The organism is Xanthomonas sp. LF02-5 (genome assembly GCF_034105325.1).
In the GTDB taxonomy this organism is placed as follows: Bacteria; Pseudomonadota; Gammaproteobacteria; order Xanthomonadales; family Xanthomonadaceae; genus Xanthomonas_A; species Xanthomonas_A sontii.
Genome location: NZ_JAXGGF010000001.1, coordinates 854,920 through 912,590, shown reverse-complemented (window position 1 = coordinate 912,590; position 57,671 = coordinate 854,920). Strand labels below are relative to the sequence as shown.

Sequence of the window (57,671 nt, the reverse complement as noted above, 5' to 3'; positions counted from 1 at the left end):
CCGCAAGATTGCCGCATGCGCGGGCGAGTCGCCGCAGACGCGCACGCGGCAGGCACCCTCGCCGTCCCCGGCGCGCCGGCGTCGGCAGCCACGACCGTCGGCGCCTACATGTTGCGCCGATACTCGCCGCCCACCTCGTACAGCGCATGGCTGATCTGGCCCAGGCTGTGGGTCTTGACCGCCTCCATCAGCGCCGCGAACACGTTGCGGCGCTCGCGCGCGGTGCGCTGCAGCGCGCCCAGACCGGCGCCGTCGGCGGCCAGCGCCAGCGCGTTGCGGCGCTGCTGCCAGTCGCGCACGTTGCCGATCTGCTGATCCTTCTCCTGCTCGGTGGAGCGGATCAGCTCGATCTCGGTCGCGGTCTCGCCGGCATGCTCCTTGGGCAGGAAGGTGTTGACCCCGACCAGCGGCAGACTGCCGTCGTGCTTCTTGTGTTCGTAGTACAGGCTCTCTTCCTGGATCTTGCCGCGCTGGTACATGGTGTCCATCGCGCCGAGCACACCACCGCGCTCGCTGATCGCCTCGAACTCCTTGTACACCGCTTCTTCCACCAGGTCGGTGAGCTGCTCGACGATGAAACTGCCCTGCCAGGGGTTCTCGCAGAAGTTCAGCCCCAGCTCCTTGTTGATGATCATCTGGATCGCCACCGCGCGGCGCACGCTTTCCTCGGTCGGCGTGGTGATCGCCTCGTCGTAGGCGTTGGTGTGCAGGCTGTTGCAGTTGTCGAACAGCGCGTACAGCGCCTGCAGCGTGGTGCGGATGTCGTTGAACTGGATCTCCTGCGCGTGCAGCGAACGGCCCGAGGTCTGGATGTGGTACTTCATCATCTGGCTGCGCTCGTTGCCGCCGTAGCGCTCGCGCATCGCCCGCGCCCAGATCCGCCGCGCCACGCGGCCGATCACCGTGTACTCCGGGTCCATGCCGTTGCTGAAGAAGAAGCTCAGGTTCGGCGCGAAATCGTCGATGTGCATGCCGCGCGCCAGGTAGTACTCGACGATGGTGAAACCGTTGCTGAGGGTGAAGGCGAGCTGGCTGATCGGGTTCGCGCCGGCCTCGGCGATGTGATAGCCGGAGATCGACACCGAGTAGAAGTTGCGCACCTTCTGCTCGACGAAATACTGCTGGATGTCGCCCATCATGCGCAGCGCGAACTCGGTGCTGAAGATGCAGGTGTTCTGCGCCTGGTCTTCCTTAAGAATGTCGGCCTGCACCGTGCCGCGCACGCTGGACAGGGTCTGCGCCTTGATCTGCGCGTAGGTCTCCGCGTCCAGCAACTGGTCGCCGCTGACCCCGAGCAGGGCCAGGCCGAGGCCGTCGTTGCCCGGCGGCAACGCGCCGTGATAGCGCGGGCGTTCGCGGCCTTCGAACAAGCGGGCCAGCGTCTGCTCGGCCTGGGTCCAGCGCTGCGCATCGGCCTTGAGATGTTTCTCCACCTGCTGGTCGATGGCGGTGTTCATGAACATCGCCAGGATCATCGGCGCCGGACCGTTGATGGTCATCGACACGCTGGTGGTCGGCGCGCACAGGTCGAAGCCGGAGTACAGCTTCTTCATGTCGTCCAGGGTCGGGATGTTGACTCCGGAGTTGCCGATCTTGCCGTAGATGTCCGGGCGCGGCGCCGGGTCCTCGCCGTACAGGGTGACGCTGTCGAAGGCCGTGGACAGGCGTGCGGCCGGCTGGCCGACGCTCAGGTAGTGGAAGCGCCGGTTGGTGCGCTCGGGCGTGCCCTCGCCGGCGAACATGCGGATCGGATCCTCGCCGGTGCGCCGGTACGGATACACGCCGCCGGTGTACGGATAGCTGCCGGGCAGGTTCTCCTTGCCGAGGAAGGTCAGCAGTTCGCCCCAGCTCTTGTAGCGCGGCGCGGCGATCTTCGGAATGGACTGGTGGCTCAGCGACTCCCGGTAGTTCTCCACCCGGATCGGCTTGCCGCGCACTGCATACTCGGTGACCGGGTCGGTGATCGACTTCAGCCGCTGCGGCCACTCGCGCAGCAGCTTCAGCGACTCGCTGGACAGCGACTGCAGCGCATCGTTGTAGCGCTGGCGCAGGAGCAGCAGGCTGGCGTCGACGGCATCAGCGGACGCATCGGCGGATGCACGCGACGCCGGCAGCAGATCCTGCGCCGCATACAGTTCCAGTTGCGCCGGCAACTGCGGATCCTGCAGTTCGTGCAGCGATTGCCAGAACGCCTGGGCACGGTCGGCGGCCTCGGCCTGGCGCAGCACCCCGGCATTGATCGCCCGGCCCTGCTCGGCGATCTCGGCCAAGTAGCGCACGCGCGCGCCGGGGATCAGCACGGTGGCGCGCGGCTCCTTGAGCGTGGTGTCGAGCTGCGGGCGGAAATCGCAGTGCGCCGGCGGGCCAGCGGCGGCATCCGCCTGCGCCGTCAGCTTGTCGCGCAGCAGACGGCACAGATTGACGAACATCCAGCTCACGCCGGGGTCGTTGAACTGGCTGGCGATGGTCGGATACACCGGCACCGCCTCGTCCTCCAGCTGGAACGCCGCACGGTTGCGCCGCCACTGCTTGCGCACGTCGCGCAGCGCGTCCTCGGCGCCGCGCCGGTCGTACTTGTTCAGCACCACCAGTTCCGCGAAGTCGAGCATGTCGATCTTCTCCAGCTGGCTCGGCGCACCGTAGTCGCTGGTCATCACGTACACCGGGAAATCGACCAGATCGACGATCTCCGAATCGCTCTGGCCGATACCGGCGGTCTCCACGATCACCAGGTCGTAGCCGACCGCCTTCAACAACGCGATGCAGTCCTTCAGCACCCGGTTGGTGGCGGCGTGCTGGCGCCGCGTGGCCATCGAACGCATGTACACGCGCGGGCTGCGCAGCGCGTTCATGCGGATGCGGTCGCCGAGCAGCGCGCCGCCGGTGCGGCGCCGGCTCGGGTCGACCGAGACCACCGCGATGCGCATCTGCGGGAAGCTGGCCAGGAAGCGGTTGAGCAGTTCGTCGGTGACCGAAGACTTGCCGGCACCGCCGGTGCCGGTGAGGCCGAGCACGGGCGCGGTGCGCCCGCTGCGCGACTCCGCTGCGGACGCCGTGCCGGACTGCCACTGCTTGCGCAACAGTGCCAGTTCCGCCTCCGAGAACGCGCCGTCCTCGATCGCCGACAGCATCCGGCCGATGCCGATCTCGTCGTCGATGTCCGGCAGCGGGGAGCCGGCCGGCGTCGCGCCACGTGCCTCCGCCGCGGTCTCGCGCCCTTGCCCGGCACGCGCCACCACGTCCTCGATCATCTCCACCAGGCCCATCTTCATGCCGTCGTTGGGGTGGTAGATGCGCTCCACGCCGTAGGCCTGCAGCTCGGCGATTTCCTCTGGGGTGATGGTGCCGCCACCGCCACCGAACACCCGCACATGGCCGGCGCCGCGCTGGCGCAGCATGTCGACCATATACTTGAAGTACTCCACGTGCCCGCCCTGGTAGGACGACAGCGCGATCGCGTCGGCGTCCTCGTGCAGCGCCGCGCGCACCACGTCCTCGACGCTGCGGTTGTGGCCGAGATGGATCACCTCGGCGCCCTGCGCCTGGATCAGGCGGCGCATGATGTTGATCGCCGCATCGTGGCCGTCGAACAGGCTGGCGGCGGTGACGAAACGCAAGGGACTGGCGTCGGTCTGCGGCAACGGAACGCGGGACGCGGGAAGGCTCATCGTGCGGACATCGAAAAGAGAATGCCGCGATTCTAGGCGCGCAGCGCGACACGGGCAGGTTGCGCTGCAGCATGCGCACGCGAGCGGCAAACCGCGTACGCGACGTCGCACCTGGCTATCCGCTGCATGAATACGCCCTCGGAAACGCGTCAACAACCGTGCCGGTCGCGGCGTTTCCTCCCGCGTCGGCAGCCCGCCGATGCCTTCGGAGACATCGCATGTTCGCTCGTCGCTTGTTGCTGGCCACCCTGCTCGGCGGCGCGCTCGCCGGCGCCATGGCCGCCGCGCCCGCGCAGGCGCGCGAAGTGGTGGAACTGTCGGTCCGCGCCGCGCCACCGCCGCCTCGGGTGGAACGGGTGGTGGTGCGGCCCGGCTATGTCTGGATGCCCGGTTACTGGCAATGGAACGGACGCCACCACGTCTGGGTCGCCGGCCGCTACGTGGTGGAACGGCCGGGCTACGTCTACGTCGGCCCGCGCTGGGAGCATTACGGCCCCGCCTATCGCTTCCACGCCGGCTATTGGGTACGTCACTAATCCCAGCTCCCCGAACCGGGCCCGCGATCGCCGTGCCGGCGGCGATCGCGGCCCACACCGCGGCGGCATGCGGGGCCGCGGCGGTACGGGCCCACCGCTGCCAATCACGGCTACCGACCGCTGCCGCCCCACGGCGCCGGCGCTCGTCCCGTGCCACTGCACCGGCTCGGCCACCGTCAGCACTCGACCGACCAGATCCGCCATCGCACCGCCCGCACCCGGGTGCCCAGCGCCATTGCCGCAGAAGCTCGCGTCCCGCCACCACGCAAGCCGCCCGGCGAACCGGCGCGCCACCTGCCCGACTGGCGTCGCACAGCGCCACGAGATGCCCGCCCCGCCCGGCCACCACGCCATCGCACCGGCGGCCGGCAATTGCTTTAAAATGTCGGCATCGCGACGCTCAGGGCCTGTTCCGGAACCGTCGCGTTTTTGTTTTGCGCCACCCACCAGGCACGTTCCTGGACCATGGTGTCCGACACCTGCCACGCCAGCGGAGCCCCCATGCTTTTCGAAACGCTAGCCAACACCGGCCACGAACAGGTCGTCTTCTGCCACAACCGCGACGTGGGACTGCAGGCGATCATCGCCATCCACAACACCGTGCTCGGCCCCGCGCTGGGCGGCGTGCGCATGCGCCCCTACGCCAACACCGAGTCCGCCCTGCAGGACGCGCTGCGGCTTAGCCGCACCATGACCTACAAGAACGCGCTGGCCGGGCTCAACATCGGCGGTGGCAAGGCGGTGATCATCGGCGACCCGAAGAGCGACAAGTCCGAAGCGCTGTTCCGCGCCTTCGGCCGCTACGTCGATTCGCTGGGCGGCCGCTATATCACCGCCGAGGACGTCGGCACCGACGTCAACGACATGGAGCAGATCTACCTGGAGACCGAGTACGTCACCGGCGTGCACCAGGTGCACGGCGGCTCCGGCGACCCGGCGCCGTTCACCGCCTACGGCGCGCTGCAGGCGCTGATGGCCTCGCTGCAACGCAAGTTCGGCCACGAGGAGATCGGCAAGACCAGCATCGCCGTGCAGGGCCTGGGTCACATCGGCATGGAGCTGGTGAAGCTGCTCAAGGAACGCGGCGCCAAACTGTACGTGACCGACCTGGACCCGGCGCTGGTCGCGCGCGCGGTGGCCGAATACGGCGCCGAAGCGGTGGACCCGGACGATATCTACGACGTCGCCGCCGACGTGCTGGCGCCGTGCGCCATGGAGAGCGCGCTCGACGAGGCCAAGCTGCCGCGGCTCAAGGTCAAGATCGTCTGCGGCACCGCCAACAACCAGCTGGCCAATGCCGCGGTCGGCGAGGAACTGCACCGCCGCGGCATCCTCTACGCGCCCGACTACGCGGTCAACGCCGGCGGCGTGATGAACGTGTCGCTGGAGATCGACGGCTACAACCGCGAGCGCGCGATGCGGCTGATCCGCAGCATGTACCACAACCTCGGCAAGATCTTCGACCTGTCCGAGCGCGAGAACATTCCGCCGCAACAGGCCGCCGACCGCATCGCCGAGGCGCGCATGCAGGCGATCGGCAAGCTCAAGCTGCCGCTGGGCCGTACCGCACCGCGCTCGATGGGCCACCTGCGCGGCGAGTGATGCCTCGCGCCGCCGCCTGCGCCGCAGGCGGGAGGCCGCAGATCGCAGGGCTGGGACGTCCCGGCCCTGCTTGACTGATCGACCCCGCACCGGCGCCGCACGCGCCGGGCCGGGTCCCCGGACTCAGAAGCCCAGGCGATAGCGCAGCGACACCGCGCGGTCGTCGCCGCGCGGGCCGAAGCGCTGGTCGTAACCCAGCCCCAGCAACGCCCCATTCCAGCGCGTCTGCAGGCTGGCGCCGAACAGGCCGCCGGAGCGCGCCGGCTGCAGGTCCACCAGCGGCGCCCAGGCGTTCACGCCGACGAAGCTGGCCTGCCGGTCCAGGCCCTGTGCGGCCAGCGTCTGCTGCCACTCGGCATAGCCCTGCAGCGACCAGCCGCGTCCGCCGAATCCGCCGCGCAGGCCGGCCAACGCCTGGCTGCGCGAGGAACTGGCGGCACCGGCCATCAGCCCGAAGCCATCGCCGCCCTGTTCGCGGAAGCCATCGCTGTCGATGCGGCTGTAGTCGGCACCGGCATACGGGGTCAGCCACGCCGGGCCGCGCCCGAGCCGATAGCCGACCTCCACGCTGGAGGACAGGAAGCGACCGGCATAACGGCTGGAGGCGTCGGCAACGGTGTCGCCGAGCAGCAGGCTGCGGTCGAGCTGGCGCTGGTACTGGCCGCTGCCCAGTTGCGCCAGCGCGTACGCATTGCCCGCCATCGCGCCGAGATAGGCCTGGCCCTGCACCTGGCGGTTGCGGCTGCGGTCCAGGCTGCCGGCGTCGCTGGCACGGCTCTCGCCGAAGGCGAAGCCAGCCACCGCGTGCTCGCCCAGGCGCAGGTCCTGGCCCATCAGCCAGCCATCGAGCTGGAACTGGCTGCCGGCGAAGCTGCCCTGCCCGGTCTCGCCCAGGCGCTGGCTCCAGGCGCCGACCGCGCGCGGTTGTTCGACCAGCGTGTCGAAGCGGCTGGACAGCGCACGCCGCTGCAGGTCCATGGTGTCGAAGGTCATCGCGGTGGCCGCGGCATGCGCCTCGCCGGACAGGCTGCGCAGCGTCGCCGACGCCGCCGCCACGCTCGGCGACTGCTGCACCGCGCCGGCGGCCTTGAGCAGGGCGCCATCGACCGTGGCCGGGTCGTGACTCAGCTGCGTGTTGAGCTGCGCGAACGCCGCGTCCACGCGCGTCGCCGAGGCCAGCGTGGCGGCGGTGATGTTGCCGAAGCTGGCCGCGGCCGCGGTGACGCTCAGCGACTGCACGGTGATCGAGGCGCTGGTGGCGTCGTAGGACAGCGACGAGGTCAGGAACACGTTCGACGGCGTGGTCACCGAGGCGAAGGTGCCGGTGAGCCCGCCGTTGGCCTGCAGCACCGTGTACGCGGTGTTGTTGACCACGTAGTCGCGCTTGCCGAGCACGTACAGCGAACCGCCCTGCAGGGTGGCGCTGCCGCCGACCGAGAGCTTGTCGCCGACCAGCAGCGCCAGGCGGCCGTTGCTGCTCTGCACGTAGTTGCCGCTCAGGCTCAGCGTGGCCGCACCGACCTGGAAGGTGCCGGCATTGGCGACGCTGCCGCCGAGCGCGCCGGTGCCGACGAAGGTGGCGCCATTGCTGATCGCCACGTTCGAGCTGCCCAGGCTGGCCGCGCTGAGCGTGCCGCCCTGCACCTGGGTGTCGCCGCTGTAGGTGTTCTGGGTGCCGCTGAGATTCAGCGTGCCGCTGCCCTGCTTGATCAGCCCGCCGCTGCCGGCGATGTTGTTGGCCCAGGTCGAATTGCCGGTGAATCCCACCGTCACGTCGCCCCAGTCGAAGCGGCCCGGTCCCTGCACCGCCTTGCCGACATTGAGCAGGCCGTAGCCGAAGGTCGCGTCCACGCCGGGCGTGCCCAGGTCGGTGGCGGTGCCGAGCAGGGTCTGCCGGACCAGGTCGTTGGTGAAGTACGGGAAGGCCTGCCAGACCAGCGCCGCCGCGCCGGACACCAGCGGCGCCGCGAACGAGGTGCCGCTGCCGTAGTAGTAGTCGGGGTTGCTGGTGGAGGTGGTCGCCTTGGGATCGACGAACACCTCGGTGCCGGGCGCGACCAGGCAGTAGCGCATCGCCGCGCCGCAGGCGTTGGAGTACGAGGCCAGTTGCGTGCCGGTGCTCGAATCGGTTGCCGCCACCACCAGCCAGCCGCGCTCCAGGTCCGCCGCCGGCAGGGTGCCGTTGGGGCCGGCCTTGCTGGGCAGCGAAGCGATGTCCGAGGGCGTGGCCTTGGATTCGTTGCCGGCGGCGAACACCACCAGGCCACCGTTGCCGAGCACGAACGGACGGTACTCGGCGGCGATGGCATTGGTCGAGTTCAGGTCGGTCCAGTAGATGCCGCCCCACGAGTTGTTCATCACCTTGACGCCGGCATTGATCAGGTCCTGGTGCACCTGGGTCAGGCCCAGTCCGCCGCTGACCTGGTTGCCGCTGCCGCTGCCGTCGTCCTTGGGCGGCGTGTCGGAAATGATGCGCGCGGACACGATCTGCGCGCCCGGCGCGATGCCGCCCGGCCACTGCCCGACCGACTTGCCTGCCGCCAGCTGCGCCACGGTGGTGCCGTGGCCGTCGACGTCGTCGACCTTGGTGTTGTTCTGGCTCGGATCGACGTAGATCAGATTCGACACCACCCGCCCGGCCAGGGCCGGATGGTTGCGGTTGACGCCGGTGTCGACCACGCCGATGCGGTAACCGCTGCCGTCGTAGCCGGCGTTGTGCGCGGCCAGCGTATTGGTCAGGGTCAGGTGCGCGTCGAACGCCGGCTGGGGCGGCGGCGGCGAGGTCGGAGGTGGAGACGTCGGCGGCGGCGGAGGCGGCGGCGGTGGTGGGGGCGGAGGCGGCGAGGTCGGTGGCGGACTGCCATGGGTCAGATTGCCGCCACCGCCACCGCCGCCACCGCACGAGGTGAGCGCAACCGCTACCGCGGCCGCCAATAGCGACCGTGCCATCAATGCCCGCATGTCCTTCCCCTCAAATGTCGTCTGCCGGCCATACGGCCGGTGTTGCCCCCGTTAGCGGCCGCCGACGACGGCGCTGAACTACGTCAAATCTACACTGGAATGCAAACCATAGGACTGGCCCGGCAGTGGACGCAATTGGCAGAACCCGCGCCGCGGCCGATAATCGGCACACCACTTTCGTAAGGGTTTGCCATGACCGAGATCGTCATCGCCGCGGCCAAGCGCACCGCCATCGGCGCGTTCCTGGGCCAGTTCAACGGCGTGCCCACGCCGACGCTGGGCGCCGCGGCCATCCGCGCCGCGCTGGAGCAGTCCGGCATCCCCGCCGCGGACGTTTCCGAAGTCATCATGGGCTGCGTGCTGCCGGCCAACCTCGGCCAGGCCCCGGCACGTCAGGCCGCGCGCGCGGCAGGTGTGCCCGACGGCACCGGCGCCACCACCATCAACAAGGTCTGCGGCTCGGGCATGAAGGCAGTGATGCTGGGACACGATCTGATCAAGGCCGGTTCGGCCAGCATCGTCGTCGCCGGCGGCATGGAGTCGATGAGCAACGCGCCGCACCTGCTGCCGAACTCGCGTACCGGCAACCGCTACGGCAACTTCCAGGCGGTCGACCACATGGCCTGGGACGGCCTGACCAATCCCGACGACGGCCAGGCGATGGGCGTGTTCGGCGAGGCCACCGCGGAGAAGTTCGGCTTCAGCCGCCAGGACCAGGACGCGTTCGCGATCGAATCGGTGAACCGCGCGCAGGCCGCGCAGCGCGATGGCGCCTTCTCCGACGAGATCGTCCCGGTCGCCGTGGCCACCCGCAAGGGCGAGGTACGGGTCGACAGCGACGAGCAGCCGGGCAAGTCCGACATGACCAAGATCCCGGCGCTGAAGCCGGCGTTCAAGAAGGACGGCACGGTCACCGCGGCCAGCTCCTCGAGCATCTCCGACGGCGCCGCCGCGCTGGTGCTGCTGGGCGCCGACGAGGCCGCCCGCCGCGGCGTCGCGCCGCTGGCGCGAATCGTCGGCCATGCGACCTTCTCGCAGGCGCCGGAATGGTTCACCACCGCGCCGGTGGGCGCGATCCGCAAGCTGCTTGACCAGGTCGGCTGGAGCCTGGACGACGTCGACCTGTTCGAGATCAACGAAGCCTTCGCCGTGGTGGCGATGGTGCCGATCAAGGAACTGGGCCTGGACCACGCCAAGGTCAACGTCCATGGCGGCGCCTGCGCGCTCGGCCATCCGATCGGCGCCTCCGGTGCGCGGCTGCTGGTGACATTGCTAAATGCGTTGCGCAGCCGTGGCGGCCGCCGCGGAATCGCGACGCTGTGCATCGGCGGTGGCGAAGCGACAGCGGCCGCCATCGAATTGATTTGATTGGAATTAACCCCTGAAACACAAAAATGAATGCGCGTGCGCTTGACAGCCGACTTTGGCTTGTCATCATGTTGAGGGCGCGCATTCGCGCGTTGCCTAACTAAACGACGAGGATAGACACAATGAGCATCAACAAGCTGCTGATCGCAATGGCCCTGGGCCTGGCCCTGGCCGCGTGCTCGAAGCAGGAGCAGGCCCAGGACGCCGCCGCTTCGGCTAACGAAGCCGCCACCGACGCGCAGGCTGCTGCCGACCAGTCGGCTGCCGCCGGCGCCCCGACCGCCGACGCCGCTCAGGCCGCTGCCGACACCGCCGCGACCGCCGCCAACACCGCTGCCGACGCTTCGGCCGCTGCCGCCGCTGCCCCGACCGATGCCGCTGCCGACAAGGCTGCCGACACCGCCAAGGCTGCGGAAGACACCGCCGACAAGGCGAAGGACGCTGCTCAGGAAGCCAAGAAGTAATCACTTCTCGCTTTTTGCAGTCCTGAAAGAGCCGCTGGTCCGCCAGCGGCTTTTTCTTTGCCTGGCGTTTGCCGGGCAGCCCGGCAACGGCGCCACCAGCGTGCCGGCACAGCGAGTTCCCGGAGGGCGGCGTGGGTGACGACGCATGCATGTTCGCCTCGCGCGAATGCCGCGCCGTCGTCCGCCGCTGACTTCGCCTCGCAAGCGTGCGTCCCCGCACACAGAATTCGTCCGCCCCATTGCGTCGTCCACGCGTAGCGGGCATGCAAGCGCGACGCATGACCCGCACGACGCGCCGCACCGCCGCCCGCGGCGAGCGATGCGGTCGATGCGCACCGCTGCCACGCGCCATGCACGTGCGGCGCGTACGCGCCGACGCCGCACATCCGCATGGCCCGCATGCGACGGCAGCCGCGCGCATCGCAGTGCCTGGCTCCCACCCCACGGCGCCTCCCCCACCAGCGACAGCGCCTTCCTGAACACTGCCCCGCGCCCCCGCTCCGCCTTGACGCAGGCTGCATGCGCGTCCGCCTAGGCTGCGCCGCGTCACCCACCCGTGGACGGAGAAGCCGCATGAACAAGACCCCGATCGTGGCCCTGCTGGGCGCCCTCGCACTGGCCGGCTGCCAGGGTCCCGAATCGCAGCAGGCACAACGCGACGCCAAGGTCGCTGCCGAACAGACCGGCGAAGCGGCCAAGGAAGCCGCCGGCCAGGTCGCGCAGGCCGGGCGCGAGGTCGCCGCCGACGCGCGCGATGCCGCGCACCGTGCGGCCAACTCCGATGCCGTCAAGGATGCCTCGGCCGCAGCCAAGGAGATGGCGGCCGATGCCAGCGAGGCCACGGCGAATGCGGCGCAGAAAGTCGCCGACAAGGCACGCGAGAACGCCAACGAAGATCCGCACAACGGCGACCGCGAGCAGCATTGAGGCATTGGCCGTCCCCGTGCATGCGGGGGCGGCCGCTGCCGCGCAGCGCGTGCCGCGCGCTGTGCCGGCAGGGCGTCTTTTGTGACGCCGGTCCAAGGCGTTTGCGGCGTCACAGTAGACTTTTGCGATGCCGATTCTCCAACGTGTGCGGGCCAGGACCCGTCTAGCCCTGCTGTTCTCCGCCGCGGTCTTCGTGCTGATCGGCGCCGGCGTGTTCTACGGCGCACAACGCGCGATCTCCGACGCCGCACGCGTCGCGCATACCCACGAAGTGCTGCGCAACATCGACGAGGTGCAATCCACCTTGCTGATGACCGAATCCTCGTTGCGCGGCTACGAGTTGACCGACAACCAGGCCTATCTGAGCCTCTACTACGACAGCGCCGAACGCGTGCCGCGGCAGTTGGCGCAGCTGCGCAAGCTGGTTTCCGACAATCCCGTGCAAATCGCCAACATCCAGGTGCTGCAGCAGTCGATGGACACGCGCCTGCGGCAGATGCGGGAGATGCTCGCGGTGTACCAGCGCGACGGCCTGCAGGCGCTGCGGCAGGCGATGGCGCCCAGCGTGTACCAGAGCTCCAGCGCGATCCGCGACCAAGTGCAGCAGATGACCGACGTGGAACTGCAACTGCTGCAGAGCCGCGACACCTCCAACCAGCGCAGCGCCGACATGCTGCTGGTGCTCGCCCTGGCCGGCATCCCGTTCGGCCTGGGCAGCGTCGGCGTGGTGTACGCGCTACTGCTGCGCGAACTGCGCAACCGCAGCAACGCCGAGCAGGCCGCCTCGGTCGCCAACGAGAAGATGGAAGCCAGCATCACCGAGCTGGAGCGCACCAGTGCCGACCTCAACGCGCTCAGCCGCTATACCGGCCTGCTGCAGAGCTGCGTGGAGCCGGCCGAGGCACTGACGGTGACCGCACGCCTGCTCGCCGCGCTGATGCCCGACACCGGCGGCAGCGTCTATCTGCTGCGCGCCTCGCGCGACCGCGCCGAGGAGATCGTCAGTTGGGGCGAGCCGCCGGTCGGCAGCGAGCCGGCCGTAGCGCCGCAGGACTGCTGGGCCTTGCGCCGCGACAAGAGCCACTTCGTGCATGCGCAGGGCCACGACTCGGCCTGCGCGCATCTGCGCGAGGATCCGTACGCGGCCGGTGCCAGCACCGCCTGCATCCCGCTGTCCGCGCAGGGCACGCAATTGGGCTTCGTGTTCCTGGCCGGGCGCGGCACCGGTCCGCTGCCGCGCATCGCCATCGCCGAGGCCGCCGCCGAGCAGCTGTCGCTGGCGTTGAGCAACCTGCGCCTGCGCGAGTCGCTGCGTCTGCAGTCGATCCGCGACCCGCTCACCGGCCTGTTCAACCGGCGCTACCTGGAAGAATCGCTCAACCACGAACTGGCCCGCTGCGGACGCCGGCAGATGCCGCTGTCGCTGCTGATGCTGGACGTGGACCACTTCAAGCAGTTCAACGACCTGCACGGCCACGGCGGCGGCGACGCCCTGCTGGCCGCGGTCGGGCAGATGCTGTCGACGCGGCTGCGCGGCGAGGACATCGCCTGCCGCTACGGCGGTGAGGAGTTCACGGTGATCCTGCCGGAGACCGGGCCGGAACAGGCGCAGGCCATCGCCGAACAGATCCGCAGCGCCGCCCAGCAATTGAGCGCGACCGTGGACGGCAAGGCGCTGCCGGCGGTGACCATGTCGATCGGCGTGGCCAGCTATGCGCGCGACGGCGTGGTCGCCACCACCCTGCTGCGCAAGGCCGATGCGGCGCTGTACCGGGCCAAGCGCTGCGGCCGCAACCAGGTGCAGGCCTACGACCCGACGCTGGACGGCATGGGCTGAACCGGCGGCGGTCGCAGTCGGGCCGCCGTTTTGAAGAAAGCGTCACAAAACCGACGCGATAGAGCGGCGATAGTCGCGCTTCCCCCGACTGGAGACGACAGCCCATGTCCATCTGGAAAGACCAGGGTCCTGCGCGCAAGGATGGCCTGCCGCCCGTTCCCGGCAACGGCGCGTTGCCGCCGGAGCCGCGCCCGGCGGGCGATGCCGCCCCAGGCGAACCGCTCGCCGCGGTCGCCGCCGCCGCCCCTGCCGCCCGCGCCCCTGCGCCGGCACCCGCCGCGAAGGAATCGCTGATCGCCGCCGACATCAGCATCGAAGGCAAGATCGAGGGCACCGGGCACATCCGCATCGCCGGCAAGTTCAAGGGCGACGTCAACGTGCAGGGCGACCTCACCATCGAGACCGGCGCCAAGCTCAGCGGCGGCGTGCGTGCCGACAAGGTGGTGATCGCCGGCGAGCTGGAAGGCAACATCGAATCGGCCTCGCGGGTGGAGCTGCTTGCGTCCGGCGCGCTGATCGGCGACGTCAAGGCCGGCTCGCTGACCGTGGCCGCCGGCTCGCGCATGCGCGGCCAGGCCGACTTCGGCTGGGACGACGACAAACATGCCCGCAAGGGCGGCAAGCCCGCGGAGTCCGACGCCGGCGCATGAGCAGCCCGCGTCCCGGCAGTCCGGGGGCGACCCGGACCTGCCCGCACTGCAAGGCCACCATCCTCGAAAGCGCCAGCGTCTGCCCGGCGTGCAAGCATCATCTGCGCTTCGATTCGGCGGTGCTGCAGCAGTCGGCGCCATCGGCGCTGGTGCCGCTGCGGGTGGAGGGCAGCATCCGCCACCCGGACGACGGCAGCGCCTGGGAATACACCGTGTTGGTCAGCATCCGCAACGGCCGCGGCGAAGAGATCAAGCGCCAGTTGGTCGGCGTCGGCGCCATGCTCGACGGCGAGGAGCGCAGTTTCACGCTCTCGGTCGAGGCGACGCCGGTGCGGGGTGGGAAGCGCGGGAGGCATTAGCGCCTGAGGCGCTGGGATTGGGGATTGGGGATTCGTAAGAGCCTAGCCCCTCTCCCACCAGGAGAGGGGTTGGGGTGAGGGTATGACCGTTCGCCGCCTGTGACCGCCGCACTTGCTGCATGGCGACGCTGGCTGCCGTACCCTCATCCGCCCCTTCGGGGCACCTTCTCCCGGTGGGAGAAGGAAGTGCTGGCCCGCTTCCTTTTTCAGCGCATGAAGACGCAACGGGCTGCAATGCGGCACACCGACGCCGGAAGTGCAGCCCCTCTCCCACCGGGAGAGGGGTTGGGGTGAGGGTACGGTCGCGCGACGCCGGTGATCGCTGCACTTGTCGCCTGGCTACGTGAGCGGCCGAACCCTCATCCGCCCCTTCGGGGCACCTTCTCCCGAAGGGAGAAGGAAGTGCTGGCCCGCATCCTTTTTCAGCGCATGAAGACGCAACGGGCTGCAATGCGGTACACCGGCGCCCAGAAGTGCAGCCCCTCTCCCACCGGGAGAGGGGTTGGGGTGAGGGTACGGCCGCGCGTCGCCGGTGATCGCTGCACTTGCTGCCTGACTAGGCTGGCTGCCGTACCCTCATCCGCCCCTTCGGGGCACCTTCTCCCGGAGGGAGAAGGAAGTGCCGGCCCACTCATTTCCCACTTGGCGACGGCGCGGTGCGTCGCCATACCACACGCCTACGGCAACGCACGCATCAGCAGTTCCTCGACCGGCACACCCGGCTCCAGCGTGCCAAACGCCAGTCCATGCGCGCCGGCCAGTCGGCTTTGCACGAACACAGTGGCGGCCGGACTGCCGCTGCGCAGCAGGAGCGCGGCCTGCAAGGCCAGTGCGATGCGTTCGGCCAGGCGCCGTGCGCTGTACTCGTCCACTTCGGCGTTGCCGGACAGCGACGCGCGCAGTGCGTCCAGCGCCGCGTCGTAGGCCGGGTCGGCGCCGGCCGCGGTCTGCAGCTCCGCCAGCACCGCGGCCGCGCTGGCCGGTTCGCGCGCCAGCGCGCGCAGCACGTCCAGGCACTGGATGTTGCCGCTCCCCTCCCAGATCGAATTCAGCGGCGCCTGCCGGTACAGCCGCGGCAGGATCGACTCCTCGACGTAGCCGGCACCGCCCAGGCATTCCTGCGCCTCGTTGACGAAGGCCGGCGCGCGCTTGCACAGCCAGTACTTGCCCAGCGCGGTGGCGATGCGCGCGAACGCCGCTTCCGACGCATCGGCGTCGGCCGCATCCACCGCGCGCGCCACCCGCAGCGCGAACGCGGTGGCGGCTTCCGATTCCAGGGCCAGATCGGCCAGCACGTTGCGCATCAGCGGCTGCTCGACCAGGCGCTTGCCGAACGCGATGCGATGCCGCGCGTGGTGCAGCGCCTGGGCGAGCGCCATGCGCATCTGCGCGGCGGCGGCGAGCATGCAGTCGAGCCGGGTCAGCATCACCATGCCGATGATCCGCGCCACACCCCGCCCTTCCTCGCCGACGCGCTGCGCCCAGGCACCGGCGAACTCGACTTCGCTGGACGCGTTGGACCAGTCGCCCAGCTTGTCCTTCAGCCGCATCAGCCGCAGCGCGTTGAGCCGCCCATCGGGCAGGCGCCGTGGCAGCAGGAAGCAGGTCAGGCCGCCCGGCGCCTGCGCCAGCACCAAGAAGCCGTCGGACATCGGTGCGGAGAAGAACCACTTGTGCCCGACCAGGCTGTACGCGCCGGCACCGTCCAGCGGCGTGGCGACGGTGGCATTGCGGCGCACATCCGAGCCGCCCTGTTTCTCGGTCATGCCCATGCCCAGGGTGATGCCGGCCTTGTCGGCGATCGGCACGTCGCGCGGGTCGTAGTGCGGCGCGGCGGCCTTGTCGGCCCATTCGCGCAAGGCTGGGTCCTGGCGCAACACCGCGACCGCGGCATGGGTCATGGTCAGCGGGCAACTGGTGCCGGCTTCGGCCTGGTGGTGCAGGTAGCTCAGCGCCGCACGCGCCACATGCGCGCCCGGCTGCGGGCTGTGCCAGGACAGCCCGGCCACGCCATGGCGCTTGGCCGCGTCCAGCAACTGGTGATAGGCCGGGTGAAACTCGACCGTGTCGATGCGGTGGCCGTAGCGATCGTGCGTGCGCAGCCGCGGACGGTCGCGGTTGGCGTCGAAGCCGAGCCGATATAGCGCATCGCCGGCCAGCACGCCGTACTGCGCCAGCGTCGCCGCGAAGCCGTCCGCGCCCTCGCGTGCGCAGGCCTCACGCAGCGCCGCGTCGTCGGCCCAAAGATCGCGCGGTTCGAACGGCGGCGGCTGATTGTCGACCGTATGCGTGGCGAACGCCGGCAGGTCCCTGTGCATGCATCTCCCTCCCAGAAGCGCTGCACGCATTGTGGCCGATCCGTCGCGTCGCCGCGAACGCGCGGGGCGGATTCTCATCTCCTGCACACCGGCTTGGACACAGTGGCGCCCATGCCGAATGCCGCTTCCCAGGACCTGGTGGTGCTGCGCCCGGAAGGGCTGTACTGCCCCGCCGGCGATTTCCATATCGATCCCTGGCGGCCGGTGCCGCGCGCGGTCATCACCCACGGCCACGGCGACCACGCGCGCTCGGGCATGGGCGAATACCACTGCGCCGCCGCCGGCCTGCCGATCCTGCGCTGGCGGCTGGGCGAGCAGGCCTATCGCGCCTACGACTACGGCACCCGTTTCACGCTCGGCCGCGCGCAGGTGTCGCTGCATCCGGCCGGCCACGTGCTCGGCTCGGCGCAGGTACGCATCGAAGTGGATGGCGAGGTCTGGGTCGCCTCGGGCGACTACAAGCGCCAGCCCGATCCGACCTGCGCGCCGTTCGAGGTGGTGCGCTGCGACACTTTCATCACCGAGGCCACCTTCGCCCTGCCGGTGTACCGGTGGCCGGACACCAGCGCGGTGGCGCGCGAGATCGTCGCCTGGCGCCGCGAGTGCGGCGCGCGCGGCGAAGCGGCGGTGCTGTTCTGTTACGCGCTGGGCAAGGCGCAGCGCGTGCTCGCCGAATTGCAGCCGTGGGACGACCAGCCGGCGCTGCTGCACGGCGCGGTGGCGGCCGGCGTGGCGGTGTATCGCGAGGCCGGCGTGGCGATGCTGGACACGCGCACCGTGTCCGAACTGGACAAGCGCGCCGACTACGCCGGGCAGTTGGTGCTGGCGCCGCCGTCGGCCGCCGGCAGCCCGTGGCTGCGCCGCTTCCGCCATGCGCAACTCGGCTTCGCCTCGGGCTGGATGCGGCTGCGCGGCAACCGCCGCCGGCGCAACTACGACCGCGGCTTCGTGGTCTCCGACCATGCCGACTGGCCCGACCTGCTGCGCACCATCGACGAGACCGGAGCGCGGCGCGTAATTGCGACCCACGGCAACACCGACGCGATCATCCGCGCGCTCAATGAACGCGGTGTGGCCGCCGAGGCGTTCCGTACCGACTACGGTGGCGAGGAATGAAGCGCTTCGCCGCGCTGTACCGGCAACTGGACCAGAGCACCGCGACGCTGGACAAGCGCGCCGCGCTGGTGGCGTACTTCGAGCAGGCGCCGCCGGCCGACGCGGCCTGGGCGATCTGGTTGCTCAGCGGCGGCAAGCTGCGTCGTATCGCCAACACCCGCGAACTGCGCGAATGGATCGCGGAGGAAAGCGGCCTGCCCGGCTGGCTGGTGGACGACAGCTACGACCACGTCGGCGATCTGGCCGAAACCCTGACCCTGCTGCTCGACGATCCGGCGGAAACCCCCGACCCCGCCCCCCTGCGCGACTGGATCGAGGAACGCCTGCTGCCGGTGGCCGCACAGGACGAGGCCGCGCGCCGCGCCGCGGTGGTGGCGGGCTGGCGCAGCCTGGCCTTCGACGAACGCCTGCTGTTCAACAAGCTGCTGACCGGAGCGCTGCGCGTGGGCGTCTCGCAGCGGCTGGTGCAGCAGGCGCTGGCGGCGATGTCGGGGATCGACATCGCACGCATCGCCCAGCGCATGCTCGGCGCCTGGTCGCCGACGCCGCAGGCGCTGGAGCAGTTGCTGTCCGACGAGGTGCTGCCCAGCGACCGCCAGCAGCCCTACCCGTTCTTCCTGGCCTCGCCGCTGGAAGCCGAGGCCGCCACGCTCGGTGCCCTCGACGATTGGCTGCTGGAATGGAAATGGGACGGCATCCGCCTGCAACTGATCCGCCGCGACGGCGAGGTGGCGTTGTGGTCGCGTGGCGAGGAACGCCTGGACGGGCGCTTCCCGGAGATCGAGGCGGCGGCGGCGACGTTACCGCACGATGCGGTGATCGATGGCGAACTGCTGGTCTGGCGCGAAGGCGAGCCCGCGCCGCTGCCGTTCACCGCGCTGCAGACCCGCATCCAGCGGCGCAAGCCCGGTGCAAAGACCCTGGCCGACACGCCGGCGCGGGTGCTCGCCTACGACCTGCTGGAACTGGACGGCCAGGACCTGCGCGAGCAGCCGCTGCAGCAGCGCCGCGCGCAACTGCAGGCCTTGCTGGAGGCGCACGCCGATCCGCGCCTCACGCTGTCGCCGCAGGTGCACGCCACGACGTGGGAGCAGGCGGCAACGCTGCGCGAGGATGCGCGCACGCGCGGCGTGGAAGGCTTGATGCTCAAGCGTGCGACGTCGCCCTACCAGTCCGGGCGCCGTCGCGGCGACTGGTGGAAATGGAAGGTGGCGCCGCTGACCATCGATGCGGTGCTGCTGTACGCGCAAGCGGGCCACGGCCGGCGCAGCACGCTGTACACCGACTACACCTTCGGCCTGTGGGACGGCGAGCAACTGGTGCCGGTGGCCAAGGCCTACTCGGGCCTGGACGACAGCGAGATCCTGGCGCTGGACCGCTGGATCCGCGCGCACACCACCGAGCGCTTCGGCCCGGTGCGCGCGGTGACGCCGTATCACGTGTTCGAGCTCGGTTTCGAGGCGGTGAATCGCAGCAGCCGGCACAAGTCCGGCATCGCCGTGCGCTTCCCGCGCATCCTGCGCTGGCGCCACGACAAGCCGTTCGCCGAGGCCGACCGCTTGACCACGCTGCAGGCGCTGGCGCGATGAGCGGATCGGCGGCGCGGCGGCGCCCGGCCGATGCGCCGCTGCACGCCTGGTTCGCGCAGCAGGGCTGGCAACCGCTGCCGTTCCAGCGCGCGCTGTGGCGGCAGTACCTGGACGGCGGCTCCGGGCTGCTGCACACGCCCACCGGCAGCGGCAAGACCCTGGCTGCGTTCGGCGGCCCGTTGTTGGAGGGTCTGCGTGCGCAGGCCGCGGCGCAGGCGGCCGCCGCCAAACAGAAGCCCGCCCGTGGCAACGGCGCCAGCGCGACTGCCAAGACCGTCGCGCCGCCGCGCACGCGCCGGCAGGCGCAGCGCGACCTCAAGGTGCTGTGGATCACCCCGTTGCGCGCGCTCGCCGCCGACACGGTACGCGCGCTGCGCGAACCGGCGCAGGCGCTGGGCCTGGACTGGCAGATCGGCCTGCGCACCGGCGACACCAGCGCCCGCGACAAGCGCCTGGCGCGCAGCGGCAAGCTCGACGTGCTGGTGACCACGCCCGAATCGCTGGCACTGCTGCTGTCCTATCCCGACACCGCGCCGCAACTGGCGACGCTGCGCTGCGTGATCGTCGACGAGTGGCACGAGCTGCTCGGCAACAAGCGCGGCGTGCTGCTGCAGCTGTGCCTGGCGCGGCTGCGCGGCTGGGCGCCGACGCTGCGCACCTGGGGCCTGTCGGCCACGCTCGGCAACCTGGACGAAGCGCGCGACGTGCTGCTGCCGCACCTGCCGCAGGCGCCGATCGTGGCCGGGGTCAAGCCGCGCACCCTGACCCTGGAGACGCTGGCACCCGCGGTCGGCGAGCGCTTTCCCTGGGCCGGGCACCTGGGCCTGGCACAATTGCCACGGGTGCTGGAAAAACTCTTCGCGGTGCGCACCAGCCTGCTGTTCACCAACACCCGCGCGCAGGCCGAGCTGTGGCATCAGGCGCTGACCTCGGTGTGGCCGGAAGAAGCGCACACCCTGGCGCTGCACCACGGCTCGCTGGACCCAGCGCTGCGCAGCGCGGCCGAGCAGGGCCTGCGCGACGGCAGCCTGCGCTGCGTGGTGGCGACCTCCAGCCTGGACCTGGGCGTGGATTTCCCCGCCGTCGATCAGGTGCTGCAGATCGGCAGCCCCAAGGGCGTGGCGCGGCTGCTGCAGCGTGCCGGCCGCGCCAAGCACCGCCCCGGCGAGGCCGGCCACATGTTGTGCGTGCCCTCGCACGCGCTGGAACTGGTCGAATACGCCGCGGCGCGCCGCGCCATCGCCCATGGCCGCATCGAATCGCGGCGCTCGCCGCGGCTGTCGCTGGACGTGCTGGCGCAGCACTGCATCACCTGCGCGCTGGGCGGCGGCTTCGCTGCCGACGCGCTGTACACCGAAGTGCGCGGCACCGCCGCCTTCGCCATGCTGGATGCGCCGACCTGGCAGGCGGTGCTGGAGTTCGTCGTGCAGGGCGGACGCGCGCTGGCGCAGTATCCGGACTACCGTAAGGTGGTGCTGGACGAAGACGGCCTGTACCGCGTGCACGACCGTCGCATCGCCCTGCGCCATCGCCTGTCGATCGGTACCATCACCAGCGACGGCAGCGTCGCGGTGCGCTTCCTGCGCGGCGGCCGGCTCGGCGCGGTGGAGGAGCAGTTCGTCGGCCGTCTGCGCCGCGGCGATCGCTTCCAGTTCGCCGGGCGCCTGCTGGAACTGGTGCGACTGGAGGACATGACCGCCTACGTGCGCCTGGCCAAGGGCGGCGACGGCAGCGTGCCGAAATGGATGGGCGGGCGCATGCCGCTGTCTTCGGAACTGGGCCGCGAGGTGGAAGCGGTATTCGCCGATCCGCGCGGCGAGGCCGAACTGCGCGCGCTGGCGCCGCTGCTCGGCCTGCAGCGCGCGCTGTCGGCTCTGCCGGCGCCGCAGCGGCTGCTGGCCGAGCGCGTGCGCGCCCGCGACGGCCAGCACCTGTTCGTGTATCCGTTCGCCGGCCGCCAGGTGCACGAAGGCCTGGCCGCGCTGCTGGCGCTGCGCTGGGGCCGGCGGCAGCGCAATACCTTCAGCTTCGCCGCCAACGACTATGGCTTCGTGCTGTCGCCGGCGGAGGACGCGCCGATCGATGCGGCACTGCTGCGCGAACTGCTGAGTCCGGCGCAGTTGTTCGAGGATCTGCGCGAGAGCCTCAACCTGGGCGAACTGGCGCGGCGCCAGTTCCGCGAGATCGCCCGCGTCGCCGGCCTGTTGCCGCCCAGCCTGCCCGGCCGCCTGCCGCGCAGCCTGCGCCAGCTGCAGGCCTCCAGCGGCCTGCTGTACGACGTGCTGAGCCGCTTCGATCCCGAGCACCTGCTGCTGGCGCAGGCCGAGCGCGAGGTGTTGCAGGGCGAGATGGAACTGACCCGGCTCGCCGCCACCCTGGACGATTGCGCCGCGCGTGAGCTGGCGCTGCACAGCCCGCGCAGCCTCACCCCGCTGGCGTTCCCGCTGTGGGCCGAGAGCATCCGCGGCCAGCTCAGCACCGAGGACTGGAAGGCGCGGGTGATGCGCGCGGCGGCGCAACTGGAGCAGCGCCATGCGCGCTGAACTGGATTGGCTGCTGGCCGGCGAACCGATGCGCCTGCTCGGCGACCGCACGCTGTACTGGCCGGCGCGGCGACGGCTGCTGATCGCCGACCTGCACCTGGGCAAGGCCGACGTCTTCCGCCGCGCCGGCATCGGCCTGCCGCGCGGCGGCACCGCGCTCGACCTGGCGCGGCTGTCGGCCCTGCTGCAGGCGCAGGACGCGGCGGAACTGTGGATCCTCGGCGACGTGCTGCACGGCGCCGCACCCGATGCCGACTGGCAACGCCAGTGGCATGCCTGGCGCGCGCAGCATCCGCAACTGCGCGTGGCGGCGATCGCCGGCAACCACGACCGCGCCCTGGCCGGCGCCGGGCTGGACATCGCGCCGCTTGGCACGCAGGTGGAAGACGGCCCGTTCGTGTTGCGTCACGATCCGGTGACGGATGCGCAGCGCCATGTGCTGTGCGGACATTTGCACCCGCTGGCCAAACTGCCGGGCCTTCGCCCGCGCTGGCCGGCGTTCTGGCTGCGCGACGGCATGACCGTGCTGCCGGCGTTCTCGCACTTCACCGCCGGCGTCGCCCCGGTCCTGGCGCCGGGCGAGCGCCTGGTCGCCTGCGTCGAAGGCGCGGCCTTGGCGCTGCCGGTGGCGACGGCGTAGGTCGAGCGGGGGTGGCGACTGGTCGTGACTGCAACCGAAGTGGCCAGTGCGATGCCGTGCTGTGGGAGGGACTGCAGTCCCGACGCGACCAACTGAAGGGTGTCGGGTCTGAAGCCCCTCCCACAGTGCAGTCGCAATGCATTGCGCGAGTACTTGGCGCCGTGCCGGAGGAAGCGTCGGCGTAACGCCGGGCAGCCCATGACCGCGATCAAAGCAACAAGTGCACTGCCCTAGGCTGTATCGACATTCATTTCAGCCACATTGGGATAGAGGCCAGATACAGGAAAGCCAAGAAATGAGTTGGCTTGCGATCGAAGCGCGTGGCGATACGGCGGAACTGCTTGAGCTTGGCGAAGCAACGTTCGATGCGATTGCGTAACCGGTAGCGTGCTTTGTCGTAGCGGCGCGGCCGCTGGCAACTGCGTGGAGGGATCACCGCCTTGGCGCCTCGTGACCTAATCAACGCCACCAGTTCCCGACTGTCATAACCCTTGTCGGCCAGCACATATTTCGGCTTGAACCCGGCCAACAAGGCGCGCGCTTGCGTGATGTCGTTACGCTGCCCACCTGTCAGCACGACCCGCACCGGCCGGCCCTGGCTGTCCACGGCCAAGTGGATCTTTGTGCTCAGGCCTCCTCGGGAGCGCCCCAGAGCCGAGTCCGAAGCCCCCCTTTTCCGGTCGCCGCTTGTGCATGCGCCCGGACGATGCTGCTATCGATCATCAGGTACTCGTTGTCTCGAGCCCGAGTCAGGCTCTGGAAAATCCGCTCCCAGACGCCCTTGGCGGCCCAACGGGTAAAGCGTTTGTGCACGCTTTTGTAGGCCCCGTAGCGCGGCGGCAGATCACTCCAGCGTGCGCCGGAGCGCAACACCCACAGCACGCCATTGACGAAAGTCCGGTTGTCCGCTGCTGTGCGGCCCGGGTCACTGGCTTTGCCTGGAAGCAAGTCTTCGATCCGCTCCCATTGGCTCTGGGTCAATTCATAGCGGCTGGGCCGCGACGTGATGGTCTTCGACATCCCCCCAAAATACCGCTGAATGTCGATACAGCCTAGTGTGGGAGGGGCTGCAGTCCCGACGCGACCAACTGAAGGGTGTCGGGGCTGAAGCCCCTCCCACAGTGCAGTCGCAATGCATTGCGCGAGTGCTTGGCACCGTGCCGGAGGAAGCGTCGGCGTAACGCCGGGCAGCCCATGACCGCGATCAAGGCAACAAGTGCACTGCCCTAGTGTGGGAGGGACTTCAGTCCCGACGCGACAACTGAAGGGCGTCGGGGCTGCAGCCCCTCCCACAGTGCAGTCGCAATGCATTGCGCGAGTGCTTGGCACCGTGCCGGAGGAAGCGTCGGCGTAACGCCGGGCAGCCCATGACCGCGATCAAGGCAACAAGTGCAATGCCCTAATGTGGGAGGGACTTCAGTCCCGACGCGACCAACTGAAGGGTGTCGGGGCTGAAGCCCCTCCCACAGTGCAGTCGCAATGCATTGCGCGAGTGCTTGGCACCGTGCCGGAGGAAGCGTCGGTGTAACGCCGGGCAGCCCATGACCGCGATCAAAGCAACAAGTGCACTGCCTTAGCGTGGGAGGGACTGCAGTCCCGACGCGACCAACTGAAGGGTGTCGGGGCTGAAGCCCCTCCCACACAAGATTGGCGAATCGCGGCACGACAATGTTGCAAGTGCAAACACAGAACATCGCCGTCGGACCGCGCTCGCCGCGTTGCGCTCTGCACGCGCCGTCGCCACGACGAATCACCCAAGCCCGCGTCCACCTGCGTCCGCGATCTCGCCGCCTACGGCAGCGCCACGCGCCGCGCCACCGCGTCCTGCAACGCTTCGAGAAACTCCGGCGCCAGCGGCAGCTTGCCGAACCAGCCGTGCTGGGTGCCGCTGAGCACGCGCAGCATGTGTCCGCGGCCCCCCGGCATGCGCCCGGCCGGCAGCATGCCCACATCGCGCAGCCGCGCCACCACGTCGCGCTCGGACTGGAACAGCGGGGTCAGCCAGCGGCTCCAGAACTGGTACACCGCCACGTGCGCCTGGCGCTGCGCCTGGTAGCGCGCCAGCGCCGCGTCGATGTCCGGCGCGGTGCGCAGGCTCTCGCTCAATGCCCAGGCATCCATCAGCGCCATGTTGACGCCCTGCCCCAGTTGCGGGCTCATCGCATGCGCCGCGTCGCCGGCCAGCACCAGGCGGCCTCGGTACCAGTGCCGCTGCACCGCATCGCGGTAGCTGGCCCGCGCCAGTTGCGCCGGTGCGTCGATCTGCGCCAGGCGTTCGCGCGCCTGCGGCCACAGCTGCGCGATCTCCTCCAGCCACGGCTGCACACCGCGCGCCTGCCAGGCATCGAACTCGGCGGTCGGCAGGCTCCAGAAGAAACTCACCCGGGGCTCGGCATCGCCTGGGCGGGTGCCCACCGGCAGCAGGCCGATCATCTTGCGCGCGGCCACGTAGCGCTGGCGCAGTTCGTCGGGGAAGGCCCAGTCGCCGCGCGGCAGCAGGCACCACAGCGCGCCCCACGGATACATCCGGTCCAGCCGCGTCGCCTGCACCTGCGCGCGCAGCGCCGAGGCCGAGCCGTCGCACGCGATCACCAGGTCGAATGGCCCGTGCCAGCGGCCGTGCTGGTCCTGCACCCGGCGCAGCGTGTCGTCGATGGCGACGATGCGCGTATCGCGCTGCAGCGTGGCGTAGCCGTCCCAGGCCTGCGCCAGCAGGGCGAACAAGGCGCCGCGCTGCATGCCCAGCCCGAACAGGCGCGCCTCCAGGTCGTGGTAGCGCATGTCCATCACCGCGCGCCCGCACGGGGTCTCGCCGTACAGGCGGTGCACCGGCGCGCCGTAGGCCAGGGCCTGCTCGAGCAGGCCGATCCGCCACAGCACCTGCAGGCCGGTCGGCTGCAGCAGGAAACCGGCGCCGACCGGCCCGGGCTCGGCGGCGCGCTCGAACACCTGCACGCGGTGCCCGTCGCGCGCCAGCAGCAGCGCCAGTGCCTGGCCTGCGGTGCCATACCCCACGATCCCGATCTGCAATCCTTGCGTCATTGCCTGCACCGCCTGCCGACGCCGACACCACGGCGTCTCCCATAAAAAACCCCGCCGAAGCGGGGTTCAAGGCACAACCGAGTCAACGCGCGCGCTTACTCGACCGGCGTGATATTCGAGGCTTGCGCGCCCTTCGGACCCTGGGTCACGTCGTAGCTGACACGCTGTCCTTCCTGCAGGCTGCGGAAGCCCTTGGAGTTGATCGCGGAGAAGTGCGCGAACACATCGGCGCTACCGTCTTCCGGAGAAATAAAACCAAATCCCTTGGCGTCGTTGAACCACTTGACGGTACCGTTCGGCATGGTGATGCGAGACCTTTTGCAGTGAATGGGTGGTGGTTGTGCGGCAGCCGCACCGGCGGAGTATGCAAAGCTTGCGCAGCGAAGACAATCACCCGCGCGCCAGTTCCCCCACCAGCTCCGGCAGCCCGACCGAGGCCGCCTCGACATTGGCCAGCACCTCGGCCAGGGTGATTTCCTCGGCGTCGCCGCAGCCGGCCGCCCAGTTCGCCACGATCGCCAGGCAGGCGTAGTCCAGGCCCAGCTCGCGCGCCAACCCGGCTTCCGGCATGCCGGTCATGCCGACCAGGTCGCAACCGTCGCGGCGCAGCCGCGCGATCTCGGCGATGGTTTCCAGGCGCGGCCCCTGCGTGGCGGCGTAACAGCCACCGTCCACAAGCGCGGTGCCGGTGACGCGCGCGGCGGCGAGGATCTTGCTGCGCAGCAGCGGCGAATACGGATGACCGAAATCCACGTGCAACACCTCGCTGCCCGGCTCTTCGCACAGGGTGGAGATGCGCCCCCAGGTGTAGTCGATCAACTGGTCCGGGCAGGCCAGCACGCGCGGGCCGAAGCGCTCGGTGATGCCGCCCACCGTGTTCAACGCGAGCACGCGCGTGGCGCCGATCTGCTGCAACGCAGCAAGGTTGGCGCGATAGTTGATCTTGTGCGGCGGCAGCGAATGGCCTTCGCCGTGGCGGGCCAGGAAGGCGACGCGGTGGCCGAGCAGCGTGCCGACCCGCACCGGGCCGGAAGGCGCGCCGTAGCGCGTCTCGACCTCGTGGGTCTGCACGTCGTCCAACTGTGCGAGCTTGTAGACGCCGGTGCCGCCGATGACGGCCAGTGCGATGTTGTCCAATGCGGATCCTCGAACGAAAGGGAACGCCTGCGCTGGCGACGCGCGCCGGCAGCGGGAAACGGCAGCGACGCAGGCGAGGCTGGCTCGCCTGGCCGCTTACTCCTTCATCGCGTAGATCGCCGGCAGGTTGCGCAGGGCCTCGTTGACGTCCATGCCGAAGCCGAACACGTAGCGGTCCGGCACTTCGACGCCGACATAGTCGGCACTGACCCCGGGCACGCAGCGGTCGTGGCGCTTGACCGTCAGCGCGGCGATGCGCACGTCGGTGGCGCCCTGCTCCAGGCACCACTCGCGCACCGCCTTCAGGGTCAGGCCTTCGTCGAGGATGTCGTCGAGCAACAGCACGCGGCGGCCGTACAGCGCGGTGGCCGGGCGGTGCTTCCACACCAGTTCGCCGCCGACGGTCTCGCCGCGGTAGCGGGTGGCGTGCAGGTAGTCCAGCTGCAGGTCCTGGCCGCGGTTGCCCAGTTCCAGCGCCAGCTGGCCGGCGAACGGCAGCGCGCCGTGCATGATGGTCAGGTAGACCGGGGTTTCGCCGCGGTAGTCGGCGGCGATGGCGTCGGCCATCTGGGCGATGGCCTGGTCGATGCGGGTGCGATCGACCAGCAGGTCGGCCTGGGCCAGGGCCTGGGCGATGGTGAGAGTGGACATCAGGCGGTTTTTCCGAAGGTGGAGAGCAGATGGGATTGGGTGTGGCCATAGCGGGCGTCGGCCAGCAGGCCGTCCCAGCCAAGGCCGCCGCGGCCGATCAGGCCGAGCAGCGCGGCGGTGTTGAGCGGGCGATCGCGCACGGCCTGCAGCGAGTCTTCGACCAGTTCCGGGTGGCAGACCAGGACCACGTCGCAGCCGGCGTCCAGGTGCGCAGTGACCCGCGCGGCGACGCCGCCGGCGGCGAACGAGGCGGCCATGCCGATGTCGTCGGAGAACACCACGCCACGGAAGCCCAGCTCCTGGCGCAGGATCTGCTGGATCCAGCGCGGCGAGTAGCCGGCCGGTTCCGGCGCCACCTGCGGGTAGACCACGTGCGCCATCATCACCGCGTCGGCGCCGGCGGCAATGCCTGCGGAGAACGGCACCAGGTCTTCCTGGCGCAGGGTGTCCAGCGAACGCGGGTCCTCTGCGTTGTCGACGTGGGTGTCCTCGAGCACGGTGCCGTGGCCGGGGAAATGCTTGAGAGTGGCGCCCATGCCCACGCTGTGCATGCCGCGCACGTAGGCCGCGGCGAAGGCCGCGACCACCTGCGGATCGTCGCTGAAGGCGCGGTCGCCGATGGCGCGGTTGCCGCGGGCCAGGTCCAGCACCGGGGCGAAGCTCAGGTCGATGCCGCTGGCGCGGATCTCGCTGGCCATCAGCCAGGCGTGCTGCTCGGCCATCTCCAGCGCCGCGGCCGGATCGCGCGCGTACAGCGCGCCGAAATCCTGCAGCGGCGGCAATGCGCTGTAGCCCTCGCGGAAGCGCTGCACGCGCCCGCCTTCCTGGTCCACGCAGAGCAGCAGCGGCCGCGGCGTGGCGGCGCGGATCGCCGCACTCAACTCGGTCACCTGCGCGCGCGAGGCGAAATTGCGTTTGAACAGGACCACGCCGGCCACCGCATCGTGCTGCAGCCAGTCGCGCTCCTGCGCGGTGAGTTCGGTACCGGCAACGCCGATCGCGAGCATGCGGGGGATTCCTCCTGCCGGCGCGGTTCAGGCGCCTGTGGGTCGGCATTGTCGCAGATGCCGGCGTCGGCGGCAGGTCGCGCCGCTGCCAGCTGACACGTCTCGGTAATGAACGCGTCCGAGTTGAGGCGCGCGCGGCGACGCGCAGCGCAGCAGTCCGCCCGGTCCGCGCGCGCAAGGCGGCCTTGCGGCCCGTTGCCTGGCCGCCTGGCTGGCACGCGCGCGATGCGGGAGAGGTCCGCGGCGAACCGGCATGGGCATCAGCAGGATGCCTGCGCACCACCGCGGGCCGCCCCTCGCCTCCTGCGACGCTGTCTGGCGCGCCGCCCGCGGCGCGGGGCACCCAACGTACAGCGCGCGACGTTCTAGACCGCGCACCCCTCCGGACCGCAATCGCGGCCCGCCTGGGCGTCGGCCAGCAAACCGCGCACGGTGGCGGCGAACACGTCCGGCGGCTGCGCGCCCTGCAGCGCCTGGCGGCCATCGATCACGTAGGTGGGCACCGCGCGGATGCCCATGGCCTGCGCCTGCTGCAGTTCCGCCTCGATCTCGTCCAGTCCCTCGTCGCCGGCCAGCAGCGCCTGCACCCGCGCCGCCGACAACCCACCGGCGGCACCGGCATCGCACAGCGTCTGCACCTCGGCCAGATTGCGGCCCTCGGCGAAGTGCGCATGGAACAGCGCCTCGGCGACCGCGTCGACGTCGCCCTCGCGCGCGGCCAGCCACAGCAGCCGGTGTGCGGGCAGCGTGGTCACCCGCACCTGGCCGCGACCGAAGTCGAACGGCAGGCCTTCGGCGCGCGCGGTGGCCTGGGTCTGCGCCAGGATCTGCTCGGTGCGCGCCGCACCGCCGAACTTGGCCGCATAGGCCTCGCGCAACGGCACCGGCTCGGTGCCGGCGTCCGGATCCAGCTGATACGGATGCCAGTGGATCTCCAGCGCCGGCGCGTCCGCGCCCAGCGACGCAAGACCTTGCTGCAACCGGCGCTTGCCGATCCAGCACCAGGGACAGACCACGTCGGACCAGATATCGATGCGCATGAGCGGGGATTGGGGATTGGGGATTGGGGATTCGCAAAAGCATAAGCCGGATCGCTGCAGCTGGCCCGCCTTTGCCAATCCCTAATCCCCACTCCCCAATCCCGTCCATTCGCAGAATGGACAGTTCGCCAGCGCCACGTTGTAGTACCGCGGATCGTCGGTGACTTCGGCGCCGAGCCAGTCCGGCGTGGCGAACGCCTCGTCGGCGCTGTCCAGCTCGATCTCGGCGACCACCAGCCCGGCGTTGTCGCCGAGGAACTCGTCCACTTCCCAGAGGTGGCCCTGGTACTGCACGAGATGCCGGCGCTTGTCGATCAGGCCGCCCACGCACAGCGCCAGCAGCGCGCGCGCATCGGCCAGCGGGATCGGATACTCGAACTCCTGGCGGGTATGCCCGAGCTCGCGCGACTTGAGGTTGAGGAACGCGGCCTCGCCCTGCACCCGCACCCGCACCGACGCCTTCTGCGCCCCGCTGGCCAGCGCCGCCTGGTCGTTGAGATAGCCCTGCGCCATCGGCATCACCGCGTGCGCCGCCGCGCGCCAGCCGTCGCCGATGACGAGGAATTTGCGTTCGATTTCGATGGCCATGGGAATCGGGAATGGGGAAAGGAGAATGGAAAAAGCTTAAACCGCGCGCGCAGCCGCTGTGACGAATCCCTAATCCCGATTCCCCATTCCCGGCTTTTCGAACACCGCAATGCTCTCCACATGCGCAGTGTGCGGGAACATGTCCATCGCGCCGGCGGCCTTGAGCACGAAGCCCTGTTCGTTGACCAGGTAGCCGGCGTCGCGCGCCAGCGAGCCGGGATGGCAGCTGACGTAGACGATGCGCTGGAACTGTTTCAGCGGCAGTTGCTGCAGCACCTCCAGCGCGCCGGAGCGCGGCGGGTCCAGCAGCAGCTTGTCGAAGCCCTGGCGCATCCACGGCGCCTGGCGCTGGTCCTGGGTCAGGTCGGCGGCGAAGAACTGGGCGTTGTCCAGGCCGTTGCGCTGCGCGTTGTCCCGCGCGCGCGCCACCAGCCCGGCGTCGCCTTCCACGCCGACCACCTCGCGCACGGTGCGCGCCAGCGGCAGGGTGAAGTTGCCCAGGCCGCAGAACAGGTCCAGCACGCGGTTGTCGGGCTGCGCATCGAGCAGCGCCAGCGCGTGCGCGATCATCTTCTCGTTGAGCGCGGCATTGACCTGGATGAAGTCCAGCGGCCGGAACGCCAGTTCCACGTCCCATTGCGGCAGCCGGAACGACAGCGGTACCTCTTGTGGATACAGCGGGTGCACGCTGTCCACACCGCCGGGCTGCAGGAAGATGGCGAAGTCGTGCTCCTGGGCGAAGGCGATCAGCGCATCCTGGTCGCGCGCGCTCAGCGGCTGCATGTGGCGGAAGGTCAACGCCACCGCGGCGTCGCCGGCGATGAACTCGATCTGCGGGATGTCGCGCTTGCCGTCCAGGCTTTCGACCAGCTCGGCCAGCGCGGTCACCTTGAAGCCGATCTGCGGGATCACCGTGTGGCAGACCGACAGGTCTGCGACGAAGCGCGGATCCTGCTCGCGGAACCCGACCAGGGTCTTGTCCTTCTTTTCCACTCGCCTAACTGAGAAGCGGCCCTTGCGCCGGTAGCCCCAGGGCGCGCCGGTCAGCGCCGGCAGCACCGCCTGCGGGGTCACGTGGCCGATGCGCTCCAGGTTCTCGGTCAGCACCCGCTGCTTGGCGACGATCTGCTGGTCCTCGGCCAGGTGCTGCAGCACGCAGCCGGCGCAGACCCCGAAATGCGGGCAGCGCGGCGTCACCCGCTGCGGCGAGGCCTGCAGCACCTGCACGGTGCGCGCCTCGTCGAAGTGGCGGTTGCGCGCGGTGGGTTCGGCCAGGACGGTCTCGCCGGGCAGCGCGCCGGCGACGAAGGCGACCTTGTCGCCCTCGCGGCGGGCCACGCCGCGGCCATCGTGGCTGAGGTCGGCGATGTCGGTCTGGAAGGGCGTGCGGTCGAGACGATTTCTGGATCGGGCCACGTGGCAACAGGCTGCGGGCGGAAAAGGGCGGCTATTGTCGCAGATGGGCCGGGCCGGGACCGGCTTGCGATTGCCGCGCCGGCGAGGCAAAGTGGCGCACGCACGCGCGCCGCCGCGCGGGATGCGACCACGCCGCATGGAGGCATCAGCATGGCATCGAACCAGGACCCGGTAACGCGACTGCTGCTCGTCGAAGACGACCCGATCAGCCGCGCTTTCTTCGACGCGACGCTGCAGGCGCTGCCGGCCCAGGTGGACCTGGCCGACTCCGTCGCCAGCGCCCTCGCCCGCGCGCAGACGCAGGCGCACGACCTGTGGCTGATCGACGCCAACCTGCCCGACGGCAGCGGCAGCGATTTGCTGTGCCAGTTGCAGCGGCAACGCCCCGGCACCCTGGGGCTGGCGCATACCGCCGACACCAGCGCCACGGTCCGCGCGCAGTTGCTCGACGCCGGGTTCGCCGACGTGCTGCTGAAACCGCTCAGCACCGAACGGCTGCTGCAATCGGTGCGCCGGCTGCTCGCGCGCGGCCGCCTCGGCGGCACCGCCGGGACCGCCGAACCGACCCTGGACTGGGACGAGACCACCGCGCTGGCCGCGCTCAACGGCGAGCGCGCGCACCTGATCGCATTGCGCGAACTGTTCCTGGCCGAGCTGCCCGGCACCCGCGATGCGGTGGCCTCGGCCCTGCAACTCAGCGACGACCAGGCCGTGCGCAGCCACCTGCACCGGCTGCAGGCCAGCTGCGGCTTCGTCGGCGCCGCCCGCCTGGCGCGGGCCGTGCGTCAGCTGCATGGCGACCCGGCCTCTTCGCAGGCCCGCCACCAGTTCAGCGAGGCGGTGGCGGCGTTGTTGCACTGAAGGCCGGGATTGGGGATTGGAGATTGGGGGTGGCTCCCCGTCACTTTCCACGCGTCGGCGTGGGGCGCCAACTGCCGCAACCCGTGCTTCTCGAGCGTTGCCCTGGCGGTCCCGGCTGGTCGCCGCCCTTCCCCGTGTGGTCACGATCCGGTCTCGCGACGGTGACCACAACGACGGTGTCCGCATGGCGCTCGCCACACAGCGAAACTTGCAAATAAGATTCGTTCTCGAATAAATTAACGCCCCGACGACATCTGCGGACCAGCCATCGCCCCGTCCGTTCACTACACGCAACAGGGGCCTTCTCATGTTTCAGACGTCATTCCACCGGCCAGCGCCGGCCATGGGCGTGCTCGCCCGCGCGCTGCTGGCCGCTCTCGTGGCCGCCGCGTCCACCTCGGCCAGCGCCCAGGACACCGCCAGTGCCGGCACCCGCGATGCCGGGTCATCGGCCGAGGCCACGCAACTGGACACGGTCATGGTCAAAGGCCAGCGGCTCAGCCTGGACCTGCAGCAGGATGCGGCGGTCGGCGCGCTGGGCACGTCGCGCCTGCTGGATACGCCGTTCTCGGTGAGCCTGATCGAAGAACCCGAGATCGCGCGGCGCCAGGCCACCACGCTGGGGCAGATCTTCATCAACGATCCATCGGTGTTCGCTGCCGAGCCGCCGGCCACCACCAACTGGTGGGGCACGCAGATCCGTGGCATCGGCGTGCGCAATTTCTACGTGGACGGCGTGCCCATGCTGATGGAATGGGGCGGCGAGTTCCCGCTGGAAGCGGTGCAATCGGTGCAGGCGCTGAAGGGCCTGGGCGGCTTTATGTACGGCTTCGGCGCACCAGGCGGCATCGTCAGCTACCAGACCAAGCGCCCCACCGACACGCCACTGCTGGCCACCACGGTTGGCTACCGCAACGACAGCGTGTTCTCGGCGCAGGTGGATGCGGGCGGCCGTGCCAATGGCGCCGACTCCTTCGGCTACCGGCTCAACGCCGGCATCGAACGCGGCGACGCGTACAACGGCGCGGGCATCGACCGCAAGACGATCGCTCTTGCGGTCGAGCAACCGATCGTCGAGGGCCTGACCTGGCATGCCGAACTGGTGCACGAGCGCAACACGCTCGAGCACGAGCCGCTGTACTTCTATTGGGACGCCTACCAGGGCACCCGCCTGCCCCGCCCCACCAGCGACTACGACAAGATCCGCGTCGACGGGGCCTACTACGAGACCGCCCTGCTGCACGCGACCACCGGCCTGAACTGGCGCATCGACGAGCGCTGGAGTGCGGCGCTGAGCCTGGGCGGCAGCCGCCGCCGGCACACGTCGCACAAGATGTTCGCCAATCTGCTGAACGAAGCGGGCGACTACGCCGGTTTCGCCTACGACTTCGGTGCGGTGCTGCGCAACAGCGTGGTGCAGCTGCTGGTCAACGGCCGCGTCGACACCGGCCCGGTGACGCACGCGTTGGTGTTCGGTGCCTCGGTGCAGCGCAGTTGGGACCAGTGGAGCAAGGCGTTCTACTGGAGCAACGACTTCGACGGCAACCTGTATCGCCCGCAGTCCTTCCGCCCCACCCGCCGACCGGACTACAGCCTGGCGCCGGTCAGCGCGGACCTGCGCCAGAAGGCGGTGTTCGTCAGCGACACCCTGCAGTTCGGCGACCACTGGCGCGCCATCCTCGGCGCGCGCCACGTGGATTACCAGCAACGCGATCTGGATGGCGACGCGTCGGTGGACAGCGGCTACCGCACCTCGGTGACGACCCCGACCGTGGCGCTGATCTACAAGCCCGTCGACGACGTGTCGCTCTACGCCAGCTACGTGGAGGCGCTGGAGCCCGGCAGCCGCGTCGGCACCGATGCGCTGCCCGCCTATGCCAACGCCGGCAGCGTGCTGGCGCCGACGGTGAGCAAGCAGTACGAACTGGGCGCCAAGCTGCAGAGCGGGCGCTTCGCGCTGACCACCGCCGCGTTCCGCATCGAGCGCGGCGCGCAGATCGACGCCTACCGCGACGGCCTGCGCTACCTGACCCAGGACGGCCTGACCCTGTATCGCGGGCTGGAAGTGATCGGTAGCGTCGGCGTGACCGAGGATCTGGAAGTGGGCGTCGGCGGACTGTGGATGGACCCGCGGCTGGAGGATCTGTCGCCGGACAACGCGGCCCTGCGCGGCAACCGCCCGGCCGGCGCCGCGCGCCGGCAGCTGCTGGCCAATGCCACCTGGCGCGTGCCGGGTGTGCGCGGCCTGAGCCTGCACGGCAACGTGCGCTATTCCGGCGATGCCTACTACGAGGATCAGAATCGCGTACTCATCCCCGGGCATACCGTCGCCGCGGCCGGCTTCCAGTACGCCACCACGCTGGGCGGCTACGACGCGTTGCTGACCGGCAACATCAACAACCTGTTCGATCGCAGCTACTGGAACCAGCACACGCTGGGCGAGGCACGCAATGCGGCGCTGAGCCTGCGGATCGATTGGCGCTGAGTGCGCCTGCCGCTGCCGTGGCGAAGGCGGCGACGGGCGGCGGCGCTGCGCGGCGGCGTGGAGGTCTGTGGTCGTGACGGAAGCGACCGCAGACGCGGCTTGAGCTGCGAAGGCGTTACCGGGAAAACCCGTCGCCGCTGATCCCGCAAAAGCGGACAAGAACCGCTTCTACGGAGCAAGCCGCGTCCGGCTGGGTGTGTGACGAACGCAGGTCACTCGGACGCATGCGTGCCGACAGCGCTCGCGCCGTCGATCCGCCGCGCTCACGACGCCGCGGAAGGCGGCGACCGCGGCGGCGCTTCTGGCACGGACGTCGAAGTCGCATCGCGCTGCGCATCCAGCTCGGCGTCCGGCTCCGATGTCGCCGCGGGCGCTGCCGACGCCGGCATTGCGGCGACGCCGGGTGCATCCGATGGCGGCGGATCGTCCTGCGGCGGTTCGGGATCGGCGACAGCCGGCGCGATGCCCGCGGCGCTGGCACTGCGCTGCCGCGCCAGGTCCTCGACCATTTCCCAGGATTTCAGGCCGCGCCCGCCGAGGTGGTGCAGCAGCACCACGCGCATGCCGCGGCGCAGGCCGGGCAGATCCTCGGCAGCCGGTTCGGTATCGTCGGCCAGCGCCAGCAGGGCGCGCCCGGTGGCCATGCCGCTGCGCTGATCGTGGCCGCGGTCGCTCAGCAGCCGGCGTGGCCCGTGCTCGGCGTCGAGCACGTAGCGCGCGGCCGGGTCGATCGGGTCGCCGTCGCCGTCGTTGCGCAGGTCGAATCCCACGCCCAGCGCCTCCAGCAGGTCGCGCTCGAAGCAGCGCAGCGACCAGGCCAGCGGCGCTTCGGCGGCCAGCCGCGCGCGCACCCGCGCGTACGCCAGATACAGGTCCGGCGCCGGATCGTCGCGCGGCGCCAGACGCAGGGTCAGTTCGTTGATGTAGAAGCCGGCCAGCATCGCCTCGCCGCTCAGCCGCGGCGCCGCATCCATCGCCTCGGCCTCGCGCAATTGCGCCAGTTCGCCGCGGCGCTGCGCGCTGAAGCGGATCGACTGCAGCGGCTGCAGTGCCGCGCGCAAGGCCTGCTTCTTCGGCCCGTGCACGCCGCGCGCCAGCACGCCGAGCCGGCCGTGATGCACGCTCAGCACCTCCACCAGCAGGCTGGTCTCGCGCCAGGGCCGGGCGTGCAGGACGAAACCGGGTTCGTGCTCGATCAAGGCCGGGACCCGGGACCCGGGACCCGAGACCCGGGAAAAGCGGCGATCCGATGACGGACAGCACGCGTGGAAAGCGGGAAACGCCGCGACTTAGGACGCAGGAACGGAGACTCGGAAAAAGCGGTGATGCAGCAACGGAGCGCGCGCGCGCAAGCACGGCGGTCGCCTTGGTTTCTCCCGGGCCCCGGGTCCCGGGTCCCGGGTCCCGGCTTCACTCCCCGTACCCGAACGCCTTCAACGCCGCCTCGTCGTCGGACCAGCCCTCGCGCACGCGTACCCAGGTCTCCAGGAACACCTTGGCGCCGAACAGGCGTTCCATCTGCTGGCGGGCCTTGGCGCCGATGTCCTTCAGGCGGGTGCCGCCCTTGCCGATCACGATCGCCTTCTGGCCTTCGCGCTCGACCCAGATCACCGCGCCGATGCGCAGCAGCGCGCCGTCCTCGGCGAAGCGTTCGATCTCCACGGTGGTCGCGTACGGCAGTTCCTCGCCGAGCTGGCGCATCAACTGCTCGCGCACCAGTTCGCCGGCCAGGAAGCGTTGGCTGCGGTCGGTGATCTCGTCCTCGCCGAACATCGGCGGCGCTTCCGGCACCAGGGCCAGCAGGTCGCGCACCAGCGCCTCCAGGCCCTTGCGCTTGAGTGCGGAGATCGGATGCACCGCGGCGAAGCTGCGGCCTTCGCTGACCTGCTGCAGGAACGGCAGCAGCGCGGTCTTGTCCTTGAGCCGGTCGACCTTGTTGACCACCAGCACCACCGGGATGCCGGCGTCGCTGAGCACGTTGAACGCCAGCGTGTCCTCCTCGTCCCAGCGCCCGGCTTCGATCACCAGCAGGCCGGCGTCCACGCCTTCCAGGGAGCCGCGCGCGGCGCGGTTCATCACCCGGTTCATGGCGCGCTTCTGCTCGCGGTGCAGGCCGGGGGTATCGACCAGCAGCAACTGACCGGCCGGGAAGCTGGCGATGCCCAGCAGCCGGTGCCGGGTGGTCTGCGGCCGATTGGAGACGATGCTGACCTTGGCGCCCACCAGGGCGTTGGTCAGGGTGGACTTGCCCACGTTGGGGCGGCCGATCACGGCCACGCTGCCGCTGCGGTAAGGGGGAGTGGCTTGTTCGTTCACTTGCTCGAATCCAGTTGCTCGATGGCGGCGGCGGCGGCCTGCTGCTCGGCCAGGCGCCGCGAGGTGCCCTCGCCCTCGGTCACCAGGGCGGGCTCGGCGAGTACGCAGCGTACCCGGAATAGCTTGGCGTGGTCGTCGCCGGTCTCGCTGATCAGTTCGTAGGCCGGCAAGGTCCGCTGCCGGGCCTGCAGCCATTCCTGCAGGCGGGTCTTGGCGTCCTTTTCCACCTTGCCGACCGGCAACGCCGCCAGCGCGGCTTCGAACCAGGGCAGGATCGTGGCGCGGCAGGTCTCGAAACCGGCGTCCAGGTAGATCGCCGCGACCACGGCCTCCACCGCATCGGCCAGGATCGAGTCGCGGCGATGGCCGCCGGACTTCATCTCGCCTGGGCCCAGGGTCAGGCGTTCGCCCAGCTCAAGTTGCCGGCCGATCGCGGCCAGCGAGGCCTCGCGCACCAGCTCGGCGCGGGCGCGGGTCAGCGCGCCCTCGTCGGCCTTGGGCCAGCGCTGGTACAGCGCCTCGGCGATCAGCAGGTTGACGATGCCGTCGCCGAGGAATTCCAGGCGTTCGTTGTGCGGTGCGCCGGCACTGCGATGGGTCAGCGCCTGTGCCAGCAACTGCGGCTCGGCGAAGCGGTGACCGATGCGGTCACCGCGCAGGATGGTCTTACTGGCCACCACGCGTCGTCAGGTCCTGGGTGGCGTCGAACTTGCCGACCACGTCCAGATTGGCGATCAGCGGGCGGCGCACTTCGTAGGCCACGTGCATCTTCACGCCAGTGTCGGTGCGCTCGAAGGTGACGTCGCCCGGCTTCACGTTGTCCGAGTTGTTGATGTCCAGGCGCCGGAACAGCGAGGCCTTGGCCTGCGACGGATCCATCTCGGCACTGCCGGCCTCGGTCGCCAGGCCCTTCATCGCCGAGCGGACGGCGTAGAACTCCATGTACATCGGGAACAGCTTCATGCCGATGTAGACGAAGAATCCGACCACCGCCAGCACGATCACGAACGAGGTCAAGGTCATGCCACTTTGCTTGTGCTTCATCGCGCTTCCCCTCACGCAAGTCACTGAATGGTCGTCCCGATCCGCGACGGATCGAAACTGCCGCTGCAAAACCAGCCTTCGCAATTGAGCCAGATCAGGAACGCCTTGCCGCGCAGGTTCTCCTCGGGCAGGAAATGGGTCTGGGTCCAGAACCGGCTGTCCTCGCTGTTGTCGCGATTATCGCCCATCACGAAGTACTTGCCCGGCGGCACCACCCAGTCGCCCTGGCCGGCCGGATTGTTGCGGTCGATCCATTCCAGCTCGGTGTGGGTCCGGCCCGGCAGATACTCGGTGAGCAGCGTGGCACCGGTCATTTCCGCGCCCTTGCCCTTGCCGACGTACTCGCCCATGACCTTGTACTTCATCGGCGTGCCGTTGATGTACAGGGTGTCGCCGTGGAAGCCGATGCGATCGCCCGGCAGGCCGATCACGCGCTTGATCCAGTTCTCGTCCGGCTTGTGCGGCGGCTTGAACACCACCACGTCGCCGCGCTTGGGCTCGCCGACCGGAATGATCTTCTGGTTGGTGATCGGCAGGCGGAAGCCATAGGAGAACTTGTTGACCAGGATGAAATCGCCGACCAGCAGGTTCGGCATCATCGAGCTGGACGGGATCTTGTACGGCTCGGCGATGAAGCTGCGCAGGATCAGCACCACCGCCAGCACCGGAAAAAACGCCCGCGAGTAGTCGACGATCACCGGCTCGCTGTCGAGCAACCCGGCCCGCGCGGCGCGGCGCTTGGCGAAGAACAGCTTGTCCAGCAGGGTGATGATGCCGGTGGCGAAGGTCAGGACCACCAGCGCGATTTCAAACCATTTCATTCTTATTCCTTCGGAATGGGAATCGGGAATGGAGAACGGGGAATCGGGAAGGCAAGAGCATGCGCTCTTTCGATTCCCCATTCCCTATTCACGACTCCCAGCTACTTGTCCATCTGCAGCACGGCCAGGAAGGCTTCCTGCGGGATTTCCACACGGCCGACCTGCTTCATGCGCTTCTTGCCTTCCTTCTGCTTTTCCAACAGCTTCTTCTTGCGCGAGACGTCGCCACCATAGCACTTGGCCAGCACGTTCTTGCGCATCGCCTTGACCGTGGTGCGGGCGATGATCTGCGAGCCGATCGCGGCCTGGATCGCCACGTCGAACATCTGCCGCGGGATCAGGTCCTTCATCTTCTCGCACAGTTCGCGGCCGCGGCGGTCGGCGTGGCTGCGGTGCGCGATCAGCGACAGCGCATCGACCTTGTCGCCGTTGATCAGCACGTCCACGCGCACGAACGGGCCGGCGTCGAAGCGCACGAAGTGGTAGTCCAGCGAGGCGTAGCCGCGGCTGACCGACTTGAGCTTGTCGAAGAAGTCCAGCACCACCTCGGCCATCGGCAGCTCGTAGCTGATCTGCACCTGGCTGCCCAGGTAGTTGATGCCGATCTGGCTGCCGCGCTTTTCCTCGCACAGCTTGATGATGTTGCCGATGTATTCCTCGGGGGTGAGGATGTTGGCGCGGATGATCGGCTCGCGGATCTCCTCGACCATGTTCAACTGCGGCAGCTTGGCCGGGTTGTCCATGCTGATGATCGAGCCGTCGGTCTTCAGCACCTCGTAGACCACGGTCGGCGCGGTGCTGATCAGGTCGAGGTTGTACTCGCGCTCCAGGCGCTCCTGCACGATCTCCATGTGCAGCATGCCGAGGAAGCCGCAGCGGAAGCCGAAGCCCATCGCCTCGGAGCTCTCCGGCTCGAAACGCAGCGCCGCGTCGTTCAGGCGCAGCTTGTCCAGCGCCTCGCGCAGGTTGGTGTAGTCCTCGGCATCGACCGGGAACAGGCCGGCGAACACGCGCGGCTGCATCTCCTGGAAGCCCGGCAGCGGCTTGCTGGCCGGGTCGCCGGCCAGGGTCAGGGTGTCGCCGACCGGCGCGCCGTGCACGTCCTTGATGCTGGCGGTGACCCAGCCCACCTCGCCCGCGCGCAGCGCCGGCAGCACCTTGCGCTTGGGCGTGAACACGCCGACGTTGTCGACCTGGTGGGTGCGGCCGGTAGACATCACCAGCAGCTTGTCGCCAGCCTTGATCTCGCCCTGCATCACCCGCACCAGCGAGACCACGCCGAGGTAGTTGTCGAACCAGGAGTCGATGATCAGCGCCTGCAGCTTGTCGGTGTCGCGCGGCACCGGCGGTGGGATGCGCTGCACGATCGCCTCCAGCACGTCGCGCACGTTCAGCCCGGTCTTGGCGCTGACCGCGACCGCGTCGGTGGCGTCGATGCCGATCACCGCCTCGATCTCGGCCTTGGCGCGGTCGATGTCGGCGGTGGGCAGGTCGATCTTGTTCAGCACCGGCACCACTTCCAGGCCCTGCTCCACCGCGGTGTAGCAGTTGGCCACCGACTGCGCTTCCACGCCCTGCGCCGCGTCCACCACCAGCAGCGCGCCCTCGCAGGCGGCCAGCGAGCGGCTGACCTCGTAGGAGAAGTCGACGTGGCCGGGGGTGTCGATGAAGTTCAGGTGGTAGACCTGCCCGTCCTGCGCGGTGTACGGCAGCGACACGGACTGGGCCTTGATGGTGATGCCGCGTTCGCGCTCGATCGGGTTGGAGTCGAGCACCTGCGCTTCCATCTCGCGCGCCTGCAGGCCGCCGCAGAGTTGGATGATGCGATCGGCCAGGGTCGATTTGCCGTGGTCGACGTGGGCGATGATGGAGAAGTTGCGGATGTTCCGCATCGAATCAGAGGACATGAGGTGGGCGGCGGCCAGGACCGTCGTCAGGATAACGGGCCATTATCGCATGGCCGGCGGCCGCTGGTGACGGCCGCCGGATTCGCCCCCCGCCCCGGGGCGCCGACCGGTCTGGGTCGACGCCCGGGATGGCGCCCGGCCGCGGCCGGGCGCGGGGATCAGCCGCCGGCGCGCACCGCGACGAAGCTGGTGGTGTCGCGGACGCGGATCAACAGCATCACCACGTCGCCCTTCTTGTAGCCGCTCAACTGCTGGTTCAGCGCCGCCACGCTGCCGACCGGGGCGCGCCCGACCTGCAGGATCACCATGCCCGGCACCAGTTGCGCCTCGCGCGCGGCGCGGCCGGTGACCGCGGTGATGCGCACGCCCTTGCCCGGCTCCAGGCCCAACTGCTGGCGGGTGGCCGCGTCCAGGTCGGCCACGTCGATGCCGAGCAGCGCGTTGGCGCCGGTGGCCGGGGCGGCGTTGTCGCCGAGCGCCGGGCCGGCACTGGCCTGGGCGTCGTCGGCCAGCGCGGTCAGTTGCACGGTCAGCTCGCGCGGCTTGCCGTCGCGCAGGATGCCCAGGCGCACCTTGGCGCCCGGCTGCATCGCGCCGATCATCGGCGGCAGGTCGCTGGAGGCGCCGATCTCGGTGCCGTTGACCGTGCGGATCACGTCGCCCACTTCCAGCCCGGCCTTGGCCGCCGGGCTGCCCTGGACCAGCTGGTTGACCAGCGCGCCACGGGTGTCCGGCAGGCCCAGGCCCTGCGCCTTCAGCGAATCGATGGCGCCGACCATGACCCCGAGCTGGGCACGGGTGACCTTGCCGGTCTTCTTGATCTGCTCGACCGCGCTCATCGCCAGGTCGATCGGGATCGCGAAGCTGATGCCCATGTAGCCGCCGGAGGCGGAGAAGATCTGCGAGTTGATGCCGACCACCTCACCGCGGGTGTTGAGCAGCGGGCCGCCGGAATTGCCCTGGTTGATCGCCACGTCGGTCTGGATGAACGGCACGTAGCGCTGGTCGGCGTAGGGGTTGCTGCGGCCGGTGGCGCTGACGATGCCGGCGGTGACCGAGTGGTCCAGGCCGAACGGCGAACCGATCGCCACCACCCACTGGCCAGGCTTGAGCAGGTTGGAGTCGCCGATGCGCACCGTCGGCAGGTTCTTGCCGTCGATCTTCAGCAACGCCACGTCGTACTGCTGGTCGCTGCCGACCACCTTGGCGGTGAACTCGCGGCGGTCGGTGAGCTTGACCTTGACCTCGCTGGCGCCATCGACCACGTGGTGGTTGGTCAGCACGTAGCCGTCGGGCGAGATGATGAAGCCCGAGCCCATCGAACGGCCGGCGGGCGCGCCATCGTCGTCGTCCGGCGCGCCGCGGCCGCCGCGCGGCTGCCCGGGCATGCCCGGCATGCCGTCCGGACCGAAGAAGCGGCGGAAGAACTCGGGCATCTGGTCGTCGTCGGGCATGCCGCCGCCGGAGCGTGCGGCCGCGGCGCGGCGGCTGATGGTGGTCTCGACATTGACCACGCCCGGGCCGACCTGCTCGACCAGGCGGGTGAAGTCGGGAAGGTTGCCGACCAGCTGCGGCGCCGGCGCGGCCTGCGCGGCCTGCGCGGCCGGCGGCGGGGCGCTGGCGGCGCTGGGGCTGGGCTGCTGCGCGCAGGCGGCCAGCGGCACGGTCAGCGCCAGCAGGCCCAACAGATGGTGGCGGATACGGTGAGTCATCGGACGCAAGCCTCCGGTTCGGGAAGGGGAACAACGAGGGGACGAAGCAACGGGGACCACGCGCCGGAATGAGGCACGGACGCCGCCGGCGCGCGGGGTCAGGGCTGCGGATGCAACGGCGGGTTGGCCACGGCGTCGGCAGGCAATCGGGGTTCGAACGGATAGAACGCCGCCGGGTCCGCGCCGCTGTGCGGGAAGCTGGCGGTGAATTCGCTCCCGGCATCGGCGGATGGCAGCGTCGAGCGCGGCCACGGCCGGGCCTGCAGCGGCGTCGCCGGATGTCCGAACGGATCGCTGGCGCGTTGCGCGACCATCGTCGGGGGCGCGACCGGCGCCACGAACGGCGTCTGCACCGGCGTCTTGGCCGGCGGTTTGGTAGGCGCCGCTGCGGCATAGGCGCGCTCGGCCGGGACGCTGCGGGTGCGCGCGGCCTGTTCGCTACGGGTGGCCTCGCGTCGCGCCGCCGCGGCCGCCTCCTGGCGACGATTGGCGGCGATCGCCATTGCCGGCGCGGCGGCGACGGCCGCGGCGAGGTCGCCCTGCGGATCGGCCGGTGCCGGTGCCGGCGCGGGCGCCGGGACCTGCGGCGTGGTGGCGGCCGGCGCCGGGCTCGGCGCGGTGGCATCGACGACCTGCGCCGGCGCCAACGCCTCAGGCGTCTGCGGCAGGCGCTGGGTCACGAACAGCGCGAGCAGCGCGACCGAAGCGGCCAGGGCCGCACTGCCGCCCCAGCGCCAGTTGCGGCGCTTGCCGGCGGCGCTGGCTGCATCGGCACGCGCGGCCTGCTGCGCTTCGGCGGCCACCGCCTGGCGCACGCGGGCGCTGAAATCGCTGGGCGCCGGCACGCTGACGCGGCCGCGCAGGATGTCGCCGCACAGCTGCCAGCGCTCGTGGCAACCGGACAGTTCCTCGTCGTGCTGCAGCCGGCGCAGCACGAAGCGCGCTTCGTCGGCCGGCAGTTCGCCGTCGATCAGCGCGGACAGTTGCTGCCGGTAGTGCAGCTCGAACTTGTCCGGCGCGGCGCTGTCGGGCGCCGGCACAGGCTTGGGAAAGGGCGTGCTATCGGTCATACGCGGTGTCGCTCACGGGTGGCGCTGTCGGTATCCAGCAGGGGACGGAGTTCGGCGTCGATGGCCTCGCGGGCGCGGAAGATCCGCGAACGCACGGTGCCGATCGGGCAGCCCATCTTCTGCGCGATGTCCTCGTAGCTCATGCCCTCCACCTCGCGCAGGGTGAGGGCGGTGCGCAACTCTTCCGGCAAGGCGTCGACCGCCTTCATCACCGTGCGCTCCAGCTCCTGGCGCATCAACTCGCGTTCGGGCGTGTCGGTGTCGCGCAGGCGGGTGCCGCTGTCGAACTGCTCGGCATCGAGCACATCGACGTCGTCGGTGGGCGGCCTGCGGTTGTGCGCGACCAGGTAGTTCTTGGCGGTGTTCACGGCGATCCGGTGCAACCATGTGGAGAACTGGGCGTCGCCGCGGAAACTCCCGATCGCGCGGTAGGCGCGGATGAAAGTGTCCTGGGCCACGTCCTGACATTCGCTCCAGTCGGCGATGTAGCGCCCGATCAGGCCGACGATCCGATGCTGGTACTTGCGCACCAGCACATCGAACGCCGCGCTTTCGCCGCGCTGCACACGCCGGACCAGTTCAAGGTCCAGCTCCTGGGGTGTTTCGACATCGGCCATAGCGGGCCGCACTCCTGTCAGCCCAACCTACGTCGGACCCTCTGACCGCCAATTCGGAAAAAAGTTCAGCGCCCCTCAGCGGATCGCCGCCCCACGACGTTAACCGGCGTTCCGTTAGGCTGGCGCAAGGCCAGCGGTCGCGGGACGCGCCTCAATTCCCCTGGATTGGGATTTGACGCGACGGAAACAACCTCTGGATGATAACGATCTTCTCCATACACAAGCGGATGGTCCTCCCCATGCTTTCAGGCTTCGACGGGCTCCGATTCAGTCACTGGCAAGCGGACATCCGCGGCGACGGCATCGTCGTGCTCAGCCTCGACCGCCAGGACGCGCCCGTCAACGCGCTGTCGCAGGACGTGCTGCTGGAGCTGGGCAATCTGCTCGAGCGCATTGCCATCGATCCGCCCAAGGGCGTGGTGATCCGCTCGGCCAAGGACAACGGCTTCATCGCCGGCGCCGACCTCAAGGAATTCCAGGAATTCGACCGCCGCGGCACCGTCAACGACGCGATCCGCCGCGGCCAGGCCACCTTCCAGAAACTGGCCGAACTACCCTGCCCCACGGTCGCGGCGATCCACGGCTTCTGCATGGGCGGCGGCACCGAGATCGCCCTGGCCTGCCGCTACCGCGTCGCCTCCAGCGATGCCTCCACCCGCATCGGCCTGCCCGAAACCAAGCTCGGCATCTTCCCCGGCTGGGGCGGCAGCGCGCGCCTGCCACGGCTGATCGGCGCGCCGGCGGCGATGGACCTCATGCTCACCGGGCGCACCGTGTCGGCCTCGGCGGCGCGGGCGATGGGCCTGGTCGACAAGGTCGCCGCGCCGGCCGTGCTCACCGATACCGCGGTGGCGCTGGCGCTGTCCGGCAGCGCCCGCCCCTTCAAGCAGCGCGCCACCGCCTGGGCCACCAACACCTGGCCGGCGCGCAAGCTGCTGGCGCCGCAGATGCGCAAGCAGGTGGCGCGCAAGGCGCGCAAGGAGCACTACCCGGCGCCGTACGCGCTGATCGGGGTGTGGGAACGCAGCGGCGGCAGCGGCATCCAGGCGCGCCTGGACGCCGAGCGCAAGGCGGTGGTCAAGCTGGCCAGCACCCCGACCGCGCGCAACCTGATCCGCATCTTCTTCCTCACCGAGCGGCTCAAGGCGCTGGGCGGCAAGGAGCACGGCATCCGCCACGTGCACGTGGTCGGTGCCGGGGTGATGGGCGGCGACATCGCCGCCTGGTCGGCCTACAAGGGCTTCGAGGTGACCCTGCAGGACCGCGAGCAGCGCTTCATCGACGGCGCGCTGAGCCGCGCCGGCGAGCTGTTCGCCAAGCGGGTCAAGGACGACAGCAAGCGCCCGGCGGTGGCGGCGCGCCTGAAGGGCGATTTGGCCGGCGAGGGCGTGCCGAGCGCCGACCTGGTGATCGAGGCGATCATCGAGAACCCGCAGGCCAAGCGCGAGCTGTACCAGGCGCTGGAGCCGCGCATGCAGCCGACTGCGCTGCTCAGCACCAACACCTCCTCGATCCCGCTGACCGAACTGCGCGAGCACATCCAGCGCCCGGCGCAGTTCGGCGGCCTGCACTACTTCAACCCGGTGGCGCAGATGCCGCTGGTGGAGATCGTCTGCCACGACGGCCTGGCGCCGGAAAACCAGAAGCGGCTGGCCGCCTTCTGCAAGGCCATCGACAAGCTGCCGGTGCCGGTCGCCGGCACCCCGGGCTTCCTGGTCAACCGCGTGCTGTTCCCGTACATGCTGGAAGCGGCCACCGCCTATGCCGAAGGCATTCCCGGCCCGGCGATCGACAAGGCCGCGGTCAAGTTCGGCATGCCGATGGGCCCGATCGAACTGATCGACACCGTGGGCCTGGACGTGGCCGCCGGCGTCGGCGCCGAACTGGCGCCGTTCCTGGGCCTGCCGATTCCGGCGGCGCTGCAGACGGTGGAGCCGGGCAAGCGCGGCAAGAAGGACGGCCAGGGCCTGTACGCCTGGGAGAACGGCCGCGCCAAGAAGCCCGAACTGCCGAAGGACTACCGCGCGCCGGACGACCTGGAAGACCGCCTGATCCTGCCGCTGCTCAACGAAGCGGTGGCCTGCCTGCACGAGGGCGTGGTCGCCGACGCCGACCTGCTCGATGCCGGCGTGATCTTCGGTACCGGCTTCGCCCCGTTCCGCGGCGGCCCGATCCAGCACATCCGCGCCGCCGGCGCCGACGTGCTGCTGGCGCGCCTGCGCGCCCTGCACACGCGCTACGGCGAGCGTTTCGCCCCGCGACCGGGTTGGGAGTCGCCGGCGTTGCGCGAACCGGTGGTGTGAGGCGCGCGCACGCCTTCTGTAAGCGTGCGTCAGGGCACCTCCCATAACGACGGGTCGCGCCCCTTTGGTAGCGGCTTCAGCCGCGGCGGGCGTTTCCCGGCAAGACCCGTCGCGGCTGAAGCCGCTCCCACGCGATCTTGCGGCGAATTCGCCGGGCGTACTGTGGGAGGGACTTCAGTCCCGACGCATTACGCCATCGGAAAGCATGGCCGCTTCGCCAGGCGCTGCTGCATGACAGGTGATTCCCACAAAGCAAGCTGCCCGTAGCTTGATTGTGGGGAAAGCAGGTCGCTGCAGGCGCCCTTCAGTCGCACTCGGCATTCCAGGTGCGCGCGGACGACAAATCCCAAACCAGAACAACGCCGCACCTGCACGAACGCAGTTACGCAGCCGTGCTGCTAGTGCGAATGCCCCTGCATGTGGCCGTGCCCATGTGCGGGGTGGGCATGATCGTGATCGTGGTCCTCGTGACCATGCCCGTGATGATCGTGACCACCACCCTCGCCCGCCGCCGGCGTGCCGCACGGGGTAGCGCCGCAATGGCCGGCTTCCATCTGCAGGGTGATGTGATCGATGCCGAACTGCGCATGCAGGCCATCGCACAGCGCGGCGCGCACGGCATCGGCGTCACCGCCGTCGGCGACCACCACATGCGCGGTCAGCGCCGGCGTGCTGGAGGCCAGCGCCCACACGTGCAGGTCGTGCACGCTGGCCACGCCGGGCGCGGCCTGCAGATAGCCGCGCACCGCGCCCAGGTCCACGCCCTTGGGCACGCCTTCCAGCAGCACGTTGATCGCCTCGCGCAGCAGCACCCAGGTCCGCGGCAACACCCACAGACCGATCAGCACCGCCAGGATCGGATCGATCAGTTTCCACCCGGTGACGCGGATCGCCAGCGCGCCGACGATCACCGCGACCGAGCCGAGCATGTCGCTCCACACTTCCAGGTACGCGCCCTTCATGTTGAGGCTCTCGCCGCTGCCGGCCTTGAGCAGGCGCATCGAGATCAGGTTGATCAGCAGGCCGAATGCGGCGATGCCGAGCATGCCGACGGTGGCGATCTCCTGCGGCTGGCGGAAGCGCTGCACCGCCTCCCACAGGATGTAGCCGGCCACCACGAACAGCAGCGCGCCGTTGACCAGCGCGCCCAGCGCCTCCAGCCGTGCGTAGCCATAGCTGCGCTTGGCATCGGGCGGGCGCCGGCTCAGCCGCACCGCGATCAGCGCGATCATCAGCGCCAGCGTGTCGGTGGCCATGTGCGCAGCGTCGGACAGCAGCGCCAGGCTGTTGGTGAGGAAAGCGCCGGCCACTTCCACCACCAGGAACAGCGCGGTGAGACCGAGCGCCCACCACAGGGGCTGCTCGTGGCGGATTTCGGTGGGGGCGTGGCTGTGATCGTGTCCCATGGGGCGACCGGGCGGCGATGCGGAGGAAGATGGCCGCTACCTTAGGCCGCCGCCTGCGCGGAGACTATTACACCGTTCGACAGCGGCACGCGCTCTTGTGCGCTCGCGCAGCCGATTGACCGCAAGGGGATACGGCAACCAGGCACACCGGATGCCGGGGTCATGAAGTCTGGTCGCTACCTGCCCTGCCACACTCTCGCCAAGGAAAAGGCTTGAGAAGCTCCCTCGCACGCGACTCATGAAAGCGCGGATCTCGGCATGGCGGCCGAGACCCGCACGACGCTCAACGGGCCGGCGCCGCCGATGGCGCGCCAGCGCTCTGCAACTGCTGCGCCTTGGCCAGGTGCTCGGCCACATGGGTACGCGTGGTACGCAGATGCGCGGCCACGTCCGGGGTCTTCGCGGCGGGGATCAGGGTGCTGTCGAGCATCTGCAGGGCGGCCTGGTGATCCTTGACCATCGCCATGACGTAGGCCTGCTCGAAGCGATCGCCGTCCATGGCCTGCAGCTTGCCGGCCTCCGCCTTGGCCTTCTGCATCTGCTGCTGCGCCGGCGCGGCCTTCGCATCAGGACCCCACGGCGCGATCTTGGCGTTGTTGTCCGAGTGCTCCTTGACCATCAGCATGGCGTAGTCGCGCACCGGGCCCTTGACCTGCTTCTGCAAGGCCAGGTTGCCGGCGTTGATCTCGCTGGTGTTGATCGCCGACAGCACGCCGAGCGCCTGCTTTTCGTCGAGCGCGGACGCGCGCGCGCCTTGCGCGCCCTGCATGCCGGTCGACGTCTGCGCGGCAGAGGTCGACGGCGTTTGCTGCTGCATGGCGGCGGGATCGGTACTGCCGGCCTGGCCGGACGTATCGGTCTGCGCATGCGCAAGGCCGACGCCGAGAACCGACATGAGCGCCAGAGAGAACGCGGAACGGGAATGACGCATGACAATCTCCTTTGCATGGCAGGTATCGCCATGCTCCGCGGCCTTTCGTGAGCGCTTGGTTGAACGTGGGTGCAGGCGATGCGAAATGCTGCAGATGCACGTGGACTGCGGCGCCTACGCCTACGGCAAGCAGCGCAGCAACAGCACACTGAGGCTGGCCAGCGCCAGCAACGACAGCGTGCCAGCCGCCAGTACGCGGCCGCCGGACGCGAGCACCGTGCGCAGATTCACCGACAGGCCCAACGCGGCCATCGCCACCAGGGTGAACAGCAGCGACAGCGACTGCGCCGCTTCGATCGCCGGCGCCGGCAACACACCCAGCGCGCGCAGCCCCATCATGCCGACGAAGCCGAACACGAACCACGGCACCAGCGCGTGCGCCGGGCGCCGCTGCGTCGGCGATCCACCACGGACCAGCCCCAGCAGCAACATCACTGGCCCGAGCATCAGCACCCGCATCAGCTTGACCAGCGCCCCCACCTGCGCGCTCAGCGCGCCCACTGGCACGGTCGCCGCCAGCACCTGCGGCACCGCGTACACGGTCAGGCCGGCGAGGATGCCGTAGTGGCGCTGGTCCAGGCCCAGCACGGGCACCGCCAGCGGCAACAGCAACACCACCAGCACGCCCAGCGCCGCGGTGAAGGCGATCGCTGCAGCGACGTCGCCGGAGTCGGCGTCGATCACCGGCGCTGCCGCCACGATCGCCGAATTGCCGCAGATCGCATTGCCGCACGCGACCAGCGTGGCCAGCCGCGACGGCAGGCCCAGCGCGCGACCGATGCCGTAGCCGATGGCGATCGCCAGCAGCACCACCGCGGCGATGGCGCCCAGCAACAGACCGCCGGCCGCGCCGATGGCGCCGATGCCGACCGAGGCGCCGAGCAGCACGATGGCCAGTTCCAGCGGCAGCTTGGCGGCGAAGGCGATGCCGGCGTGCGTGGACGGCGGCAGGCGCCACGCCGTGCGCAGCAAGGTGCCGAGCACGATCGCGAACACCAGCGCGTCGATCCAGCGCCGGCCCAGCCACTGCAGTTGCGCGCGCTCGGCCAGCCAGGCCAGCGCCGCCACCGCGATGGCCAGGGCCAGGCCGGGCAGCAAGATGGAAGGTCTGTGCGGTTGGGTGCGCATGGCAGCGATCCGGATCGAGTGGCGGCAGATTGCGCCCGCAGACCGTTCCGATCCATCGCATAATTGTGCACACTTCATTCGCTCACTCCGAACAGTTGCCCCATGACCCTGGAACAACTCGCCCTGTTCGTGGCGGTGGCCGAACGCCAACACCTGACCCTGGGTGCGCAGGCCGCGCACCGCACGCCGTCGGCCGCCAGTGCCGCGATCAAGGCGTTGGAGCAGCAGTACGGGGTGGCCCTGTTCGACCGGGTCGGTCGCGGCTTGGTGCTGACCGCGGCCGGTGCGGCGTTCTGTGAGGACGCCAAGGCGATCCTGGCGCGCAGCCGTGCGGCCGAACTGGCGCTGAGCGAGTGGCGCGGCGTGCTGCGCGGCACCCTTGATCTGCACGCCAGCCAGACCGTGGCCAGCTACTGGCTGCCGACCCGGCTGATGGCGTTCCATGCGCGCTATACGCAGATCGAGATCCGCCTGAGCGTGGGCAACACCGACAGCGTGGCGCGCGCGGTGCGCGAGGGACGCGCCGAACTGGGCTTCGTCGAGGGCCGCGTGCAGGCCCCCGAACTGCTGAGTTCGGCGCTGGGCCACGACCGGCTGCGCGTGGTCGCCGCGCCGGACCATCCGTTGGCGGGGCGTCGCCGCCCCGGGCTGGCACGACTGGTCGCCGACAGCACCTGGATCATGCGCGAACCCGGCTCGGGCACGCGCTCGGCGTTCGAGGCGGCGCTGCGCGATGCCGGCATCGGCCCGGAGCGCCTGCGTGTGGCGCTGTCCCTGCCCTCCAACGAAGCGGTGCTGTCGGCGGTGCAGGCCGGGCGCAGCCTGGCGGCGATCTCGCAACTGGCCGCGGCGCCGTGGCTGGAGAGCGGCCGCCTGCAGCCCCTCGCCGTGGCCCTGGGCGAACGCACCTTCCATGCCCTGCGCCACCGCGAACGCAGCCTGGGTGCCGCGGCAGCCGCCCTGCTCGGCTTGCAGGCCCCATCCACCGCGGCCTGAGCCTCGCGTGGGCGACGGTAGACGCGGCGCGCGATATCCATTCCAAAACGAGATAGCCCTCGGCAAATGCTTCATTGGAATGGAATGCCTGTCGCTTCTATCCTCGCTTCCGGTCTCTCGCGCGCCAAGGCAGCGGAAGGGGAATGTCCGCGGCGCCGCCAGCAGACATGCCACGCACGCCCCGCCACGTCGACAGACACGCCATCGAGGACAGCGACCGGGACAGCCTGCAGCCCTGCATGACGCCCTGCCGATGCCTCCAGGACCGGGTTTTCCGGTCCACGCCAATTTGATCGGTCACTTTTTGTCCTGGGAGGGAACAAAAATGCCTTTGGAACAGTCCCGTCGCCCGGTCGGCCGGCGCGCGCACCGCCCTGCCGCCCGCACCCTGCTGGGCGCGGCCATCGTCCTGGCCCTGTCCGGCAGCTTCGCCGCGCAGGCGCAGAGCACCAGCGCCGATCCGGCAGCCACGCCACCCGCCAAGCCCGATGCCACGACCGACGCCAAGACCGGCCAGCAACCGGTCACCCTGGACAACGTGATGGTGGTCGGCCAGCGCGCCAGCCTGGAACAGGCGGTGCAGGCCAAGCAGCTCGACGACCACGTGGTGGAAGTCATCTCCGCCGACAACATGGGGCAGATGCCCAACGTCACCGTGGCCGAGGCGCTGGTGCGCCTGCCCGGCGTCAACGGTACCCGCGACCGCGGCAACGAAAGCCTGGCCACCGTGCGCGGCCTCGGCCCGCGCATGACCATGGGCACGGTCAACGGCCGCGAGATCGCCTCCTCCGAACCCAACCGCGCGGTGCGCTGGGAGGTGTTCCCCACCGAGATCGTCTCCACCGTCAAGGTCTACAAGACTCCATCGGCGGACCTGATCGCCGGCGGCATCGCCGCCACCGTGGACATCTCCACCATCAACCCGCTCGATCACACCGGCCCGACCTTCGTCGCCACCGCCGGCCCGGTCTACTACGACGAGGCCAAGGACGCGCGCGACTACTCGCCGTGGGGCCAGCGCCTGGGCGCGAGCTGGATCCACCGCATCAACGACAACCTGGCGGTCGCGCTCGGCGCCACCTACCAGAAGCAGAAGAACGCCGGCGTCTCGATCGGCAGCTGGGGCTACACCGATGCCAGCAACGCGCGCGATGTGGATGGCGACGGCAAGGTCGACTACACGCCCTGGGGCGCGGCCGACCAACTCAAGCTGACCGAGCAGACCCGCACCGGCGCCATGGGCACCGTGCAGTGGCGCTCGGGCAACCTGGAACTCAAGCTCGACGGTCTGTACTCGCGCATCCGCATCGACGAGGACCAGCGCCAGAACTGGTTCAACAACCTCGGCTACAGCATCTACTCGGCCAGCAATCCGTACACGACCCCGGGCTCGTCCTACACCATCGTCGACGGCGACGTGGTCGCCGCTACCCTGGCCAATTCCAAGCTGCAGGTGGACCACGTCGTGGCCCGCTACGACGAGGTCAAGACGCTGGCGGCCGGCGGCCTCAACGCCAAGTGGCGCGGCGACGTGTGGACGCTGGGCAGCGACCTGTCGTTCTCGCAGGCCAAGCGCGACAACGACTGGCGCGCGGTGCGCTTCGGCAGCAACCCGGACACGGTGTCGTTCGATTTCCGCCACGGCGTCACCCCCACCATCAGCACCAGTTCCGACGCGCCAGAATGGGGCATCAGCGGCCAGACCGAGCCGCAGGCGCTGCGCGACCGCATCGCCGCGCTGGCGCTGAGCGCGAGCCGCGCGATCGAGGATTCGCCGGTCACCGCGCTGGAGTTCGGCGCGCGCGCCTCACGCCGCGAGAAGCAGAACCGCCACTTCACCAGCTTCCAGTCCGGCTACAGCCAGCCGATCTCGGCCTACCAGGACCTGATCTACCCGGTGACGATGCCGGACCTGAATGTGCCGACCCTGACCGGCGGCGACCTGGACGCGATCGCCAAGCTCGGCTTCGGCGGTTTCGATCCGAGCCTGGCCACCGAGCAGCGCCTGGATCACTGGAATGTCGAGGAGAACGTGCGCGAGGCCTTCGCCAAGGCGGTGTTCAGTTCGCAGTGGTTCGGCGTCGACGTCACCGGCAACGCCGGCGTGCGCGTGGTCCACACCGACACCGACAGCCATGGCTACGACACCGTCGGCGGCGTGGTGCAGCCGAGCAGCGCCGGCAAGACCTACACCGACGTGCTACCGAGCGCCACGGTCAACTTCCTGATCGATCCCGAGCGCATCCTGCGTCTGTCGGTGGCCAAGGTGATGGCGCGGCCGCCGCTGGACGAACTGCGCACCGGGCGCGCGCTCGACGATCCCAACACCACCGTCGGCCAGCTCACCGGCAGCGGCGGCAACCCGCAGCTCAATCCGTTCCGCGCCACCCAGCTCGACCTGTCCTACGAGTGGTACTTCCACAAGGAAGCGCTGGCGGCGCTGGCGCTGTACCGCAAGTGGGTGGATTCGAGCATCGGCTACAAGACCCAGCACGAGACCATCGACGGCCGCGACTACCTGATCAGCGGACCGTTCAACGGCGGCGGCGGCTACATCAACGGTGCCGAACTGACGTTCCAGACCCCGTTCTTCTTCATCCCGCACATGGAGAACTTCGGCATCTACTCGAACTACTCGTACGTGGAATCCAACCTGCACGAGTTCTCGCCGGCGGACAATCCGCTGCCGCTCAGCGGCCTGGCGCGCAACACCGGCACGCTGGACCTCTGGTACAACAACAACAAGTTCGAAGCGCGGATCGGCTACAAGTACCACAGCCCCTACACCGTGGTGTACGGCTGGAACGCGGCGCGGCTGGCGCGACTGGAGAGCGAAGGCACGGTGGACCTGAGCCTGGCGTGGCGCTACAGCGAGCACCTGGGCTTCAAGTTCCAGGTCGGCAACCTGACCAACGAACCGCTGCGCGCCTACAGCGACAACAAGCGCAACCGGCTCGCCAACCAGGACGATGGCGGCTACCAGCTGTTCGGCCGCCGCTTCGCCCTGGAAGCGACCTACACGTTCTGAGCCGGTGGAGACCCGCATGCGATCCAGACGCACCTGGCTGCCGGCGCTCGCGCTGGCTCTCGCCACCACCCTCGCCGCGCCCATGGCCGGCGCCGGCACGCTGTACCTCGGCGCCGACCTGTCCTACGTCAACGAGATGGAGGATTGCGGCGTGCAGTACCGCGACCACGGCGCGCTGCGCGACCCGTTCGAGCTGTTCCACGCGCACGGCGCCAACCTGGTGCGCGTGCGCCTGTGGAACGATGCGCGCTGGACCCGCTACAGCGACCTGAGCGACGTCAAGAAGACCATCCGCCGGGCGCGCGCGCAGGGCATGCAGGTGCTGCTGGACTTCCACTACTCCGACGACTGGGCCGACGGCGAGAAGCAACTGATCCCCAAGGCCTGGGCCAACATCACCGACCAGGACGAACTGGCGCGCACGCTGTACGGCTTCACCTACGACACGCTCAGCGCGCTGGACCGCGCCGGGCTGATGCCGGAACTGGTGCAGGTCGGCAACGAGAGCAATTCCGACCTGATGGACAGCCAGCCCTGGGACAAGCGCCGGCCGATCGACTGGACCCGCAACGCCAAGCTGTTCAACGCCGGCATCCAGGCAGTGCGCGACGCCGGCGCGCGCTCGACGATCAAGCCCAAGGTGATGCTGCACATCGCCCAACCGGAGAACGTGGAGCCGTGGTTCGCCGACGCCGCCAAGGCCGGCGTGCGCGACTTCGACTTCATCGGCATCAGCTACTACCGCAAGTGGTCGCGCGAGACCATGGACCAGCTCGGCGCCACCATCAAGCGCCTGCGCCAGCGCTATCCGGCCGAGGTGATGGTGGTGGAGACCGCCTATCCGTGGACGCTGGAAAGCGGCGACCCCTCGCCCAACCTGCTCGGCGCCGACTCGCTGATCAAGGGCTACCCGGCCACCCCGCAGGGCCAGCTGAACTACCTGGTCGACCTCACCCAACTGGTGGTCGACAACGGCGGCAGCGGCGTCGTGTACTGGGAGCCGGCCTGGACCAGCAACACCTGCAAGACCCGCTGGGGCGTCGGCTCCTCGTGGGAGAACGCCAGCTTCTTCGATTTCCGCCACGGCAACGAACTGCTGCCCGGCATCGGCTTCATGCAGCACGCCTACCGACCGGCGCCGGCCACGACGACCGGCCAGGGGGCCGCGCCGGCGCAGGACGCGCAGCCATGATCGAACTGAGCCGCCGCGACCTGCTGCGCTCGCTGGTCGCCGGCGGCGTGCAGGTGGCGGTGCCCGGTGCCGCCGCGGCGCTGGCGCCGGCCGCGCTGGCCGCCACGCCCGCCGGCAGCGATGCCATTGCGCCGATCTCGCTGGATCTGGACGACGATGCTCCGCGCCAGCGCCTGCTGTGCGACGGTGGCTGGCGCTTCCATCTCGGCCACGCCGACGACCCGGCGCGCGACTTCAATTTCGGCACCTTCCAGCGCACCTACGCCAAGGCCGGCAAGGACACCGCCGATGCGGCCCTGCTCGGCTTCGACGACAGCGCCTGGGAGCGCATCGACCTGCCGCACGACTGGGCGGTGGCGCTGCCGCCGCGCCAGGATCCGACCTCCACCCTGGTCAACGGCGAAGACCCGGCCGCCGCGCACGGCTACAAGCCGCTGGGCCGCACCGATCCGCAGACCAGCATCGGCTGGTACCGGCGCGTGCTGGAGATTCCGGCGGAAGACCTGGGCAAGCGGATCAGCCTGGAATTCGACGGCGTGTTCCGCGACTGCATCGTGTTCTGCAACGGCCACATCGTCGGCCGCAACGGCAGCGGTTACTGCGGCTTCGAAGTCGACCTCAGCGACGTGCTCGACTACGGCGCCAGGAACATCATCGCCGTGCGCGTGGATGCCACGCTCGGCGAAGGCTGGTTCTACGAGGGCGCCGGTATCTACCGCCACGTCTGGCTGCGCACCACCGACGCACTGCACGTGCCGATGGACGGCGTGTACGTGCGCAGCGTCTGGGACGGCGGCGCCGCGCAGGCGCTGGTGGAGACCGAACTCGGCAACCACGGCGCGACGCCGCGGCAGTGCAGCGTGGTCTCGGTGATCCGCGCGCCGGACGGGCGCATCGTCGCCCAGGCCAGTTCCGCGCCGATCACGGTCGAGCCCGGCGTGGTGCAGCGCGTGCAGCAGACCCTGGACCTGGGCACGCCCGCGCCGTGGTCGCCGGAGAACCCGCAACGCTACACGCTGTCCACGCGCCTGCTCGGCGACGGCCATACCTGCGACGCGACCACCACCCACTTCGGCGTGCGCCGCCTGCAGTTCGATCCGCAGCGCGGCCTGCTGCTCAATGGCGCGGCCTACAAGCTGCACGGCACCAACAACCACCAGGACCATGCCGGCGTCGGCACCGCCATTCCCGACCGCCTGCACGAATGGCGCCTGCGCCAGCTCAAGTCGATGGGCTGCAACGCCTATCGCAGCGCGCACAACCCGGCCTCGCCGGCGGTGCTGGAGCTGTGCGACCGGCTGGGCCTGCTGCTGATCGACGAGACCCGGCGCATGTCCTCCGACGACGAGGCCATGGCCGAACTCACGTCGATGGTGCGGCGCGGCCGCAACCATCCCTGCGTGATGCTGTGGTCGCTGGGCAACGAAGAGCCGCAGATGGTCACCGCGCGCGGCGCGCGCATCGTCGCGCGCATGCAGCGTCTGGTGCGGCGCCTGGACCCGAGCCGCCCCACCACCTTCGCCATGGACAAGGGCTTCGACGACGGTGTCGGCCAGGTCGTGGACGTGATCGGCTTCAACTACCGCACCACGCAGATGGATGCCTTCCATGCGCGCCAGCCGCAGATCCCGGTCTACGGCAGCGAGACCGGCAGCACCGTCGGCGTGCGCGGCAACTACCGCACCGACGACGTGCGCGGCCATGCCCGCGCCTACGACCTGGACTACCCCTGGTGGGCCAGCAGCGCCGAAGCCTGGTGGAGCTACGTCGCGCAGCGCCCGTACATCGCCGGCGGCTTCGTCTGGACCGGCTTCGACTACCGCGGCGAGCCGACCCCGTACAACCGCTGGCCGAACGTCGCCTCGCAGTTCGGCATCCTCGACAGTTGCGGCTTTCCCAAGGACAACTACTGGTACTACCGCGCGCAATGGACCACCGCGCCGGTGCTGCACCTGTTCCCGCACTGGAACTGGGACGGCCTGCTGGACGAGCGCGACAACGGCATGGTCGACGTGTGGTGCCACAGCAACCTGGACGCGGTGGAACTGCTGGTCAACGGCGTCAGCCAGGGCCTGCAGCAGGTGCCGGCCTACGGCCATGTGGAGTGGCGCGTGCGCTACGCACCCGGCCGCATCGAAGCGCGCGGCTACCGCGGCGGCAAACAGGTGCTGACGCAGCTCCGCGAGACCGTGGGCGCCCCGGCCGCGGTGCGCCTGCGCTGCGAACGGGCGAATCTGCTGGCCGACGCCGAGGACGTGGCCGTGGTCGCAGTGGAGATCGTCGACGCCAAGGGCCGCGTCGTGCCCACCGCCAGCGACGCCGTGCGCTTCGCCGTCCGCGGCCCCGGCCGCCTGATCGGCGTGGGCAACGGCGACCCGTCCAGCCACGAACCCGA

The 57,671-nt window shown here is 69.8% G+C and carries 42 protein-coding genes and 1 pseudogene (1 of these 43 running past the window's edge); 19 read left to right on the top strand and 24 right to left on the bottom strand.

The annotated features are described in order from the left end of the window. Positions 1-104: 104 nt before the first annotated feature. Positions 105-3,668 carry a methylmalonyl-CoA mutase family protein gene (locus tag SLW52_RS04065; protein WP_320739355.1) on the bottom strand — a complete coding sequence of 1,188 codons (3,564 nt, stop codon included), beginning with the start codon at positions 3,666-3,668 and terminating at the stop codon, positions 105-107. Positions 3,669-3,886: 218 nt separating this feature from the next. On the opposite strand from SLW52_RS04065, the gene SLW52_RS04060 reads away from it, so the two are divergent. Both SLW52_RS04060 and SLW52_RS04055 read left to right on the top strand, forming a co-directional pair. Beyond that, positions 3,887-4,204, top strand: a complete 318-nt coding sequence (locus SLW52_RS04060) for a hypothetical protein (RefSeq protein WP_320739356.1) — start codon at positions 3,887-3,889, stop codon at positions 4,202-4,204. A 501-nt stretch (positions 4,205-4,705) separates the two neighbouring features. Beyond that, the gene (locus SLW52_RS04055; protein WP_148828776.1) at positions 4,706-5,806 is read left to right on the top strand and encodes a Glu/Leu/Phe/Val dehydrogenase dimerization domain-containing protein; all 1,101 of its coding nucleotides are present in this window, start codon (positions 4,706-4,708) and stop codon (positions 5,804-5,806) included. A 123-nt stretch (positions 5,807-5,929) separates the two neighbouring features. Here SLW52_RS04055 and SLW52_RS04050 read toward each other — a convergent pair whose 3' ends face one another. After that, on the bottom strand, positions 5,930-8,755 hold the full coding sequence (locus SLW52_RS04050) for a S8 family serine peptidase (protein ID WP_320739357.1): 2,826 nt from the start codon (positions 8,753-8,755) through the stop codon (positions 5,930-5,932). Positions 8,756-8,959: 204 nt separating this feature from the next. On the opposite strand from SLW52_RS04050, the gene SLW52_RS04045 reads away from it, so the two are divergent. The 6 genes from SLW52_RS04045 to SLW52_RS04020 all read left to right on the top strand — a co-directional run bounded on the left by SLW52_RS04045 (position 8,960) and on the right by SLW52_RS04020 (position 14,372). After that, positions 8,960-10,135 (top strand): thiolase family protein, encoded by a 1,176-nt coding sequence (locus tag SLW52_RS04045; RefSeq protein WP_320739359.1) that lies wholly within the window; start codon positions 8,960-8,962, stop codon positions 10,133-10,135. 122 nt (positions 10,136-10,257) lie between these two features. Next, positions 10,258-10,599, top strand: coding sequence for a hypothetical protein (locus SLW52_RS04040; protein WP_048490955.1), 342 nt, complete (start codon positions 10,258-10,260; stop codon positions 10,597-10,599). A gap of 573 nt (positions 10,600-11,172) precedes the next feature. After that, positions 11,173-11,526: a hypothetical protein gene (locus tag SLW52_RS04035; RefSeq protein ID WP_017908416.1), complete on the top strand. Its 354-nt coding sequence runs from the start codon at positions 11,173-11,175 to the stop codon at positions 11,524-11,526. 127 nt (positions 11,527-11,653) lie between these two features. Then, positions 11,654-13,363: a diguanylate cyclase gene (locus tag SLW52_RS04030; protein WP_267081766.1), complete on the top strand. Its 1,710-nt coding sequence runs from the start codon at positions 11,654-11,656 to the stop codon at positions 13,361-13,363. A 104-nt stretch (positions 13,364-13,467) separates the two neighbouring features. Further along, complete coding sequence (locus SLW52_RS04025) at positions 13,468-14,013, top strand: polymer-forming cytoskeletal protein (protein ID WP_265530055.1); 546 nt, start codon at positions 13,468-13,470, stop codon at positions 14,011-14,013. After that, positions 14,010-14,372, top strand: a complete 363-nt coding sequence (locus SLW52_RS04020; protein ID WP_010342294.1) for a hypothetical protein — start codon at positions 14,010-14,012, stop codon at positions 14,370-14,372. Before SLW52_RS04025 ends, SLW52_RS04020 begins: the two co-directional genes overlap by 4 nt. Positions 14,373-15,049: 677 nt before the next feature. Here SLW52_RS04020 and SLW52_RS04015 read toward each other — a convergent pair. Next, complete coding sequence (locus SLW52_RS04015; protein WP_320739361.1) at positions 15,050-16,690, bottom strand: acyl-CoA dehydrogenase family protein; 1,641 nt, start codon at positions 16,688-16,690, stop codon at positions 15,050-15,052. A 111-nt stretch (positions 16,691-16,801) separates the two neighbouring features. Here SLW52_RS04015 and SLW52_RS04010 point away from each other — a divergent pair, with 111 nt between their 5' ends. The 4 genes from SLW52_RS04010 to pdeM are packed head-to-tail and all read left to right on the top strand — an operon-like array spanning position 16,802 to position 22,578. Continuing rightward, positions 16,802-17,806, top strand: coding sequence for a ligase-associated DNA damage response exonuclease (locus SLW52_RS04010; protein ID WP_010342292.1), 1,005 nt, complete (start codon positions 16,802-16,804; stop codon positions 17,804-17,806). Further along, entirely contained in the window at positions 17,803-19,395 is a 1,593-nt protein-coding gene (locus SLW52_RS04005) for an ATP-dependent DNA ligase (RefSeq protein WP_267099091.1), read from the top strand. Before SLW52_RS04010 ends, SLW52_RS04005 begins: the two co-directional genes overlap by 4 nt. Then, a complete protein-coding gene (locus tag SLW52_RS04000) occupies positions 19,392-21,938 on the top strand; it encodes a ligase-associated DNA damage response DEXH box helicase (RefSeq protein ID WP_320739363.1) in 2,547 nt (848 codons plus the stop codon). The genes SLW52_RS04005 and SLW52_RS04000 overlap by 4 nt, the downstream gene beginning before the upstream one ends. Then, entirely contained in the window at positions 21,928-22,578 is a 651-nt protein-coding gene (pdeM, locus tag SLW52_RS03995; RefSeq protein ID WP_320739364.1) for a ligase-associated DNA damage response endonuclease PdeM, read from the top strand. The genes SLW52_RS04000 and pdeM overlap by 11 nt, the downstream gene beginning before the upstream one ends. A gap of 247 nt (positions 22,579-22,825) precedes the next feature. On the opposite strand, the gene SLW52_RS03990 is transcribed toward pdeM, so the two are convergent. From SLW52_RS03990 to rlmD, 9 genes are all read right to left on the bottom strand, one after another. Then, positions 22,826-23,598, bottom strand: a protein-coding gene (locus SLW52_RS03990; RefSeq protein ID WP_148830478.1) for an IS5 family transposase whose coding sequence is annotated in 2 segments (ribosomal slippage) — positions 22,826-23,256 and positions 23,256-23,598 — 774 coding nt in all. Because the reading frame shifts where the segments join, the coding sequence is not laid out codon by codon here. A 771-nt stretch (positions 23,599-24,369) separates the two neighbouring features. Then, on the bottom strand, positions 24,370-25,620 hold the full coding sequence (locus SLW52_RS03985) for an NAD(P)/FAD-dependent oxidoreductase (RefSeq protein ID WP_043090379.1): 1,251 nt from the start codon (positions 25,618-25,620) through the stop codon (positions 24,370-24,372). Between the two features lie 95 nt (positions 25,621-25,715). After that, positions 25,716-25,922: a cold-shock protein gene (locus tag SLW52_RS03980; protein WP_003488188.1), complete on the bottom strand. Its 207-nt coding sequence runs from the start codon at positions 25,920-25,922 to the stop codon at positions 25,716-25,718. A gap of 88 nt (positions 25,923-26,010) precedes the next feature. After that, entirely contained in the window at positions 26,011-26,757 is a 747-nt protein-coding gene (locus tag SLW52_RS03975) for an S-methyl-5'-thioinosine phosphorylase (protein WP_010342285.1), read from the bottom strand. A 96-nt stretch (positions 26,758-26,853) separates the two neighbouring features. Beyond that, positions 26,854-27,408 (bottom strand): hypoxanthine-guanine phosphoribosyltransferase, encoded by a 555-nt coding sequence (locus SLW52_RS03970; RefSeq protein WP_267085130.1) that lies wholly within the window; start codon positions 27,406-27,408, stop codon positions 26,854-26,856. Continuing rightward, positions 27,408-28,415: a beta-N-acetylhexosaminidase gene (gene nagZ, locus SLW52_RS03965; protein WP_267085131.1), complete on the bottom strand. Its 1,008-nt coding sequence runs from the start codon at positions 28,413-28,415 to the stop codon at positions 27,408-27,410. The genes SLW52_RS03970 and nagZ overlap by 1 nt, the downstream gene beginning before the upstream one ends. Positions 28,416-28,780: 365 nt before the next feature. Further along, positions 28,781-29,455: a DsbA family oxidoreductase gene (locus SLW52_RS03960; RefSeq protein ID WP_320739365.1), complete on the bottom strand. Its 675-nt coding sequence runs from the start codon at positions 29,453-29,455 to the stop codon at positions 28,781-28,783. An 81-nt stretch (positions 29,456-29,536) separates the two neighbouring features. Further along, entirely contained in the window at positions 29,537-30,043 is a 507-nt protein-coding gene (locus tag SLW52_RS03955) for a CYTH domain-containing protein (protein ID WP_152237256.1), read from the bottom strand. Between the two features lie 69 nt (positions 30,044-30,112). Further along, a complete protein-coding gene (gene rlmD, locus SLW52_RS03950) occupies positions 30,113-31,459 on the bottom strand; it encodes a 23S rRNA (uracil(1939)-C(5))-methyltransferase RlmD (protein ID WP_152237257.1) in 1,347 nt (448 codons plus the stop codon). Positions 31,460-31,603: 144 nt separating this feature from the next. Here rlmD and SLW52_RS03945 point away from each other — a divergent pair, with 144 nt between their 5' ends. Continuing rightward, positions 31,604-32,320, top strand: coding sequence for a response regulator (locus SLW52_RS03945; RefSeq protein WP_026144765.1), 717 nt, complete (start codon positions 31,604-31,606; stop codon positions 32,318-32,320). Between the two features lie 307 nt (positions 32,321-32,627). After that, positions 32,628-34,805, top strand: a complete 2,178-nt coding sequence (locus tag SLW52_RS03940; protein ID WP_320739368.1) for a TonB-dependent siderophore receptor — start codon at positions 32,628-32,630, stop codon at positions 34,803-34,805. Between the two features lie 482 nt (positions 34,806-35,287). On the opposite strand, the pseudogene recO reads toward SLW52_RS03940, so the two are convergent. The 9 genes and pseudogenes from recO to rpoE all read right to left on the bottom strand — a co-directional run. Further along, positions 35,288-36,004, bottom strand: a pseudogene (gene recO, locus SLW52_RS03935) (DNA repair protein RecO); the annotation flags it as partial. A 211-nt stretch (positions 36,005-36,215) separates the two neighbouring features. Next, on the bottom strand, positions 36,216-37,121 hold the full coding sequence (gene era, locus SLW52_RS03930) for a GTPase Era (RefSeq protein WP_010340598.1): 906 nt from the start codon (positions 37,119-37,121) through the stop codon (positions 36,216-36,218). Further along, complete coding sequence (gene rnc, locus SLW52_RS03925) at positions 37,118-37,798, bottom strand: ribonuclease III (protein ID WP_026143959.1); 681 nt, start codon at positions 37,796-37,798, stop codon at positions 37,118-37,120. Before rnc ends, era begins: the two co-directional genes overlap by 4 nt. Next, positions 37,788-38,165, bottom strand: a complete 378-nt coding sequence (locus tag SLW52_RS03920) for a DUF4845 domain-containing protein (protein WP_010340596.1) — start codon at positions 38,163-38,165, stop codon at positions 37,788-37,790. Before SLW52_RS03920 ends, rnc begins: the two co-directional genes overlap by 11 nt. 20 nt (positions 38,166-38,185) lie before the next feature. After that, positions 38,186-38,986, bottom strand: coding sequence for a signal peptidase I (lepB, locus tag SLW52_RS03915; protein ID WP_010340595.1), 801 nt, complete (start codon positions 38,984-38,986; stop codon positions 38,186-38,188). Between the two features lie 101 nt (positions 38,987-39,087). Further along, on the bottom strand, positions 39,088-40,878 hold the full coding sequence (lepA, locus tag SLW52_RS03910) for a translation elongation factor 4 (protein WP_267117220.1): 1,791 nt from the start codon (positions 40,876-40,878) through the stop codon (positions 39,088-39,090). Between the two features lie 173 nt (positions 40,879-41,051). Beyond that, positions 41,052-42,605, bottom strand: a complete 1,554-nt coding sequence (locus SLW52_RS03905; protein WP_320739369.1) for a DegQ family serine endoprotease — start codon at positions 42,603-42,605, stop codon at positions 41,052-41,054. A 98-nt stretch (positions 42,606-42,703) separates the two neighbouring features. Next, the gene (locus SLW52_RS03900) at positions 42,704-43,675 is read right to left on the bottom strand and encodes a sigma-E factor negative regulatory protein (protein ID WP_052250773.1); all 972 of its coding nucleotides are present in this window, start codon (positions 43,673-43,675) and stop codon (positions 42,704-42,706) included. Beyond that, positions 43,672-44,292, bottom strand: coding sequence for an RNA polymerase sigma factor RpoE (gene rpoE / locus SLW52_RS03895; protein ID WP_295945027.1), 621 nt, complete (start codon positions 44,290-44,292; stop codon positions 43,672-43,674). The genes SLW52_RS03900 and rpoE overlap by 4 nt, the downstream gene beginning before the upstream one ends. A gap of 239 nt (positions 44,293-44,531) precedes the next feature. Here rpoE and SLW52_RS03890 point away from each other — a divergent pair, with 239 nt between their 5' ends. Further along, on the top strand, positions 44,532-46,595 hold the full coding sequence (locus SLW52_RS03890) for a 3-hydroxyacyl-CoA dehydrogenase NAD-binding domain-containing protein (protein WP_152238395.1): 2,064 nt from the start codon (positions 44,532-44,534) through the stop codon (positions 46,593-46,595). Between the two features lie 398 nt (positions 46,596-46,993). On the opposite strand, the gene SLW52_RS03885 is transcribed toward SLW52_RS03890, so the two are convergent. The 3 genes from SLW52_RS03885 to SLW52_RS03875 form a co-directional block, all read right to left on the bottom strand. Next, entirely contained in the window at positions 46,994-48,001 is a 1,008-nt protein-coding gene (locus SLW52_RS03885) for a cation diffusion facilitator family transporter (RefSeq protein WP_148828051.1), read from the bottom strand. Between the two features lie 283 nt (positions 48,002-48,284). Next, positions 48,285-48,896, bottom strand: a complete 612-nt coding sequence (locus tag SLW52_RS03880; protein ID WP_267119615.1) for a DUF4142 domain-containing protein — start codon at positions 48,894-48,896, stop codon at positions 48,285-48,287. Between the two features lie 156 nt (positions 48,897-49,052). Then, positions 49,053-50,060 (bottom strand): putative sulfate exporter family transporter, encoded by a 1,008-nt coding sequence (locus SLW52_RS03875; RefSeq protein ID WP_267119612.1) that lies wholly within the window; start codon positions 50,058-50,060, stop codon positions 49,053-49,055. Positions 50,061-50,162: 102 nt separating this feature from the next. Here SLW52_RS03875 and SLW52_RS03870 point away from each other — a divergent pair, with 102 nt between their 5' ends. The 4 genes from SLW52_RS03870 to galA form a co-directional block, all read left to right on the top strand. Beyond that, positions 50,163-51,056, top strand: a complete 894-nt coding sequence (locus SLW52_RS03870) for a LysR family transcriptional regulator (RefSeq protein WP_320739373.1) — start codon at positions 50,163-50,165, stop codon at positions 51,054-51,056. Between the two features lie 325 nt (positions 51,057-51,381). After that, entirely contained in the window at positions 51,382-54,084 is a 2,703-nt protein-coding gene (locus tag SLW52_RS03865; RefSeq protein ID WP_320739375.1) for a TonB-dependent receptor, read from the top strand. Positions 54,085-54,100: 16 nt separating this feature from the next. Next, positions 54,101-55,276 (top strand): arabinogalactan endo-1,4-beta-galactosidase, encoded by a 1,176-nt coding sequence (locus tag SLW52_RS03860; RefSeq protein WP_320739377.1) that lies wholly within the window; start codon positions 54,101-54,103, stop codon positions 55,274-55,276. Next, positions 55,273-57,671, top strand: partial view of a beta-galactosidase GalA gene (gene galA / locus SLW52_RS03855; RefSeq protein ID WP_320739378.1) — the 5' portion only. It continues 163 nt past the right edge of the window; only the first 2,399 of its 2,562 coding nucleotides appear in the window; it begins with the start codon at positions 55,273-55,275; the stop codon falls past the right edge of the window. The genes SLW52_RS03860 and galA overlap by 4 nt, the downstream gene beginning before the upstream one ends.

What these genes read in the sequence shown, in the direction of transcription:
- SLW52_RS04065 (WP_320739355.1), bottom strand. Translation starts at nt 3,668, where the DNA reads ATGAGCCTTCCCGCGTCCCGCGTTCCGTTGCCGCAGACCGACGCCAGT.
- SLW52_RS04060 (WP_320739356.1), top strand. Translation starts at nt 3,887, where the DNA reads ATGTTCGCTCGTCGCTTGTTGCTGGCCACCCTGCTCGGCGGCGCGCTC.
- SLW52_RS04055 (WP_148828776.1), top strand. Translation starts at nt 4,706, where the DNA reads ATGCTTTTCGAAACGCTAGCCAACACCGGCCACGAACAGGTCGTCTTC.
- SLW52_RS04050 (WP_320739357.1), bottom strand. Translation starts at nt 8,755, where the DNA reads ATGGCACGGTCGCTATTGGCGGCCGCGGTAGCGGTTGCGCTCACCTCG.
- SLW52_RS04045 (WP_320739359.1), top strand. Translation starts at nt 8,960, where the DNA reads ATGACCGAGATCGTCATCGCCGCGGCCAAGCGCACCGCCATCGGCGCG.
- SLW52_RS04040 (WP_048490955.1), top strand. Translation starts at nt 10,258, where the DNA reads ATGAGCATCAACAAGCTGCTGATCGCAATGGCCCTGGGCCTGGCCCTG.
- SLW52_RS04035 (WP_017908416.1), top strand. Translation starts at nt 11,173, where the DNA reads ATGAACAAGACCCCGATCGTGGCCCTGCTGGGCGCCCTCGCACTGGCC.
- SLW52_RS04030 (WP_267081766.1), top strand. Translation starts at nt 11,654, where the DNA reads ATGCCGATTCTCCAACGTGTGCGGGCCAGGACCCGTCTAGCCCTGCTG.
- SLW52_RS04025 (WP_265530055.1), top strand. Translation starts at nt 13,468, where the DNA reads ATGTCCATCTGGAAAGACCAGGGTCCTGCGCGCAAGGATGGCCTGCCG.
- SLW52_RS04020 (WP_010342294.1), top strand. Translation starts at nt 14,010, where the DNA reads ATGAGCAGCCCGCGTCCCGGCAGTCCGGGGGCGACCCGGACCTGCCCG.
- SLW52_RS04015 (WP_320739361.1), bottom strand. Translation starts at nt 16,690, where the DNA reads ATGCACAGGGACCTGCCGGCGTTCGCCACGCATACGGTCGACAATCAG.
- SLW52_RS04010 (WP_010342292.1), top strand. Translation starts at nt 16,802, where the DNA reads ATGCCGAATGCCGCTTCCCAGGACCTGGTGGTGCTGCGCCCGGAAGGG.
- SLW52_RS04005 (WP_267099091.1), top strand. Translation starts at nt 17,803, where the DNA reads ATGAAGCGCTTCGCCGCGCTGTACCGGCAACTGGACCAGAGCACCGCG.
- SLW52_RS04000 (WP_320739363.1), top strand. Translation starts at nt 19,392, where the DNA reads ATGAGCGGATCGGCGGCGCGGCGGCGCCCGGCCGATGCGCCGCTGCAC.
- pdeM (WP_320739364.1), top strand. Translation starts at nt 21,928, where the DNA reads ATGCGCGCTGAACTGGATTGGCTGCTGGCCGGCGAACCGATGCGCCTG.
- SLW52_RS03985 (WP_043090379.1), bottom strand. Translation starts at nt 25,620, where the DNA reads ATGACGCAAGGATTGCAGATCGGGATCGTGGGGTATGGCACCGCAGGC.
- SLW52_RS03980 (WP_003488188.1), bottom strand. Translation starts at nt 25,922, where the DNA reads ATGCCGAACGGTACCGTCAAGTGGTTCAACGACGCCAAGGGATTTGGT.
- SLW52_RS03970 (WP_267085130.1), bottom strand. Translation starts at nt 27,408, where the DNA reads ATGTCCACTCTCACCATCGCCCAGGCCCTGGCCCAGGCCGACCTGCTG.
- nagZ (WP_267085131.1), bottom strand. Translation starts at nt 28,415, where the DNA reads ATGCTCGCGATCGGCGTTGCCGGTACCGAACTCACCGCGCAGGAGCGC.
- SLW52_RS03960 (WP_320739365.1), bottom strand. Translation starts at nt 29,455, where the DNA reads ATGCGCATCGATATCTGGTCCGACGTGGTCTGTCCCTGGTGCTGGATC.
- SLW52_RS03955 (WP_152237256.1), bottom strand. Translation starts at nt 30,043, where the DNA reads ATGGCCATCGAAATCGAACGCAAATTCCTCGTCATCGGCGACGGCTGG.
- SLW52_RS03940 (WP_320739368.1), top strand. Translation starts at nt 32,628, where the DNA reads ATGTTTCAGACGTCATTCCACCGGCCAGCGCCGGCCATGGGCGTGCTC.
- SLW52_RS03920 (WP_010340596.1), bottom strand. Translation starts at nt 38,165, where the DNA reads ATGAAGCACAAGCAAAGTGGCATGACCTTGACCTCGTTCGTGATCGTG.
- lepB (WP_010340595.1), bottom strand. Translation starts at nt 38,986, where the DNA reads ATGAAATGGTTTGAAATCGCGCTGGTGGTCCTGACCTTCGCCACCGGC.
- lepA (WP_267117220.1), bottom strand. Translation starts at nt 40,878, where the DNA reads ATGCGGAACATCCGCAACTTCTCCATCATCGCCCACGTCGACCACGGC.
- SLW52_RS03905 (WP_320739369.1), bottom strand. Translation starts at nt 42,605, where the DNA reads ATGACTCACCGTATCCGCCACCATCTGTTGGGCCTGCTGGCGCTGACC.
- SLW52_RS03900 (WP_052250773.1), bottom strand. Translation starts at nt 43,675, where the DNA reads ATGACCGATAGCACGCCCTTTCCCAAGCCTGTGCCGGCGCCCGACAGC.
- rpoE (WP_295945027.1), bottom strand. Translation starts at nt 44,292, where the DNA reads ATGGCCGATGTCGAAACACCCCAGGAGCTGGACCTTGAACTGGTCCGG.
- SLW52_RS03890 (WP_152238395.1), top strand. Translation starts at nt 44,532, where the DNA reads ATGCTTTCAGGCTTCGACGGGCTCCGATTCAGTCACTGGCAAGCGGAC.
- SLW52_RS03885 (WP_148828051.1), bottom strand. Translation starts at nt 48,001, where the DNA reads ATGGGACACGATCACAGCCACGCCCCCACCGAAATCCGCCACGAGCAG.
- SLW52_RS03880 (WP_267119615.1), bottom strand. Translation starts at nt 48,896, where the DNA reads ATGTCGGTTCTCGGCGTCGGCCTTGCGCATGCGCAGACCGATACGTCC.
- SLW52_RS03875 (WP_267119612.1), bottom strand. Translation starts at nt 50,060, where the DNA reads ATGCGCACCCAACCGCACAGACCTTCCATCTTGCTGCCCGGCCTGGCC.
- SLW52_RS03870 (WP_320739373.1), top strand. Translation starts at nt 50,163, where the DNA reads ATGACCCTGGAACAACTCGCCCTGTTCGTGGCGGTGGCCGAACGCCAA.
- SLW52_RS03865 (WP_320739375.1), top strand. Translation starts at nt 51,382, where the DNA reads ATGCCTTTGGAACAGTCCCGTCGCCCGGTCGGCCGGCGCGCGCACCGC.
- SLW52_RS03860 (WP_320739377.1), top strand. Translation starts at nt 54,101, where the DNA reads ATGCGATCCAGACGCACCTGGCTGCCGGCGCTCGCGCTGGCTCTCGCC.